At 61.7% G+C, this 57,360-nt stretch carries 50 protein-coding genes and 1 pseudogene (2 of these 51 cut by a window edge); 35 read left to right on the top strand and 16 right to left on the bottom strand.

Annotated elements, in window-relative coordinates; genetic code table 11:
* A protein-coding gene (katG, locus tag J3A65_RS15895) for a catalase/peroxidase HPI (protein ID WP_209902191.1) crosses the window boundary here: on the bottom strand, positions 1-1,915 show its 5' portion. 290 nt of this gene lie to the left of the window's left edge; only the first 1,915 of its 2,205 coding nucleotides appear in the window; it begins with the start codon at positions 1,913-1,915; its stop codon lies off the left edge, out of view.
* A 138-nt stretch (positions 1,916-2,053) separates the two neighbouring features.
* On the opposite strand from katG, the gene J3A65_RS15890 reads away from it, so the two are divergent.
* Entirely contained in the window at positions 2,054-3,046 is a 993-nt protein-coding gene (locus J3A65_RS15890) for a hydrogen peroxide-inducible genes activator (protein ID WP_209902189.1), read from the top strand.
* On the opposite strand, the gene J3A65_RS15885 is transcribed toward J3A65_RS15890, so the two are convergent.
* Positions 2,977-4,410, bottom strand: a complete 1,434-nt coding sequence (locus tag J3A65_RS15885) for a family 16 glycosylhydrolase (RefSeq protein ID WP_209902187.1) — start codon at positions 4,408-4,410, stop codon at positions 2,977-2,979. The genes J3A65_RS15890 and J3A65_RS15885 overlap by 70 nt on opposite strands.
* A 228-nt stretch (positions 4,411-4,638) precedes the next feature.
* The gene (locus tag J3A65_RS15880; protein ID WP_209902185.1) at positions 4,639-5,544 is read right to left on the bottom strand and encodes a LysR substrate-binding domain-containing protein; all 906 of its coding nucleotides are present in this window, start codon (positions 5,542-5,544) and stop codon (positions 4,639-4,641) included.
* 159 nt (positions 5,545-5,703) lie between these two features.
* Here J3A65_RS15880 and argH point away from each other — a divergent pair, with 159 nt between their 5' ends.
* From argH to speB, 6 genes are all read left to right on the top strand, one after another.
* The gene (argH, locus tag J3A65_RS15875; RefSeq protein WP_209902183.1) at positions 5,704-7,164 is read left to right on the top strand and encodes an argininosuccinate lyase; all 1,461 of its coding nucleotides are present in this window, start codon (positions 5,704-5,706) and stop codon (positions 7,162-7,164) included.
* Positions 7,161-8,033 (top strand): amino acid ABC transporter permease, encoded by an 873-nt coding sequence (locus tag J3A65_RS15870; protein WP_209902181.1) that lies wholly within the window; start codon positions 7,161-7,163, stop codon positions 8,031-8,033. The genes argH and J3A65_RS15870 overlap by 4 nt, the downstream gene beginning before the upstream one ends.
* An 8-nt stretch (positions 8,034-8,041) precedes the next feature.
* Entirely contained in the window at positions 8,042-8,812 is a 771-nt protein-coding gene (locus J3A65_RS15865) for an amino acid ABC transporter ATP-binding protein (protein WP_113166437.1), read from the top strand.
* Positions 8,813-8,862: 50 nt separating this feature from the next.
* Positions 8,863-9,696, top strand: coding sequence for an ABC transporter substrate-binding protein (locus J3A65_RS15860; protein WP_062581841.1), 834 nt, complete (start codon positions 8,863-8,865; stop codon positions 9,694-9,696).
* 145 nt (positions 9,697-9,841) lie between these two features.
* Positions 9,842-10,720, top strand: a complete 879-nt coding sequence (locus J3A65_RS15855; protein ID WP_209902179.1) for a polysaccharide deacetylase — start codon at positions 9,842-9,844, stop codon at positions 10,718-10,720.
* 21 nt (positions 10,721-10,741) lie between these two features.
* Positions 10,742-11,794 (top strand): agmatinase, encoded by a 1,053-nt coding sequence (gene speB / locus J3A65_RS15850; RefSeq protein WP_209902176.1) that lies wholly within the window; start codon positions 10,742-10,744, stop codon positions 11,792-11,794.
* A gap of 3 nt (positions 11,795-11,797) precedes the next feature.
* Here the strand turns inward: speB and tsaA are convergent, their stop codons facing one another.
* Complete coding sequence (gene tsaA, locus J3A65_RS15845) at positions 11,798-12,325, bottom strand: tRNA (N6-threonylcarbamoyladenosine(37)-N6)-methyltransferase TrmO (RefSeq protein WP_209902174.1); 528 nt, start codon at positions 12,323-12,325, stop codon at positions 11,798-11,800.
* Between the two features lie 222 nt (positions 12,326-12,547).
* Here tsaA and J3A65_RS15840 point away from each other — a divergent pair, with 222 nt between their 5' ends.
* The gene (locus tag J3A65_RS15840) at positions 12,548-13,867 is read left to right on the top strand and encodes an Nramp family divalent metal transporter (RefSeq protein WP_062581848.1); all 1,320 of its coding nucleotides are present in this window, start codon (positions 12,548-12,550) and stop codon (positions 13,865-13,867) included.
* Here J3A65_RS15840 and J3A65_RS15835 read toward each other — a convergent pair.
* A complete protein-coding gene (locus tag J3A65_RS15835; RefSeq protein WP_209902172.1) occupies positions 13,839-15,053 on the bottom strand; it encodes a LysR family transcriptional regulator in 1,215 nt (404 codons plus the stop codon). The two genes, J3A65_RS15840 and J3A65_RS15835, sit on opposite strands and share 29 nt — an antisense overlap.
* Before the next feature lie 147 nt (positions 15,054-15,200).
* On the opposite strand from J3A65_RS15835, the gene J3A65_RS15830 reads away from it, so the two are divergent.
* From J3A65_RS15830 to minE, 7 genes are all read left to right on the top strand, one after another.
* Complete coding sequence (locus tag J3A65_RS15830) at positions 15,201-16,577, top strand: amidohydrolase family protein (RefSeq protein ID WP_209902170.1); 1,377 nt, start codon at positions 15,201-15,203, stop codon at positions 16,575-16,577.
* 4 nt (positions 16,578-16,581) lie between these two features.
* On the top strand, positions 16,582-17,820 hold the full coding sequence (locus J3A65_RS15825) for a Zn-dependent hydrolase (RefSeq protein WP_209902168.1): 1,239 nt from the start codon (positions 16,582-16,584) through the stop codon (positions 17,818-17,820).
* A gap of 10 nt (positions 17,821-17,830) precedes the next feature.
* The gene (locus J3A65_RS15820; protein ID WP_209902166.1) at positions 17,831-18,919 is read left to right on the top strand and encodes a DUF917 family protein; all 1,089 of its coding nucleotides are present in this window, start codon (positions 17,831-17,833) and stop codon (positions 18,917-18,919) included.
* 326 nt (positions 18,920-19,245) lie between these two features.
* A complete protein-coding gene (locus tag J3A65_RS15815; RefSeq protein WP_209902164.1) occupies positions 19,246-20,898 on the top strand; it encodes a urocanate hydratase in 1,653 nt (550 codons plus the stop codon).
* A 91-nt stretch (positions 20,899-20,989) separates the two neighbouring features.
* The gene (minC, locus tag J3A65_RS15810) at positions 20,990-21,793 is read left to right on the top strand and encodes a septum site-determining protein MinC (RefSeq protein ID WP_209902162.1); all 804 of its coding nucleotides are present in this window, start codon (positions 20,990-20,992) and stop codon (positions 21,791-21,793) included.
* Positions 21,794-21,846: 53 nt separating this feature from the next.
* Entirely contained in the window at positions 21,847-22,662 is an 816-nt protein-coding gene (minD, locus tag J3A65_RS15805) for a septum site-determining protein MinD (protein ID WP_062461610.1), read from the top strand.
* Complete coding sequence (minE, locus tag J3A65_RS15800) at positions 22,659-22,922, top strand: cell division topological specificity factor MinE (RefSeq protein ID WP_062461607.1); 264 nt, start codon at positions 22,659-22,661, stop codon at positions 22,920-22,922. Before minD ends, minE begins: the two co-directional genes overlap by 4 nt.
* A gap of 5 nt (positions 22,923-22,927) precedes the next feature.
* On the opposite strand, the gene J3A65_RS15795 is transcribed toward minE, so the two are convergent.
* Both J3A65_RS15795 and J3A65_RS15790 read right to left on the bottom strand, forming a co-directional pair.
* Positions 22,928-23,578 carry a hypothetical protein gene (locus J3A65_RS15795; protein ID WP_209902160.1) on the bottom strand — a complete coding sequence of 217 codons (651 nt, stop codon included), beginning with the start codon at positions 23,576-23,578 and terminating at the stop codon, positions 22,928-22,930.
* A gap of 24 nt (positions 23,579-23,602) precedes the next feature.
* Positions 23,603-23,821: a hypothetical protein gene (locus tag J3A65_RS15790; protein ID WP_062461605.1), complete on the bottom strand. Its 219-nt coding sequence runs from the start codon at positions 23,819-23,821 to the stop codon at positions 23,603-23,605.
* A gap of 275 nt (positions 23,822-24,096) precedes the next feature.
* Between J3A65_RS15790 and J3A65_RS15785 the strand changes: the two genes are divergently transcribed.
* From J3A65_RS15785 to J3A65_RS15775, 3 genes are all read left to right on the top strand, one after another.
* Positions 24,097-26,142: an NAD(+) synthase gene (locus J3A65_RS15785; RefSeq protein WP_209902158.1), complete on the top strand. Its 2,046-nt coding sequence runs from the start codon at positions 24,097-24,099 to the stop codon at positions 26,140-26,142.
* A gap of 110 nt (positions 26,143-26,252) precedes the next feature.
* Positions 26,253-26,948 (top strand): superoxide dismutase, encoded by a 696-nt coding sequence (locus tag J3A65_RS15780; RefSeq protein ID WP_209902156.1) that lies wholly within the window; start codon positions 26,253-26,255, stop codon positions 26,946-26,948.
* Positions 26,949-26,989: 41 nt separating this feature from the next.
* Positions 26,990-27,145 (top strand): hypothetical protein, encoded by a 156-nt coding sequence (locus J3A65_RS15775; protein WP_092659468.1) that lies wholly within the window; start codon positions 26,990-26,992, stop codon positions 27,143-27,145.
* A 33-nt stretch (positions 27,146-27,178) separates the two neighbouring features.
* On the opposite strand, the gene J3A65_RS15770 is transcribed toward J3A65_RS15775, so the two are convergent.
* The 4 genes from J3A65_RS15770 to J3A65_RS15755 all read right to left on the bottom strand — a co-directional run bounded on the left by J3A65_RS15770 (position 27,179) and on the right by J3A65_RS15755 (position 31,762).
* Complete coding sequence (locus tag J3A65_RS15770; RefSeq protein WP_209902154.1) at positions 27,179-28,204, bottom strand: acyltransferase; 1,026 nt, start codon at positions 28,202-28,204, stop codon at positions 27,179-27,181.
* Between the two features lie 34 nt (positions 28,205-28,238).
* Positions 28,239-29,552, bottom strand: a complete 1,314-nt coding sequence (locus J3A65_RS15765) for an O-antigen ligase (RefSeq protein WP_082476449.1) — start codon at positions 29,550-29,552, stop codon at positions 28,239-28,241.
* Positions 29,553-29,562: 10 nt separating this feature from the next.
* Entirely contained in the window at positions 29,563-30,930 is a 1,368-nt protein-coding gene (locus tag J3A65_RS15760) for a polysaccharide biosynthesis/export family protein (protein WP_092659470.1), read from the bottom strand.
* Positions 30,931-31,081: 151 nt separating this feature from the next.
* Positions 31,082-31,762, bottom strand: coding sequence for a sugar transferase (locus tag J3A65_RS15755; protein ID WP_062461596.1), 681 nt, complete (start codon positions 31,760-31,762; stop codon positions 31,082-31,084).
* 742 nt (positions 31,763-32,504) lie between these two features.
* Between J3A65_RS15755 and J3A65_RS23500 the strand changes: the two genes are divergently transcribed.
* Together J3A65_RS23500 and J3A65_RS15745 are read left to right on the top strand one after the other, a co-directional pair.
* Positions 32,505-32,786 carry an exopolysaccharide production repressor protein gene (locus J3A65_RS23500; protein WP_082472025.1) on the top strand — a complete coding sequence of 94 codons (282 nt, stop codon included), beginning with the start codon at positions 32,505-32,507 and terminating at the stop codon, positions 32,784-32,786.
* A gap of 102 nt (positions 32,787-32,888) precedes the next feature.
* On the top strand, positions 32,889-33,920 hold the full coding sequence (locus J3A65_RS15745) for a glycosyltransferase family 2 protein (protein WP_209902152.1): 1,032 nt from the start codon (positions 32,889-32,891) through the stop codon (positions 33,918-33,920).
* On the opposite strand, the gene J3A65_RS15740 is transcribed toward J3A65_RS15745, so the two are convergent.
* Both J3A65_RS15740 and J3A65_RS15735 read right to left on the bottom strand, forming a co-directional pair.
* On the bottom strand, positions 33,911-34,870 hold the full coding sequence (locus tag J3A65_RS15740) for a polysaccharide pyruvyl transferase family protein (RefSeq protein WP_209902150.1): 960 nt from the start codon (positions 34,868-34,870) through the stop codon (positions 33,911-33,913). The genes J3A65_RS15745 and J3A65_RS15740 overlap by 10 nt on opposite strands.
* A 45-nt stretch (positions 34,871-34,915) precedes the next feature.
* Positions 34,916-35,899 carry a glycosyltransferase family 2 protein gene (locus J3A65_RS15735; RefSeq protein WP_209902148.1) on the bottom strand — a complete coding sequence of 328 codons (984 nt, stop codon included), beginning with the start codon at positions 35,897-35,899 and terminating at the stop codon, positions 34,916-34,918.
* 109 nt (positions 35,900-36,008) lie between these two features.
* On the opposite strand from J3A65_RS15735, the gene J3A65_RS15730 reads away from it, so the two are divergent.
* The 12 genes and pseudogenes from J3A65_RS15730 (at position 36,009) to J3A65_RS15675 (ending at position 51,602) form a co-directional block, all read left to right on the top strand.
* On the top strand, positions 36,009-37,493 hold the full coding sequence (locus tag J3A65_RS15730; protein ID WP_192085841.1) for a lipopolysaccharide biosynthesis protein: 1,485 nt from the start codon (positions 36,009-36,011) through the stop codon (positions 37,491-37,493).
* Positions 37,494-37,882: 389 nt separating this feature from the next.
* Positions 37,883-39,037 (top strand): acyltransferase, encoded by a 1,155-nt coding sequence (locus tag J3A65_RS15725; protein ID WP_245341562.1) that lies wholly within the window; start codon positions 37,883-37,885, stop codon positions 39,035-39,037.
* Positions 39,034-39,933 carry a family 16 glycosylhydrolase gene (locus J3A65_RS15720; RefSeq protein ID WP_209902146.1) on the top strand — a complete coding sequence of 300 codons (900 nt, stop codon included), beginning with the start codon at positions 39,034-39,036 and terminating at the stop codon, positions 39,931-39,933. The genes J3A65_RS15725 and J3A65_RS15720 overlap by 4 nt, the downstream gene beginning before the upstream one ends.
* Positions 39,934-39,956: 23 nt before the next feature.
* Positions 39,957-41,150, top strand: a complete 1,194-nt coding sequence (locus J3A65_RS15715) for a glycosyltransferase (RefSeq protein ID WP_209902144.1) — start codon at positions 39,957-39,959, stop codon at positions 41,148-41,150.
* Between the two features lie 13 nt (positions 41,151-41,163).
* Positions 41,164-42,183, top strand: coding sequence for a glycosyltransferase family 2 protein (locus J3A65_RS15710; RefSeq protein WP_113166847.1), 1,020 nt, complete (start codon positions 41,164-41,166; stop codon positions 42,181-42,183).
* Entirely contained in the window at positions 42,180-43,112 is a 933-nt protein-coding gene (locus tag J3A65_RS15705) for a glycosyltransferase (RefSeq protein ID WP_209902142.1), read from the top strand. The genes J3A65_RS15710 and J3A65_RS15705 overlap by 4 nt, the downstream gene beginning before the upstream one ends.
* The gene (locus tag J3A65_RS15700; RefSeq protein ID WP_209902140.1) at positions 43,109-44,071 is read left to right on the top strand and encodes a glycosyltransferase family 2 protein; all 963 of its coding nucleotides are present in this window, start codon (positions 43,109-43,111) and stop codon (positions 44,069-44,071) included. The genes J3A65_RS15705 and J3A65_RS15700 overlap by 4 nt, the downstream gene beginning before the upstream one ends.
* 47 nt (positions 44,072-44,118) lie before the next feature.
* A complete protein-coding gene (locus J3A65_RS15695; RefSeq protein WP_209902138.1) occupies positions 44,119-45,021 on the top strand; it encodes a UTP--glucose-1-phosphate uridylyltransferase in 903 nt (300 codons plus the stop codon).
* A 93-nt stretch (positions 45,022-45,114) separates the two neighbouring features.
* Positions 45,115-47,454 (top strand): Wzz/FepE/Etk N-terminal domain-containing protein, encoded by a 2,340-nt coding sequence (locus J3A65_RS15690; protein ID WP_113166844.1) that lies wholly within the window; start codon positions 45,115-45,117, stop codon positions 47,452-47,454.
* Between the two features lie 168 nt (positions 47,455-47,622).
* A complete protein-coding gene (locus J3A65_RS15685; RefSeq protein ID WP_209902136.1) occupies positions 47,623-49,425 on the top strand; it encodes an adenine deaminase C-terminal domain-containing protein in 1,803 nt (600 codons plus the stop codon).
* A 10-nt stretch (positions 49,426-49,435) separates the two neighbouring features.
* Positions 49,436-50,797: a M20/M25/M40 family metallo-hydrolase gene (locus J3A65_RS15680; RefSeq protein WP_209902133.1), complete on the top strand. Its 1,362-nt coding sequence runs from the start codon at positions 49,436-49,438 to the stop codon at positions 50,795-50,797.
* A 203-nt stretch (positions 50,798-51,000) separates the two neighbouring features.
* A pseudogene (locus tag J3A65_RS15675) lies at positions 51,001-51,602 on the top strand (DUF2026 family protein).
* A gap of 101 nt (positions 51,603-51,703) precedes the next feature.
* On the opposite strand, the gene J3A65_RS15670 reads toward J3A65_RS15675, so the two are convergent.
* The 3 genes from J3A65_RS15670 to J3A65_RS15660 all read right to left on the bottom strand — a co-directional run bounded on the left by J3A65_RS15670 (position 51,704) and on the right by J3A65_RS15660 (position 54,497).
* Positions 51,704-52,627, bottom strand: a complete 924-nt coding sequence (locus J3A65_RS15670) for a pseudouridine-5'-phosphate glycosidase (RefSeq protein ID WP_209902131.1) — start codon at positions 52,625-52,627, stop codon at positions 51,704-51,706.
* 95 nt (positions 52,628-52,722) lie between these two features.
* Entirely contained in the window at positions 52,723-53,829 is a 1,107-nt protein-coding gene (locus J3A65_RS15665; protein ID WP_209902129.1) for a carbohydrate kinase, read from the bottom strand.
* 80 nt (positions 53,830-53,909) lie between these two features.
* The gene (locus J3A65_RS15660) at positions 53,910-54,497 is read right to left on the bottom strand and encodes a TetR/AcrR family transcriptional regulator (protein ID WP_245341561.1); all 588 of its coding nucleotides are present in this window, start codon (positions 54,495-54,497) and stop codon (positions 53,910-53,912) included.
* Between the two features lie 323 nt (positions 54,498-54,820).
* On the opposite strand from J3A65_RS15660, the gene J3A65_RS15655 reads away from it, so the two are divergent.
* The 3 genes in view from J3A65_RS15655 to J3A65_RS15645 are tightly spaced (each overlapping or abutting the next) and all read left to right on the top strand, a layout consistent with a single transcriptional unit that may run on beyond the window.
* Positions 54,821-55,324, top strand: a complete 504-nt coding sequence (locus J3A65_RS15655) for a (2Fe-2S)-binding protein (RefSeq protein WP_062581902.1) — start codon at positions 54,821-54,823, stop codon at positions 55,322-55,324.
* On the top strand, positions 55,317-56,315 hold the full coding sequence (locus J3A65_RS15650; RefSeq protein WP_209902125.1) for a xanthine dehydrogenase family protein subunit M: 999 nt from the start codon (positions 55,317-55,319) through the stop codon (positions 56,313-56,315). The genes J3A65_RS15655 and J3A65_RS15650 overlap by 8 nt, the downstream gene beginning before the upstream one ends.
* A protein-coding gene (locus J3A65_RS15645; RefSeq protein WP_209902123.1) for a xanthine dehydrogenase family protein molybdopterin-binding subunit crosses the window boundary here: on the top strand, positions 56,312-57,360 show its 5' end (the start). It continues 1,243 nt past the right edge of the window; the window shows 1,049 of its 2,292 coding nt (coding positions 1-1,049); it begins with the start codon at positions 56,312-56,314; its stop codon lies off the right edge, out of view. Before J3A65_RS15650 ends, J3A65_RS15645 begins: the two co-directional genes overlap by 4 nt.

The following is a 57,360-nucleotide window of genomic DNA, read 5'->3' as shown; positions in this document are numbered from 1 at the left end:
TGAACACGCCGTGCTCAGGTGTGCCGACGTTCAGAACACGAAGGCCTCCGACCAGAACGGTCATTTCCGGTGCCGTCAGCGTCAGAAGCTGGGCACGGTCGACCAGTGCTTCTTCCGCCTGCATGAACTGCGTGCGCTTTTCGTTCACGTAGTTGCGGAAACCGTCGATGCGGGGCTCGAGTGCTGCAAACGACAGGGCGTCGGTCTGCGCCTCGGAGGCATCCATCCGGCCGGGCGAGAAGGGCACGACGACATCGTGACCAGCAGCCTTCGCCGCCTTTTCAACGCCGGCAGCGCCAGCCAGCACGATCAGGTCGGCAAGCGAGACCTTCTTTGCACCGGCATGGGCCGTGTTGAAGGCGGTCTGGATGTCTTCCAGCTGACGGAGAACCTTGGCAAGCTGTTCCGGCTGGTTGACTTCCCAGTCCTTCTGAGGGCTCAGACGGATGCGGGCACCGTTGGCACCGCCGCGCTTGTCGGAACCGCGGAAGCTGGACGCCGAGGCCCAGGCGGTAGACACCAGTTCCTGAACCGAAAGACCGGTTGCCAGAACCTTTTCCTTGAGGTTGGCGATGTCAGCATCGTCGATCAGCGGATGATCGACCGGCGGAATGACGTCCTGCCAGATCAGGTCTTCGGCTGGCACTTCCGGGCCGAGGTAGCGAACCTTCGGGCCCATGTCGCGGTGCGTCAGCTTGAACCAGGCGCGGGCAAACGCGTCGGCAAATTCAGCCGGGTTTTCGAGGAAGCGGCGCGAGATCGGCTCGTAGATCGGGTCGAAACGCAGCGCCAGGTCGGAGGTGAGCATGGTCGGGACATGCTTGCGGCCGGGGATATGCGCGTCGGGTACCGAAGCTTCGGCGTTCTTTGCCTGCCACTGATGGGCGCCGCCCGGGCTCTTCGTCAGTTCCCATTCGAAGCCGAACAGGTTTTCGAAGAAGTAGTTGCTCCACTGGGTCGGCGTCTGCGACCAGGTGACTTCGAGACCGCTGCCGATCGTGTCGGCGCCCATGCCGGTGCCGTGCTTGCTCGCCCAGCCGAGGCCCTGGGATTCCAGCTCGCCGCCTTCCGGGTCGGTTCCGACCAGCGACGGATCACCGGCGCCATGGGTCTTGCCGAACGTGTGGCCGCCGGCGACCAGCGCCACGGTTTCCTCGTCGTTCATCGCCATGCGGGCAAACGTGCTTCTGATGTCGCGGGCCGAGGCCAGCGGGTCCGGGTTGCCGTTCGGGCCTTCCGGGTTGACGTAGATGAGGCCCATCTGCACGGCGCCGAGGGGTTCGGCCAGCTCGCGCTCGCCGCTATAGCGCTCGTCGCCCAGCCAGCTACCTTCGGGACCCCAATAGAGTTCTTCCGGCTCCCAGACGTCGGCACGGCCGCCGGCGAAACCGAAGGTCTTGAAGCCCATTGATTCCAGCGCGACGTTGCCGGTCAGGATCATCAGGTCGGCCCAGGAGATCTTGTTGCCGTATTTCTGCTTGATCGGCCACAGAAGGCGGCGGGCCTTGTCGAGGTTGACGTTGTCAGGCCAGCTGTTGAGCGGTGCGAAACGCTGCTGGCCCATGCCGGCGCCGCCGCGGCCGTCGGTGATGCGATAGGTGCCGGCGCTGTGCCAAGCCATGCGGATGAACAGGCCGCCGTAATGACCGAAGTCGGCCGGCCACCAGTCCTTGCTATCGGTCATCAGCGCGTGAAGGTCCTGCTTCACGGCGTCGAGATCGAGCGTCTTGAATTCTTCGGCATAATCAAACGACTTGCCCAGTGGGTTGGCCAGTGCCGTGTGGGTATGCAAAATCTGAACGTTCAGCTGGCTTGGCCACCAGTCGCGGTTCGAGCGACCGCGGGGCGTATTGCCCTGGGGGTTCTGGCCATGTGCAACGGGACACTTGCCCGCAGTGTCAGTTTTCGTGTCCATGACATTCTCCTTAGATTGTCTGTCGTGCATTGCATGAAAAGGGGAGGATTGTGTGTCGCAACCCGGTGTCTCAAGTCCTACAGGAACATTTCGATAAATTTAAGTTGGATTTCCTGATGGTTGCGATAATTTCACCTTATGACCAATTTTACTCTCAAACAGCTCCGCTATTTCGAGGCTTTGGCGCGCGACGCGAGTTTCCGCAAGGCGGCTGAAGCCTGCGCCATCTCTCAGCCTGCGCTGTCGATGCAGATCAAGGAACTCGAGGATCAGGTCGGTCGGGCCCTGTTCGACCGGGGCACGCGCGACGTCCGGCTGACCGCGTTCGGCGAGCTTTTTGCGCTCCGGGCGCGCGACATCGTGCGGGCAGCCGACGAACTCGCGGATCTGTCGCGCGCGTCGCGGGACCGGTTTCTGTCGCGGCTTCGCATCGGCGTCATCCCGACCGTTGCACCCTATCTGCTTCCATCTGTTATCAACGAGCTCAACCGGGCATTCGACGGGATCCGGGTCGAGATCCGCGAAACGCAGACGACCAGACTGGTGCAGGAAGTGATGCAGGGCGGGCTCGATGTGGCGATCGTCGCGCTGCCCGTCTCCGAGCCTTCACTGACGGAGCTCAAACTGTTCGACGAGGAATTCGTGCTGGTGCGCAGCCGTGAGGATGGGGCGAAGCCGGTGCCGGAGCCGGATGCGCTCAAGGAAATGCGGCTTCTCCTTCTTGAGGAGGGACATTGTTTCCGCGATCAGGCGCTGTCCTTCTGCGGCATCGGGTCGAACCGCCCGCGCGAGATCCTGTCGCGGGAAATCATGGAGGGAAGCTCGCTGTCGACGCTGGTGCAGATGGTCGGTGCCGGCATCGGCGTCACGCTCATTCCGGAAATGGCGGTGCCGGTCGAGACCCGCTCCGCGCGGGTCTCCATTTCGCGGTTCGATTCACCGCCACCGGCCCGCAGCATCGGCATGATCTGGCGCAATTCGACGCCGCTTGCCAAGCAGTTGCTGCAGGTCGCAGACGTGGTGCTTGGTGCGGCCGCCATCATGCGGCAGCAGCAGACGGCCTATACGAGGCCGTCGTCCGAAGCGCTCGAGATCGACGACGTAGGCGCTGCGTCGTCGTCGATTTCGTAGGCATGGATATAGTCGATGACCATCTTGGCTCCGCCGGACAGATCGCCCGGCTTCCCGGCCGCGCCGCCGACGGCCAGATTGACCAGAAGGTACATCGGGTCATGCATGTCTGACGGTGTCTCGGCGCTGGCAATCGCCACGTCGTCGAAATACCAGACGATTTCCTCTTCGGTCCACAGCATGCCGTAGGTGTGGAAGCCTTCGGTGCTGGGAACGCTGATCGCAGACGTCTGCGTGGTCTGCTTGCCGGTCTCATTGGAATGCGCGGAAACATGAACCGTGTTCGGGTCCTGGCCGCGCATTTCCACCACGTCTATTTCCGGTGGCCACGATCCGTCTTCCGGCAGCAGCCAGAAGGCTGGCCATGTCGCCTGGTCGGTCGGCATGTCGGCGCGCATTTCGAAATAGCCGTAGGTCTGCGAGAATGTCGAATAGGTGTTCAACATTCCAGACACGTAGTCGTAGCCGTTGACCGCGTCCGAGATCGCATCCGGCGTATTCTTGGCGGTGATCGTCAGCGCGCCGTTTGAGACCGAGAACGGGCTGTAGCCGGCGGTCGGCGCATAAAGCGGGTTCACGTACCATTGGCTTTCGCCATTCGTCGGCAGGGAACTGCCCTGGTCCGGCGCCCAGTGGAAGTTTGCGTCCCACGTGCCGCTCGTGCCGTTATTCAGGGAAAGCGCGTTGAACTCGTCGCCGAATGTCTTCGTCAGGACCGAGCGGTCGAGGCTGAGCGCAAACTGGTCGGCAGACAGGTCATCGGCTGTCGTGCCCGCAAACACGAGGCTGTCGCCGTCCCCGAGGTCAAGCCGCAGATTGGCGCCTTCCTGGGTCAGGCTGTTGCCCACCTGTTCGAAGGAGGTGAAGCTGTAGCCATCGAGGCGGATCTTGTCGTCGGCACTGAAATCGGTGATCAGGTCGCTGCCATTGCCCTTGGCGACGATGAATGTGTCGGCCCCGCCGCCACCGGTCAGCACGTCGTTCCCCGCACCGCCATCGAAGGTCTGGCGCGAGGACGAGCCCGAGATGATGTTGTCGAGATCGTTGCCGAAGGCGAAGCGGTTGTCACCGGTGACGCGCAGGTTTTCGATATTGTCCGGCAGCGTGTAGCTCATCCAGGTATCGACCGTGTCGATGCCCTGGCCTGCCGCTTCAGCGGCCCGGTTGATGCTGGAATAGAGATAATAGACATCGTCGCCGGCGCCGCCGCTCATGGTCACGTTGACGGCGCTGTCGCCGTACATGGAGTCATTGGCCGCTGTGCCTGAGAGTGCGGTGCCGGCACCCGTCGCCGAAATCCAGGCTTTGGATGTGCCGCTGTAATACAAAGTTTCGCCAAGGGCGTTCAAAACGGTTTTGGTCATCAAAGTGTCTCCTGTTTGAAAAACGTTGACCTTTGGTCTTCTCCTCCGTTTCGTCAGAGCTCCCTGTTTCAGGCTACCGCGTCGATGCTGCACCGCACAGCGCGAACCGCTGGAGGGCTGAACAAGCTGTTCCCATTTCTGGACGCGACTGTTCGTGCCGTCCTTTTTTGCGACAGAAGCGTGCGGGCATGGGGCAGGTGTGCCAGATCTGGCTGTGGACAGTCGCGGTTACGGGCGATCCAGTTCAGGTCCCAGCTGCGCGGTCAGCCATGTCTTGAATGTCAGCATGGACGGGCTGGAATGGATATGGGGCGTACTGAACCAGTAGCCGAAATCGCTCCGGTAACCGAGGCCGGCCGGATTGATGAGCCTGCCGGTAGCAATCTCGTCGAGGATCAGGCCGCGCGGGATCAGGGCCATGCCCTGGCCTGCAAGTGCGGCGCGGATCACCATCGTGTAATAGCCGAAGCGGGTAATGTGGCGGACGGTGGCGCCGTCACGGTTGTGATGGGCGGCAAAATTCTGCCAGTGAAACGGCGTCTGGGGATGTTCGAGCATCACGTGTTCGGCAAGGTCGTCGATGTCACAAGGCGTTCCGGCCTTGGCGAAATAGTTCGGTGCGCTCACCAGAAGCACGTCTTGACCGAAGAGATAGGTGCTGTTGTCTCGGTGTTGTGGCGTCGCCGCAAACTCGAAAATGCCGTCCGGGACTTCAGACTGCGATGGCGAGATGAAGGTCGTGAACTGCACCTCGATGTCAGGATGCTGTTCCGCAAACAGATGAAACTTCGGCAACAGCCAGCGATCGCCGAAAATCGGCAGGACCTGCAAGCGCAGCACGCCCGGGCCGGGCTTCAGCCGTGCGACCAGCAGGGCCGCATCCTCCATGGCCTTCAGGGCCGTGCGCGCGTGGTCGATATAGATGCGGCCGGCCTCGGTTGCCACCATGCCGCGCGGCGTGCGCAGGAAGGCGGGGCTGCCGATCAATTCCTCCAGCGCCAGCAGCTGCTTGCTCACAGCACTCTGGGACAGCGCCGTCGTTTCCGCGGCAGCACTCGTCGATCCGCGTTCGGCCACCGCCAGCAGAACCTGAAGCGATGCGGTGGACGGCAGGCGCCTGCGACGTTGCTCCATCAGGGTCTCGCTGTTTTGTCGGGATGCGTTCGATCCATTATCGCCAGCGCGCCGTTTCGCGCTAGTCGTTTTTGTCATAGGGCCAAGGAAATAAGTTCGCTTGCCCATTCGTGGTGCACATGGGATCCCTGCCCATTATCTGAACAGAAGGGTTTGCTCATGTCGGCATCCGCACAGCTCTGGGGTGGACGTTTCAAGTCCGGCCCTTCCGAAGCTCTGGCCAATCTTTCACGGGCACCTGCCTCCTATTTCCGCCTCTACCGCGAAGACATCGCCGGCTCCCGGGCGCATGCGTCCGAGCTGAAGCGCGCCGGCGTGCTGGATGCGGCCGAGTTTTCGGCCATCCGTTCGGCGCTCGACACGATCGAGGCCGATGTCGCGGCAGGCCGTGAAACCCCTGTCGCCGGCGACGAGGATGTGCATACGTTTCTGGAACGGTTGCTGATGGCCCGTCTCGGCGCTCTCGGCGGCAAGCTGCGCGCCGGCCGGTCACGCAACGACCAGACCGCCAACAATACCCGTCTCTATCTCCGTCGCATGGCACGCGAGCTCTCCGCCGGCCTGATCGAGGTCGAGGACGCGATCCGCGAGCAGGCGGCACGCCATGTCGAAACCGTCATGCCCGGTTTCACCCATCTGCAGCCGGCGCAACCCGTCGTGCTCGGTCATCACCTGATGGCGCATGCCCAGTCGCTGCTGCGCGATCTGGAGCGCTTCGGCGATTTCGACCGCCGCTTCGATCGGTCGCCGCTCGGTGCGGCAGCGCTTGCCGGTTCCGGCATCGTCAACCGGCCGGATCTCTCGGCACTTGAGCTCGGGTACTCGGCAGCTGCCGAGAACTCGATCGACTCGGTCGCGTCGCGCGATATCGTCGCCGAATTCCTGTTCATCGCTTCGCTGATCGGCGTCAACCTGTCGCGTCTGGCTGAGGAAATCTGCATCTGGAGCTCCAAGCAGTTCTCCTGGGTGCGCCTGCATGACAGCTATTCCACGGGCTCGTCGATCATGCCGCAGAAGAAGAACCCCGATATCGCAGAGCTGACGCGCGGCATGTCCGGCACGCTGATCGGCAACGTCACCGGCTTTCTTGCCACGATGAAGGCGATGCCGCTCGCCTATAACCGCGATCTCGCTGAGGACAAGAAGGTCCTGTTCGAGACGATCGATACGCTGCAGCTCATCCTGCCCGCCTTTGCCGGCATGGTGGCGACACTGGAGTTCGACGTCGAGAAACTCAGAGCAGAAGCGCCGCGCGGCTTTACGCTGGCAACGGAAGTGGCCGACTGGCTGGTCGGCCAGAACGTCACCTTTGCCGAAGCCCACGAAATCACCGGCGCCGTCGTGCGCTACTGCGAAGAGCGCGGTCATGATCTTGAAGGGCTCACCGTCGAAGATCTGCCGAAGATCGATCCGCGTCTCGGCCCCGGCCTGCTCGAGGCGATCACGCTCGAACATGCGCTTGCCAGCCGCACCGGTTACGGCTGCACGGCACCCGCTGCGGTGCGCGACCAGATCGGCCGGTTCGAGGCAGCGATCGACGCCCGCCGTCAGTTCGCGCTGGAAGAGATCGGCGCAAAGACGACAGTTGCCGCAAACGCTGCGGAGGCTGGCACACGATGAGCGCACCCACGACCGTTGCTGCAGACGACAGCGCAAAATACGAGGTCGCCCATCTGAAGCTGGTGCCGAAGCGGCATATCGGCCGCAACGTGGCCGCCGGCATCGTCATCCTGCTGATGGCAGCGCTTATCCGCGCCTTCAGCGTCGGCCAGATCGAATGGTCCTATGTGCGCGACTTCCTGTTTGCGCCCGTCATCCTGCAGGGCCTCGTCAACACGCTGGTCATGACGGTTGCCGCCATGGCGATCGGCATCGTGCTCGGCGTCGTCATCGCCATCATGCGCATCTCGGGCAACCCGGTTCTGTCGTGGATCGCCATCGGCTATCTGTGGATCTTCCGCGGCGCGCCGGCACTGCTGCAGCTGATGCTGTGGTTCAATCTGGCGCTGATCTTTCCCACGCTCGGCATTCCCGGCCTGTTCGAATTCCGCACCGTCGATATCATGACGCCGTTTGTGGCGGCCATGCTCGGTCTCGGTATCCAGCAGGGTGCCTACACGTCGGAAGTGGTGCGCAGCGGTCTTCTGTCTGTCGACAGCGGCCAGTACGAAGCGGCGCGCACGATCGGCATGACGCAGATGAAGATGCTGCGCCGCATCGTTCTGCCACAGGCCATGCGCGTCATGGTGCCGCCTGTCGGCAACGAGGTGATCGGCATGGTCAAGCTCACCTCGCTTGCCAGCGTCATCCAGTTTTCCGAAATCCTACACAATGCGCAGGTCATCTACTACGCCAACACCCGCGTTCTCGAACTGCTGCTGGTGGCAAGCTTCTGGTACCTCGTCGTGGTGTCCGTTCTGTCCGTCATCCAGCAGCGCATCGAGCGCTATTACGGGCGCGGATCGAAGTCTATCAGAGCATCGATGTGAGGTTGGACATGACGAAAGATATTCTGGTCAAGGCAATCGACGTCACCAAGAGCTTCGATGCATTCAAGGCGCTCGACAAGGTGAGCCTGGAAGTCCGGCGCGGCGAAGTCGCCTGCATCGTCGGCCCCTCCGGCTCCGGCAAGAGCACGTTCCTGCGCTGCATCAACCTGCTGGAGCGGATGGACGAAGGTGCGATCTGGGTCAATGACGAGCTGATGGGCTATCGCCGCGAAGGCGACAACCTGCATGAACTGGCGGACAAGGAAATTTCCCGCCAGCGTCGCCGCATCGGCATGGTGTTCCAGCGCTTCAACCTGTTTCCGCATCAGACGGCTGTCGAAAACGTCATGGAAGGACCGGTCCAGGTTCTCGGGCAGCCGGCCGCCAAGGCGCGCGAAGATGCGCTCGCGCTTCTCGCCCGCGTCGGCCTGTCCGACAAGGCGAACCATTACCCTTCGGAACTCTCCGGCGGCCAGCAGCAGCGCGTCGCGATCGCCCGCGCCATGGGCATGCAGCCTGATCTCATCCTGTTCGACGAGCCGACATCGGCGCTCGATCCGGAGCTCGTATCGGAAGTGCTCGACGTGATGAAGGATCTGGCTGCGTCCGGCATGACCATGATCGTCGTCACCCACGAAATGGGTTTTGCACGCAACGTTGCCAACACCGTCACGTTCATGGAAGCGGGCAAGGTCGTCGAAACCGGCCCCGCTTCGGAAGTGTTGTCGGCGCCGAAAAGCGCGCGCACCGCGGAATTCATCCGGGCAGTCCATAATTGACCGCCTTCACGTTCAACCAGTCGACCAAAAACAAGAGAACAGGGGATATCATGACCAAGACATTCGCAATCGTCGCCCTCGCAGCCGTTGCTGCGGCCAGCTCGGTTTCAGCTCAGGCCCTGCCGGAGCGTATCAAGACCGCCGGCAAGATCGTCGTTGCCAACACGCCGAACTATCCGCCGATGGAATACAAGGACCCGGCCACCAACACGCTGATGGGCCTCGATATCGATCTCGGCCTGGCGCTTGCCAAGCAGCTCGGCGTGACTGTCGAATGGTCGGATATCGGCTTTGAACAGATGGTCCCTTCGGTTGCCACCGGCCGCGTCGACATCATCCATTCGGGCATGAGCGACCTGCCGAAGCGTCGCGACGCTCTCGATTTCGTCGATTACATGAAGTCCGGCGCCCAGTTCTATACGACGGCGGCCCGCAAGGACGAACTGAAGTCCGAAACCGATCTCTGCGGCAAGAATGTCGGCATGAGCCGCCGCACGTCCTTCCCGGACGAAACGGCAAAGTGGAGCGCTGCCAACTGCGAAGCCAAGGGCCTGCCGGCCGTCAAGGTCGTCGGCACTGAAGGTTCAGCCGATGCCCGCACCCAGCTGAAGCAGGGCCGCGTCGATGCCGCCGTCCAGGGTTCGGAAACCGTTCCCTACCTGATGACGCTCGAGAAGGGTGCGTATGTTTCGATCGGCGCGCCGTTCACTGCCATCTACCAGGGCATCGGTTTCTCCAAGAAGGACACCGAACTGCGTGACGCCTATATCGGCGCGATGAAGGCCCTGATGGCCAGCGGCGAATACAAGACGATCCTTGCCAAGTGGAACCTGGAATCGGCTGCCCTCGACGGCATCTACGTCAACAGCGAAGCCCAGAAGTAATCTTTCACGTGTCGCAGAACGGGTGCCTCCGGCCTGATCTCCTTCAGGCCGGACGGTCGGCGGACCAGTCCGTTTTGCATCGGAAGCCGGGCTATCTGTTCAGCGGTGGCCCGGCTTTGCATTCTTCCCGACCGGAGGTTTTATAATGCCCTTCGACCTTTCCCCCCGTCCGCTCAATCCGGCGCCTGCCACACCCGACATGGTCTGGCCGAACGGCGCGAAAAGCGCAGTCTTCATCGGCTTCGACGTGGATGCGGAAACCGCCTGGATCGGCAACAATCCTTCCAATGTCGACCGCATGGTGACGACGTCGCATGGCGGCTACGACGCGCGCGTCGGCATTTCGAAAATCGTGTCGCTGATGGATGAATTGTCGCTGCCGGCGACGTTTTTCATTCCCGGCTGGACGGCATTGGCGCATCCGGCCCAGTGCGAAGCGATCCTCAAGGCCGGCCACGAGATCGGCCATCATGGCTATCTCCACAAGCTGCCCGACCGCGACAAGCTGGACGAGGCCTTCGAGGAAATCGATCGCGGCTATGAGGCGCTGCACCAGGTGCTCGGCGTGCGGCCGATCGGCTACCGCGCGCCATCAGGTGAGAATTTCCCGGAACTGCTCGCCTATCTCTCGAAATCCGGCATGCGCTATTCGAGCTCCTTCCGCGACGATATCCTGCCTTATCGGCATGCGGATCATGGCGGCGAGCGCGGCCTCATTGAGATCCCGGTCAACTTCGCCTTCGACGACTGGAATTTCGGTATGACGAGCCGCACCAGTTCACGGCCGATCTTCGGACGCGACGCGGTGCTGCAGATGTGGATCGACGAATTCGAGGCGACCCATACCTGGGGCGGCGTCACGACGCTGGTCCTTCATCCGCAGGTTTCGGGACGGCCGATGCGCTGGCACCTGCTGCGCGATTTCCTCATCCATGTGCAAAGCAGAACCGACGTCTGGATTGCCACGGGCGCCGAGATATCGGACCATTTCGACGCGCTGGAAGCGGCCCGCGCAGAGCTTTAAGAAAGACCTGGAGAAACCGACATGACGTTCGACACAAAAAAGCTGGAAGAGCTTCGAGCAAAATACGGCGAAGGCCACGGCGGCAGCATCCATGATCCGGAATTTCGCGCGGTTGCCGACCGGATCTTTTCCGCAAGCGGCACGCGCTCAGCCCCCTATGCGGGCGTTCCGACGCTTCTCGATGCGCCGCTTGTCCACATCGATGCGGACAATCCGGATTTCGGCGATCTTCAGGTGGCGCTGATCGGCGTACCGATGGATCTCGGCGTCACCAACCGTCCGGGCTCCCGCTTCGGGCCGCGGGCGCTACGCACGATCGAGCGCGTCGGTCCCTATAACCACGTTCTGAAGACAGCGCCGACCTTCGAGGTGAAGGTGGCCGATATCGGCGACGTGCCGTTCCGCAGCCGTTACCGGCTGGAGATGAGCCATGACGATATCGAGGCGCATTTCAACAAGGTCGTCGATGCGGGCGTGATCCCCTTGTCGGTCGGCGGCGACCATTCGATCACGCATCCGATCCTCAAGGCGGTCGGCCGCGACCGGCCGGTCGGGATGATCCATATCGACGCGCATTGCGATACGGGCGGCGCCTACGATCTCACCAAGTTCCACCATGGCGGCCCGTTCCGCAACGCGGTTCTCGATGGCGTGCTTGATCCAACACGGGTCATCCAGATCGGCATTCGCGGTGCAGCCGAGTATCTCTGGGAGTTCTCCTTCGAAAGCGGCATGACCGTCATTCATGCCGAAGAGATCGGCAAAATGGGCATCGACGCCGTCATCGCCAAGGCGCGCGAGATTGTCGGTGATGGCCCGACCTATCTCTCCTTCGATATCGACAGCCTCGATCCGGCCTATGCGCCGGGCACCGGCACGCCTGAAATCGGCGGGCTGACGAGCCGCCAGGCGCTCGATATTTTGCATGGGCTGAAGGGTGTGAATTTCGTCGGCGGCGACGTCGTCGAAGTGGCGCCGCAATACGATACGACCACCAACACGGCGCATGCGGGCGCCCAGATGCTGTTCGAAATCCTCAGCCTGATCCGTTTCAGCCCTGCGCTGAAGGGCTGATCGTCACGCTTTCTGACAGTAGTGCGCCGTCGGTGCATTACTGTCAGGCTCGGCTTCGCCTGGCTGCGGCGACACGATCGGCTTGAACAGGCTCCGGTCGGGCTTGAGATCAAGAAGCGGCGTGCCATCGAGGCAATCCATGCCGCGCACCAGAAGCACATTTCCCTCGACACCTTCGAGCACCACGATCGACGTCCCGATCGGGTTCGGCCGGACCGGTGAGCGCAGCGAGAACGTGCCGTGCACCTTGCCGCTGCTCGCCGGGCTCTGCAGAACCAGATCGCGGCGCGCCTGATGCAGCCAGTAGAGGATTTCCAGCCTCTCGAATGTCTCGACGCCCTTCAGGGCCGCAACCCATGGCTCGAAGATCTCGATCCGGCAGATTGGTCCGGTATGGCTGCCCTGACGCGGCGTTTCGCTGCGTGCGGTCCAGGGGGTCGAAATGCGTCCGATGAAGATCAGCCCCGCATCGTTCGCCTCCGGCGGAGTCACCTGAACCTCGTTCTCGCGGATGCCGTTATCATTCGCCATGTCGTTCTCCGATCAACCGGTCCTGCTTCACGTTTCGCGAAGCAACCAGATCTCCCCAGCATGGCTGAAATACCGCTGTTTCGCAAAATGTGAAACTGCGCGGAACAGTTTCCCTGTTTCCGGATTTCTTATTGCGAATAATTTGCAACTACGATCTTTATGTGCGAATGAATTGCAATTGCAACAACGAGAGCACGATCGACGATGGATATCCGATCCCGAATGAATTCCAGCGGCTGGCTGAAAAGCGGCGGTGATGCCTCGCTGATGGATGTTCATCGCTCGATCCCGGTGCGCGGACAGGGATCGAAGCTCCGGCGGGCGTTCGCGTTCTTCGGTCCCGGTTATCTCGTTGCGGTCGGCTATATGGATCCGGGCAACTGGGCGACGTCGCTCGCCGGCGGTTCGCAGTTCGGTTACCTGCTTCTGTCGGTTGCGCTCCTCTCGAACATCATGGCGATCGTGCTGCAATCGCTCTGCGCCCGGCTGGCGGTCGCTTCCGGCCGCGATCTGGCACAGGCCTGTCGCGATGCCTTCCCGCGTCCCGTCGCCTACATGCTCTGGCTGTTTGCCGAAATCGCCATCATCGCCACCGATATCGCCGAGGTGATCGGCACCGCGATCGGCCTCAACCTGATCTTCGGCATTCCGCTGGAAATCGGCGTTCTCATCACCGCGCTCGACGTCTTCCTTATTCTCTACCTGCAGAAGCTTGGCTTCCGGTTCCTGGAAGCCTTTGTCATCGGCTTGCTGGGCGTCATTACCGCCTGTTTCGCCATCCAGATCGCCATGGCCGATCCGAACTGGGGCGAGGTGATCCGCGGCTTTGCGCCGACCACCGAGATCGTCACCAATCCCAACATGCTCTATCTGGCGCTCGGTATTCTCGGCGCCACCGTCATGCCGCATAACCTCTATCTGCATTCCGGCATCGTCCAGACCCGCAATTACGGAGACAGCGTCGAGGAGAAGCGGGAGGCGATCAAGTTCGCGACGATCGATAGCACCGTCGCCTTGATGTTCGCGCTTCTGATCAACGCATCGATCCTCATTCTGGCGGCCGCCGCTTTTCATGCCAACGGCCATACGGCGGTGGCGGAACTCGGCGATGCGCATAATCTTCTCTCACCTGTTCTCGGCTATGCCATCGCGCCGACACTGTTCGGTATCGCGCTCCTGTGCTGCGGCCTGAACTCGACGGTGACGGCGACGCTTGCCGGCCAGATCGTCATGGAAGGGTTCCTGCATATCCGGCTGGCAGCCTGGGTGCGCCGGCTGATCACCCGCGGCATCGCCATCATTCCGGCGGCAGCGGTCACCATCCTTTACGGCGATGGCGGCACGGCGGAGCTTCTGATCCTGACGCAGGTCGTGCTCAGCCTGCAGCTGTCCTTCGCGGTCTTCCCGCTGGTGATGTTCACGTCCGACAAGCGCAAAATGGGCGTCTTCGTCGCACCTCTCTGGCTGCGCGCCTTTGCCTGGCTGATCGCCATCGTCATCGGCGCCCTCAACATCAAGCTGCTGGTGGATTTCGTCCTGTAACCGGAAAAGTCATCGAGCCCAGAATGTGTTCGGCCGTGCGGGCAATCGTCTCGGCGGCCGCTCCCTTTTTCCACGCAAGCGACAGATGCATGTCGTAAGCGTCGGGAAGCGCGATCGCTGCCATCCTCTCGTCCGGCTGCGGAATGGCCCAGAGCGGCAGAAGCGCGATATAGCCGTGATCGCTGACGAGATTGGCGATGACGGGAATGGAATCGATCTCGACGAAGGACAGTGCCGCCCGTTCGTCCGCAGTCAGGATGTCCTCGGTCAGCGTCCCGAATTTCTGCCGCAACCCGCTTTTGAGGCTCGGCAGCGCGATCGGATGACGCAACAGCAATTGCCGCAGGTCGCCACGATGGTCAGCGATCACGTCGGCTGCTCCCACCATGGCAAGTCCGCTGCGCGAAATCACCCGGTGTTCGACGCCGGGCGGCATGTCGAGCGTGTCGACCAGCACGAGATCGTAGGTCCGGTCGGTGATACCGGACAGCAACTCCTCGGCATTGGTGCTGGAGATATAAAGCGGCCGTCGCGGCATGTGCTTCGGCCAGTCGGCGGCAAGTTTTGCAAGGATCCGGGCAATCAGGCTTTCGCGTCCAAGCGGCGTCACCGAGCCGACGCGGGTCGTCGATGCGGCACGCCGGAAACGGTCGCCGGCATGATCGGAAATCTTCAGCCAGATCGCTTCCAGTTCCTCTCCGAGAGCGATTACCCGGTGCCCGTCCGCGTTGGGAACAGCGCCGGCGGCTGCCCGGTCGAGAAGGGGAAGGCCGAGATCCCGCTCGAGGCTGCGGATCTGCCGCGTCAGTTGCGGCTGGCCGATGCCGATCTCCTGCGCCGCCCGCCTTATGCTGCCGCTGCGACCGACCACGAGGAAACGCTGCAGCGCCAGAAGCGGCACGGAAAGCCGGGCTCCGTCTTCGGGCGTGCCGCCCTTGTCGCCGAGACCCGAGAGCTCGCCGACCAGCATGGCCGCTCGCTGCAGATCGCGACCGATCCTGACGCCCTCAAGCGTTGGCTGGATGCGGTTGCCTGATGTCGTCGTCAGCGGCGTCGCAATATGAAACTGCAGCCGTGCCAGTGCCGCAGAGACGCTCGAGACCGGCCGATCCAGCACCTTCGCCGTTTCCCGGATGCCGCCCAAGGCCAGCACATGATGAGCGATCAGCAGCGAGGCAAGGTCCATGGCGGCTTCCGGGTGAGCATATAAGAGGATGACAGCAATGATATCGTGCGTTCACGATATGGGATATCCCTCTGCCAATCAAATTCTCCTAGTCTGCCCTGAAGCGGTTCCGATCGAACGCGCCTCAAGGCTCAAGGAGACAGGCCGATGTCGGATTTCGATCTTGTTCTGAAAGGCACGCTGGTCCTTGCCGACCGCATCGTTCCCGAAGGTTATGTGGCAGTCCGCGACGGTCTCATTGCGGCTGTTGGCCAGGGCCAGATGCCGTCCGCCCGCGAAAGCCACGATCTCGGCGCGTCGCTGATCCTTCCGGGTGCCGTCGATGCGCAGGTGCATTCGCTTTCACAGAAAAACCAGGAGGATTTCATCTGGTCGACCCGCTCGGCAGCTGCCGGCGGCGTCACCACCATTGTCGACATGCCCTATGACGAGGGCAATCTGGTCTGCTCAGCGGATGCGGTGCGAAGCAAGGTTGCTCATGCGGAAAGCCAAGCGCGGGTCGATTTTGCGCTCTATGGCACGGTCGATCCGCAGGAGGGCGCGGTGCGCATCCGCGAACAGGTGGATGCCGGTGTCGCGGCCTTCAAGTTCTCCACCTTCGGGACCGATCCGAAACGCTTTCCGCGCATCTTCGCGCCGCTGATGGCCAAGTGCTTTGCCGCCATCGCGCCAACCGGCCTGACGGCCGGCGTCCACAACGAGAATGACGAATATGTGCGCTGGGCGATGGCCGAGGTGAAGGCCTCCGGCATCACCGATTACCGTGCCCACGAAATGTCGCGTCCGCCGCTGACCGAGCTTCTGGCCATGGCCGAGATCTACGAGATCGGTGCCGCCACAGGCTGTCCGGTCCATGTGGTGCATTGCTCGCTTGGTCGTGGTTACGAGATCGCCGCCGGATACCGCGCGCAGGGGCATCGCGCCACGGTCGAATGCCTGATTCATTACCTGACGCTCGACCAGGAAACCGATGCGAGAAGGCTCGGCGGCAAGTCGAAATGCAATCCGCCGATCCGGCCGCGGGCGGAGGTGGAAAAGCTCTGGCGACATCTGGCGGCCGGCAATGTCACGCTTCTCTCCACCGATCACGTCAGCTGGTCGCTCGACCGCAAGACCAATCCGGACATGCTTGCCAATGCCTCCGGCCTGCCGGGTCTCGAAGCCATGGTGCCGCTGTTTATCAAGGGCGCACTCGAACGCGGTGTGTCACTCACCTGGGCCGCGAGGCTGATGGCGCTCAATCCCGCCCGGCATTTCCGCATCGATCACGTCAAGGGCGCGCTTGAAGTCGGCAAACACGCGGATATCGCGGTGCTGACGGCGGAAGAGCATGTGTTCGACGCGTCGAAGACCGGCAACAACGTTGTCGGGTGGTCGCCCTATGACGGAATGACCTTGCCCTACAAGGTGGCCGGAACCTATCTTCGCGGCGCACTCGCCTATGACGGATCGACGGTGCTGGCGCAGCCCGGCAACGGCCGGTTTGTGCGGCCCCCGGCCAACCTTTCACTTCAGGATTTTTGATCGCATGACCTCCAATCTCGCCGTCAACGCTGACCGGATCGCAGCCGATATCGAGGCGCTGGCTGATATCACCGAACCGGACAGGCCCTGGACGCGGCGGGCCTTCACGCCGATGTTTCTCAAAGGCCGCGCCTATGTCGAGAGGATCTTTCGCGAGGCCGGGCTCGAAACTGAGATCGATGCCGCCGGCAACCTGACCGGGCGCCGCAAGGGAACGGTGGAGGGCAAGGGCAAGATCATGCTCGGCTCGCATACGGATACAGTGCCGAACGGCGGCCGGTTCGATGGCATTGCCGGGGTCATCGCGGGTCTCGAAGTGGCGCGATCGCTCAAGGATGCCGGCATCGCGCTCGAACATGATCTGGAAATCGTCGATTTTCTGGCCGAGGAAGTGTCGATCTTCGGTGTGTCCTGCATCGGCAGTCGCGGCCTGACCGGCGTTCGCCCGCCGGAATGGCTGGAGCGCAGCACCGATGGTGTCACGCTGGCGGACGGCATCCGTCAAGTCGGCGGTGATCCCGACACCGTGTTCACGCGCACCGATATCAAGGCCTTTCTCGAACTGCATATCGAGCAGGGCACGGTGCTGGAGCGCGAAAACGTCGATATCGGCATCGTCGGCGCCATCACCGGCATTTCCCGTTTCGAGATCCTGGTGGAAGGCCGTGCCGATCATGCCGGCACCACCCCGATGAATGCCCGCTTTGATGCGCTGGGGGCCGCGTCTCTAGTCGTGCTCGGCATCGAGGAGATCGCCCGGGAGCTTGCGTCGGGCAAAAGCTATTTCGCCGGCACGGTCGGCGAGTTCTCGATGGAGCCGAACGCTGCAAACGTCATCCCCTCGCATGTCCGCATGCTGATTGATGCGCGTGCCGTCGATGACGCCGTGATGGATGAATTCGTCGCTTCCGTCACCGCGCTTTGCGCACAGACCGCGACTGAGCGCAGCGTGACGATCGCCGACCCGCGGCGGGTTTCATATGCGGCGCCAACGCCAATGTCTGACATGGTGACCGGTGTGCTTGCCGAAAGTGCGCAGCGGATCGGCGCGACCAGCCGGCCGATGGTGTCCGGCGCCGGTCACGATGCGGCGTTTCTCTCCAAGGTGGCGCCGGCTGCGATGATCTTTATCGCCAGCAAGGATGGCCGCAGCCACGCGGCGGAAGAATGGTCCGACAACGACGATATCGCGCTCGGCGCTGCCGTTCTCTACGAGGCGGTCTTGGCACTCGACAAACAATAGGGGCAAGGGCATGGGTCGCATACTGACGGAGAAGGATGTCGAGGCGGCGGTTCGCGGCGGCTCGGTCTATGCGGCGGGCGGCGGTGGCTGGTCGGATCACGGACGCATGCTCGGCTATGCCGCCGTCTCGGTCGGCCGGCCCGAACTCGTGACGATCGACGAGCTGTCCGACGACGACTGGGTGGCGACGGCTGCCGCGATCGGCGCACCGGCCTCGACCACCGCCTGGGAAATGCAGGGCATCGACTATGTGAAGGCGGTGCAGCTGCTGCAGGATGCGCTCGGCGAAAAGGTTGCGGCGCTGATGATCGGCCAGAACGGCAAGTCCTCGACGCTTAACGGCTGGCTACCATCGGCCATCCTCGGCACCAAGGTGCTCGATGCCGTCGGCGACGTACGCGCCCATCCGACCGGCGACATGGGCTCGATCGGCATGGCGAATTCGCCCGAACACATGATCCAGACGGCAGTCGGCGGCAACCGGGCGGAAAACCGCTATATCGAACTCGTCGTGCGCGGCGCCACCGCCAAGGTCTCGCCGATCCTGCGCACCGCCTCGGACATGTCCGGCGGCTTCATCGCCTCCTGCCGCAATCCGCTGCGCGCCTCCTATGTGCGCAAGAATGCTGCGCTCGGCGGCATCAGTCTGGCGCTGACGCTCGGCGAGGCGATCATCGAGGCCGATGCGAAGGGCGGATCTGCCATCATCGACGCGATCTTCAGGACGACCGGCGGCACGATACTGGGAGAGGCTGAAGTGACGGCCAAATCGGTGGTCTATACGAAGGAAGCCTTCGATGTCGGCACGATCACTCTTGGGTCAGGCGACGGGGCGATCACGCTGCATGTGATGAACGAGTTTATGGCGGTGGACGATGCCGGCGGCAACCGCCTCGCCACCTTTCCTGATATCATCGCAACGCTCTCTCCGCAGGGCGAACCGATGAGCGTCGGTCAGTTGCAGGTTGGCATGCCGGTGTTTCTGCTGCATGTGCCAAAGACGCTCATTCCGCTGTCATCGAGCGTCAAGGACCCGTCGGTCTACCCGATCTGCGAGACGGCGCTGGGGATCAGCATTGCGGATTATGCGCTGGGGTAGGGCGGAATAAGACCCCGCCCCAAACCCCTCCCCACAAGGGGGAGGGGCTTAACTGCCGCACCGTCACAGCCTTTTTGGGACGCGACAGTGCCACAGATCTTCTCCCCCCTTGTGGGGGAGATGGCCGGCAGGCCAGAGGGGGTGGCTGCCCTCACCCTAACCCTCTCCCCGCGAGCAGGGAGATGGGACGTGCCTCGATTGGGGCAGGGACCGTGCCGCTGGTTTTCTCCCCCTTGTGGGGGAGATGGCCGGCAGGCCAGAGGGGGGCTTTCTTGGCCCGGCACTACATTGGGTGAGGCAATCCTCACGAGACAGGAGATCACGCCATGCCAAAGCCCAATCCGCGCCATCCGAAATTCCCGATCCCCGGCGGGCCTGACCTGCGCGCCAAGGGCTGGCGGCAGGAGGCTCTGCTGCGGCTTCTGGAAAACGTGCTTTCAGTCGGCGAGGATCCGGACAATTTGATCGTCTATGCGGCGCTGGGCAAGGCGGCGCGCAACTGGGCGGCGCATGAGGCGATCGTTAGAGCACTGAAGACGATGGACGAGGATCAGACGCTGATCATCCAGTCCGGCAAGCCGGTCGGGTTGCTCAAGACCCATGACAGGGCGCCGCTCGTCATCATGGCCAATTGCAACATCGTGGGGCAGTGGGCGAAGGCCGAGTATTTCTATGAACTGCAGGAAAAGGGCCTGATCTGCTGGGGCGGGCTGACGGCCGGAGCGTGGCAGTATATCGGCAGCCAGGGCGTCATTCAGGGCACCTACGAGATCTTCATGCGGATCGCCGAGAAGCGTTTCGGCGGCTCGCTTGCCGGTCGCTTCATCCTGACGGCTGGCCTCGGCGGCATGGGTGGCGCGCAGCCGCTTGCCGGTCGCATGGCGGGCGCTGCGATCCTGGTGGTCGATATCGATCCGGAGCGGGTCGCCAAACGCCGCGAGATCGGTTTTCTCGATGAGGTCGCGCCGGATCTCGATACGGCGCTCGCGATGATCGATGCGGCGGTTGTCGAAAAACGCGCGGTCTCGATCGGTCTCGTCGGCAATGCCGCCGACATCTACCCGCAGATCGTCAAGCGCGGCATCGTGCCCGATATCGTCTCCGACCAGACTTCGGCGCATGATCTCGTCTATGGCTATGTCCCGAAGGGGATGAGCCTTGAGGAAGTCCGCCGGCTTCGCAAGGAGGGGCAGGGCCAGCTGATGGCGGCGAGCCGTGCCTCGATCGCCGATCATGTCCGCGCCATGCTGAGCCTGCAGGAAAAGGGCGCGGAAGTGTTCGACAACGGCAACCTCATCCGCACCCAGGCACGCGAAGGCGGCGTTGCCAACGCCTTCGACATTCCGATCTTTACCGAAGCCTATCTGCGGCCGCTCTTCTGCAAGGCGATCGGGCCGTTCCGCTGGATGGCGCTGTCGGGCGAGGAAAGCGATATCGCCCGCATCGACGATCTCGTGCTCGAGCTTTTCCCGGATAATTTCATCGTCACCAACTGGATCCGGCTGGCGCGCGAAAACGTGCCCTTCGAAGGCTTGCCAGCACGCATCGCCTGGCTCGGGCATGGCGAACGCACCAAGCTCGCGTTGGCCGTGAACGCGCTGGTCGCAAGCGGCGAACTTGCCGGGCCGATTGCCTTTTCGCGCGACCATCTCGATGCAGGCGCCATGGCGCATCCCAATATCATGACCGAGAACATGAAGGACGGATCGGACGCGATCGCCGACTGGCCGCTGATCAACGCGATGACGATGTGTGCGTCGATGGCCGATCTCGTCGTCATCCATTCGGGCGGTGGTGGCTATGCGGGTTACATGACATCTGCCGGTGTCACGATCATTGCCGACGGCACGGAAAAAGCCGCCGAACGGCTTGAACATTCGATCACCAACGACACCTCGCTCGGCATTATCCGCTATGCGGATGCCGGCTATGACGAGGCGATCGAGGCTGCCGAAACGGCGGGGCTGAAATTGCCCTAGAAGGGGTCTTCGTTAAAGCTTTGGAGGGGTGCGTTAACCTTTTGTTAACCACCCCGGCGCTACATCTAACGTCAACGATTTGTTTACGTAGATGACCAAAGTGCTAACAGACGCTCGCTCAATCCGTATCAAGGGCCGCTCGTTTTTGGCGGTCGTCTTGTCCCCCGATCTGCCGCTCGACAACTGGCTCGCGCGCCTTGACGATCTGGCTGCCCGCTCGGCCGGCTTCTTTCTCGACCGGCCGGTCGTGCTCGATATTTCCGAGGTTTCGATCGACAAGATCGAGCTGAAGGACCTGCTCGAACAACTGGCCGAACGCAATGTCCGGATCATGGGTATCGAAGGCGCTCGCCCGTCGATGCTTGGCCCCGGCATGCCGCCGGCGATGCGGGGCGGCAAGGCTGCATCCGATTTCGAAGTCCCGGAAAAGTCCGAGGATAAGTCGGCTCAAGAAAGCTCCGGACAAGTTGGCGCTGCTACCAAGCAAGGTGCCCAGCAGCCGGAAACGGATACCGACAGTCAGCTCCGCAACGAGCCGATCAAGGTTGCCGAAGTCCGGCCGGTCATCCAGTCGCTGGTGATCAACGAGCCGGTTCGCTCCGGTCAGTCGGTCATCTTCGCGGAAGGTGACGTGACCGTAATCGGTTCGGTTGCCTCCGGTGCCGAAGTGATCGCCGGCGGTTCGGTGCATGTCTACGGCGCAATACGCGGCCGAGTCATGGCTGGATCATTGGGGAATGCAACGGCGCGGATCTTTTGCCGCAAGCTCGAGGCCGAACTGGTCGCGATCGACGGCATCTACAAGATGGCCGAGGACATGGACGCAAGCCTTCGCGGGCAGCCGGTCCAGCTCTGGCTCGACGGCGACATCATCATGGCAGAAACGCTCAGTTAAGAAATGAAAAAAAGCAAATGATAACGGGCCGGCAGGACACAGGAGAGATTGGTATGGGGAAAGTCATAGTTGTGACTTCGGGCAAGGGAGGGGTCGGCAAGACGACCTCGACCGCGGCCCTCGGCGCGGCGCTCGCCAGCCGCGGCGAAAAGGTCGTCGTCGTCGATTTCGATGTCGGGTTGCGTAACCTCGATCTCGTCATGGGTGCCGAGCGCCGGGTCGTCTACGACCTCGTCAACGTCATCCAGGGCGATGCGAAGCTTCCGCAGGCCCTGATCCGCGACAAGCGCCTCGACAACCTGTTCCTGCTGCCCGCCTCGCAGACACGCGACAAGGATGCCCTGACATCCGAAGGCGTCGAGCGCGTGATGGCCGATCTGAAGCGCTACTTCGACTGGATCATCTGCGACAGCCCTGCCGGCATCGAGCGCGGTGCAACGCTTGCCATGCGCCATGCGGATATGGCCGTCGTGGTCACCAATCCGGAAGTCTCTTCGGTGCGCGACAGCGACCGCATCATCGGTCTTCTCGATTCCAAGACGCTCAAGGCCGAAAACGGTGAGCGGATGGAAAAGTATCTTTTGCTGACCCGCTACGACGTCAACCGTGCCGAGCGTGGCGACATGCTGAAGGTGGACGACGTTCTGGAAATCCTGTCGATCCCGCTGATCGGCATCATTCCGGAAAGCATGGATGTGCTGCGTGCCTCCAACATCGGTGCACCGGTGACGCTGGCCGACGCCAAGAGCGCTCCGGCCCAGGCTTATTTCGATGCCGCGCGGCGTCTCGCCGGCGAGGTCCTGCCAATGACCATCCCGGGCGAAAAGCGCGGTCTCTTCGGCAAGATCTTCGGAAGGAAGGCCGCATGAACATGTTCCGCCTTTTCAACAGGCCGAAATCGGCGCCCGCGGCCCGCGAGCGTCTCCAGGTACTGCTTGCTCATGAACGCATGGTTGTCGGCACCGATCTGGTCGCCGTGCTACGCGAGGAAATTCTGGCCGTCATCGCCAAGCACGTCCAGCTGGACGCCGACCGCGTAACGGTAAAGATGGATCGCGACGAACATTGCACTATCCTGGAGATCGACGTCGAGATCCCGCTCAATGCGAGCGCCCAGGCCGCAGCCTGAACGACCTAACGAGTTAGCCTCCCAAGGCTGGTTTGAAAGGCGGGTATGTCCGGCGGGACATGCCCGCCTTTTGCGTCGTCCCAGCGGACTTCCAGATGGCCGCCGAGCGCCCGGACGCCCTTGTCGATGGCTTTGAAATCCGGGTAGCGGCTCTTGTATCCGCGGGTCTGGAAATACTGGCCGGTGCCGGCCTCTTCATCCATATCGCGCATGATCCACCGGATCGCGTAGCAGCGGCTTCGCAGCTGATCGAGCGCCGGAATGCCTGTCAGCTTGTAGGGCTTCCGGCTGCGGCGAAAACCGTAATAGCGGGCCGCCGCCTGGATCCGGTCCCAGCTGACGCCCGGAAACGCGTCGCAGATCTCTTTCCGGTCTGCGTCGGGATAGAGCCTGCGCAATTTCTGCCGGGCCGACCATCCCCAGGCCTGCCGGCGTGGTGCAAGACCCAGTCTCTGGCAGCGTGTCTGTATGGCCTTTTTCGACCGGGCATGCAGAACCTGGTTTATGGCAAAGTAATCGGGATGAAAGATCCGGCAGATCAGGTCTTCCTCATCCGTCCAGAGCTTGTGTCCGCTGACGGTGAAGCCCGAACGCAGTATCTTCAGTCGTGTCCGCTCTGTGACAGCTAAGTCTTTCGCAAGCTGCGCCAGGTCCATTGCAGGGTCCTCTGACGCTGGCGGCTATGGCTTCTTGACGTTGAGCGCCCGGAACGAATTGAACGTGCCTCCCTTGTCGGTGAACAGGTCCACAAGCGGCTTCGGCAGACCGTTCAGCTCCCGCAGCTTGAGCGCGAGGAAGGCAAATTCCAGCTTGAGGCGATCGATTTCCTGCGCCCGGGCATCGAGAATGCGTGCCTCGATCTCAGCTTTCTGGCGAAGAAGATCATCCAGTACGGACATGACAACGCTCCAAAATATGACGTTTGAATTTGGCTTTCTTGAAAAATTGCATGCGGGAAAAACCGTGTGCGGTCACACGTTCGGACAAGCTGTCACGGAAATTCGATTTTGCCAATCGCCGTCGCCATTTCCAACGTCACCCGATTCTGATGTCCCTATGCTGGCGCGTGTTTACAGAGGTGCTATACAGGCCAATGATTTAGGTAGGCGTCTCGGGCAGTCGCAAATGCGAGACGTCACGATCGCAGCCAATGACCATGCCTTCGGAGTGCCAGATGAACTTCCATTCGCCCTATAGCCACGGCTTCATTCGCGGCGCCGCCTGCACGCCGGTCTGCGAACTCGGCGACCCGGATTTCAACGCGCGTGCGACGCTCGACCTCGCCCGTGAAGGTCACGCGCGCCGCGTTGCGCTGATGGTGTTTCCGGAACTTGGCATTTCCGGCTATTCGATCGACGACCTGCTCGGCCAGGACGTTCTTCTCGATGCGGTCGAAAGCGCGCTTGCAACGATCGTCGAGGAAAGCAAGGCGCTGCTTCCCGTCCTTCTTGTCGGCGCACCGCTGCGTCACGAAGGACGTCTGTTCAACTGCGCCGTCGTCATCCATGCAGGCCGCATTCTCGGTGTGGTGCCGAAGACCCATATCCCGAATTACCGCGAATTCTACGAGAAGCGCTGGTTCGCATCCGGCCGGAGCGTGCGCGACATGATGATTTCGGTTGCCGGACAATCGGTGCCCTTCGGGATCGATCTGCAGTTTGCCGCTGAAAATATCCGCGATTTCATCTTCCACGTGGAGATCTGCGAAGACGTCTGGCTGCCAGCGCCGCCGAGCGATTTCGGCGCGATGGCCGGTGCTCTGATCCTCACCAACCTGTCGGCCAGCAACATCACCGTGGGCAAGGCGGAGATGCGCAAGCTGCTTTGCGCCACCCAGTCGGCGCGCAACTTTGCGGCCTATCTCTATTCGGCCGCAGGCCCCGGCGAATCCACCACCGATCTCGCCTGGGACGGCCAGGCCTGCATCTACGAACTGGGCGATCTGTTGGGCGAGACCGAGCGGTTTCCGGCCGGCCCGCAGATGTGCGTCGCCGATATCGATGTCGAGCGGCTGCGTCTCGAGCGAATGCGCACCGGCACGTTCAACGATGCCGCAACGCTGCATCTGACGGCAGGCAAGACGTTCCGGCGCGTCCTGTTCGACTTCGAGCGGCCGCAAGAAACGCTTGATCTGGAGCGGGCCATCCAGCGCTATCCGTTCGTGCCATCAGATCCGAAGCGGCTCGACCAGGATTGCTACGAAACCTTCAACATCCAGGTCCAAGGCCTGATGAAGCGGTTGAAATCGACCGGCATCAAGCGGCTCTGCATCGGCATTTCAGGCGGCCTTGATTCGACCCATGCGCTGCTGGTCGCAGCCAAGGCCTATGATCAGCTCGGCTGGCCGCGCACCGATATCCTCGGCTTTACCATGCCGGGCTTTGCCACCGGCGACGACACGAAGTCGAATGCCTGGGCGCTGATGCGCGGCATGGGCATTACGGCCGAAGAGGTCGACATCAAGCCGCTTGCCACCCAGCTTCTGCACGATCTCAAACATCCGTTCAGCGGTGGCGAGCCGGTCTATGACGTGACGTTTGAAAATGTGCAGGCTGGCCTGCGCACCGATTTCCTGTTCCGCGCTGCCAACCAGCGCAACGCGCTTGTGCTCGGCACCGGCGACCTGTCGGAGATCGCGCTTGGCTGGTCGACCTACGGCGTCGGCGACCAGATGAGCCATTACAACGTCAACGCTTCGGTACCGAAGACGCTCATCCAGCACCTCATCCGCTGGGTCATCGAGGCCGAGAGCTTCGATGACGAAACCAATGCAACGCTGCAGCGCATCCTCAACACGCTGATCTCGCCGGAACTGGTGCCGGCGGGCGCCGATGGCGCCATGCAGAGCACGGAAGACAAGATCGGCCCCTACGATCTGCATGATTTCACGCTCTACTATCTCACCCGTTTCGGCCTGAAGCCGTCGAAGATCGCCTATATGGCGCTGCAGGCCTGGAAGGACGCCGGCGCCGGTGCCTGGCCGTCGCATTTCCCGGAGGAGAAGAAGCGGCAGTTCGATCTGCCCGTCATCAAGCGCTGGATGGAGACGTTCCTGTTCCGGTTCTTCACAATCAGCCAGTTCAAGCGCTCCGCATCGCCGAACGGGCCGAAGGTGACATCCGGCGGATCGCTGTCGCCGCGCGGCGACTGGCGGGCGCCGTCGGATGGCAACGGCCGGATCTGGATCAAAGAGCTCAAGGACAACGTGCCGGACGCATGACGTCCGTGCTCCGCAACACGCAATTGTCAGGCGGAATCGGCGAAATCGGGAAACCGATGGGCGCCTAAGGGGTTGTTCCTTCCAGAGACAACAGGGAAGGAGCTCAATTCATGGAACTCAACCGTCGAACCGTTCTCACCGCAACCGCTTTCACAGCGGCCGCTGCGGTGTTTCCAATTCCCAATATTGCACGGGCCGCCGCGCCGTTTGCACAGCCGAAGCTGCCATTCGGCGAGGGCGATCTGGCACCGGTCATTTCGGCAAAGACCGTGGGCCTGCATTACGGCAAGCACCACAAGGCCTATTTCGACAAGCTGAACACGCTGTCGACCGGCACCAAATATGCCGACATGGATCTGGAAGCAATCGTCGTGGAATCGGCGAAGTCCGATGCCGATGTGGACGCGAAGATCTTCAACAACGCCGCCCAGGCCTGGAACCACGTGTCCTACTGGGATCAGTTCGTTCCCGGTGGTCCGAACCGGCCGCAGGGCGAGGTTGCGACGACGATCAACGAGACGTTTGGCGACTATGACGGCTTCATCAAGCGCGCCGTCGATATCTCGGATACCGTGTTCGGGACCGGCTGGGTGTGGCTTACCCGTGACGATGCCGGCAAGCTGGCGCTGATCGGCTATGAAGACGGCAATAACCCGATCGCGGTCGGTCGCCCCGCCTATCTCGGCATCGATATCTGGGAACATGCCTATTACGTCGATTACGAGAACCGCAAGCCGGAGCATATCCGTGCCGTTCTCGACAAGCTCGTGAACTGGCGTGCGGTCGAGGAACGCATGGCGGCCTGAGGCTGCAATGTTCCCTTTAGTCAACAGAGAGAGGAGTGCCCATGGCCCAGGATCCATTTGAACCCGTACCCGGCCCAATCCCGCCAACACCCGCTCCGCCGGTCCCTCCGATCGGTGAGCCGGAGCCCGACAGGTTGCCGGATGAAGATCCGGTGCCGAACCCGGATGAAAACGACGATCCGCCGCAATACGCCTGAGTTAGCGGCTCACCACGAAGAAAGGACGGCCGGTCAGGGGATCGGCCGTCTCTCCGTTTGCTTCGCCGGAAAACGCCACAGGCCTGTCCGCTTTCCCCTCACCAGTGCCTGCATCGGCCGTTCCAGCGCCTCATAGGCGAGGACACCGATCAGCGTGCCGGCGACCACCGCGATCGTGGTTGCCGCGGCAGGCGGCAGGGCTGCGGAAGACAGGATCTTGACCGCAACCGACACCGCAAACGTATGCCAGATGTAGATCGAGTAGGACGCATCGCCGAGATAGGCGAGGGCAGGGATCTTCGGAACGGAGCGGCTCTTTTCAAGGCTGAGCGCGCCGGTCACCAGCATGATCGCAAGCGGTCCACAGGACCATGCATCGAATTCGAGCTTGAAAATCTGGATTGCCGCGAACCCGGCGATCGACAGGCAGATCAGCGCCAAGCCGATCGGGGCCGGAGGCACTGCGCCGCGCTGCCAGAGTTTCGCAAGCGCTGCACCTGCGACGAATTCCAGAATGACCGGGGCTGTGTAGAAGGCGAGCGACGGATTTTCGGGCGGCATGACGAGGCCGATTGCGACCAGCGTTCCGAACACCAGCGCCAGCAGCGGAAGCCGGGCCGATGGACGCGCAAACAGGGTGAGCGCAAACACGGCGTAGAAGAAGATCTCGTAGTTCAGCGTCCAGCCCTGCACGAGGACCGGCCAGAGTGCGCCGGTGCTGGGCGAGGCGACAGGCAGGAAAAGCAGCGAGCCCAGCACATGCGGCAGGCTCAGCACGAGATTCGGGAACGCACCGGCAAGGGCGCCGGCGATCATCAGAAGCGTCGCCGCCCAGTAGATCGGGACGATGCGCAGCAGCCGGTTTTTGAAGAAGTTGCCGGGACTTGCCGAGCGGGCGTCGCTGATCGCCATCATGATAAAGCCGCTGACGACGAAGAACACGTCGACACCCGCCGCACCGATGGTGAAGTGCAGGCCGCTTTTCTCGCCGGCATGAAACAGCACCACGGCCAGCGCCGCAAAGGCTCTCAGATACTGGATCGAATAGAGAGTAGGCATTGTCTTCACGTCCTTCGACGCCCGTTCGGGCGTGTCAGCCTGCCGGAATGCCCGGTTCGCCATTTTGCCCGCGCTCGGGCCCCGTGGGTGAATTCGGCATGAAACCGTATTGAGGGCGGTCCGCCTTTGCCTTGACCGGCCTCACCGCCAGCGTCAGACGACCGGCCATGAAGTAGAACAGGAAAGACCCGACCTGGTATGGGTTGAGGATGTCGATCTCCACGAAGGACCGAATCACAAGCAGGGTCGACAGGCCGACAAACAGCAGCGATTCCGGCGTGCGCGAGATGGTCAGCAGCCGTTTCAGATGGCCGGTGAGGCAGGCGATCAGGATGAAGACAAGCAGGCCCGTGCCGATGATTCCAGTCTCCACCATGCTTTCGATATAGGTGTTGTGGAAATGGAAACCGCTGCGGCCGGTGATGAAGAATTCCTGCCAGAGGCGTTCGGCCTCGGAGGCGCCTGGAACCCAATATCCCTGGTAGCCCATGCCGATGATGGGAGACTGTGCAGCGGCGGCAATGCCCTGCTGCCACAGATAGGTGCGGCCCGTCAGGGTCGAGTCCTTGCCGAACACGCCGAGGATCGCATCCATCGCGCCAAACTGCAGCGCACCGACGATGCCGGCAAGCCCGAACACGAGCGCAATCGCAAAGAAGCCGCGTCGGTGCTTCGGCGAAAAGAACATGAACCCCTGCAGGCCGATGCAGAGCGCAACGACACCGGCCGTGGTGATGACAGAGGTCGCAGACTGCGAGGCGAGCAAGCAATAGGCCGACAGAAGCGCGCCGCCGCCGGCACCGATCATCCAGATGCCGCGCATGCGAAACAGCATCACCGCCGCATAGGAGAAGATCACGCCGAGCGACGCGAAGAAACCCAGCTGGTTCTTGGAGGAAAATGCGCCGACGAAGCTGAACGTATTGTCCATCGCGTCCATCAGATAGGTGCCAAACAGGATCGAATAGACGAGCACGATCCCGGTTCCGATCAGGCCGCCGCGCAACAGCGTCTTGGTGCTGAGCATCCGCATGGCAATCAATGCGCAGACGATATGCGTCAGATACTGGATGGCCGTGCGCAGCGACACGCCAAAGGCTGGCGACCAGAAAGCGGAGATGAAGCAGAAGATGCCGAACGAGAAGATCCAGAGGAAACGGGAATAGCGGCCCAGCACCCGTCGGTAGTCGGTCACGACCGGCAGGAACCATACGCCGTAATAGGCAAGGATCGAGATCTGCCCGAACCTGCTCGAATAGGCGAAGACGAAAAAGGACAGCGCGACGGCGGCAATCCCGTAGATCTCATTCTTCTCCGGGTCGATCAGGGACGACTTGGCAATCTTCATCCGGTTACCCCTATTGCATCAGCAGTTCGGAGGTCACCTTCACCACGTCGCCCGGCATCAGACGGGCATTCTCGTCGACGGCCACTTCTTTGGGGCCGTCGCCTTCGTCGCGCACGACAGTGTATTTGATCGTCGCGGCTGTCTTGCTCGGGTCGAAGCGCAGCGCCTCGGCAGACTGTGCAACTGCCTCCGAGATCAGTTGGCGGCTGGTGGTCAGCTGCAGGCCGAGCTTTTCAAGTTCCGCTTCGGTATCCTGAAGCTCCTTTGCCCGGTCTGCTTCCCAGTCGTTGCGCAGGTTGATCTCGTCCTGGTTCGCCTGGCTGATATCCTGCTTTGCCTTCAAGGTCGACGTGTCGATGTCGAGCAGGGTCGACTGGATGCTGGCCGTGCGCTCCTCGATGGTCAGAAGGCGGCTGCTGGTTGCCAGACCCTGTTCGGTGAGCCGGGACATCTTGTCCCGGTTTTCCGACACGAGATCGAGCTGGCGCTGTTGCGTCTCTGTCTTTTGCGCGAGCGACTTCACTTCGCTTTCGAGAAGGCTGCGCAGCTCGTTGAGGGCCTGCAGCTGCAGCTCATAGCGGTCGCGGCGCGATTTCATCAGCGATGTCTCGCTGGCAATCAGCTGCGCGGCATTGGGCACGTCTTTCAGTTCCGCCGGGATTGGCAGATCGCGCGATCCGGAAACCTCGGCCACAAGCCGTGCCCGGCGGGCAATCAGGCGGCCGCGCTGGTTGTCGTAGACGGCAACGTCGCCCTGCGCGTTGATGAAATCCTTGGCGAAGCGCTGACCAGCATCTGAACGGCGCAAGCCGCCGGCAAGGCTTACCGCCTTCAGCACGGTCAGGTTCGGGGAATAGGGAAACTCTCCCGGTGTCGTGACGTCGCCTGCGAGATAGACCGGCCGGTACTGGCTGATTTCAACCGAGGCAGAGGGCAGGTTTCGAAGTGCGAACTTGTCGCGCAGCTGCTGGCCGATCAGACCGGCAACTTCGGCGGTCGTCTTTCCGGCTGCGTCGAGATCGCCGATAAACGGAAGCGACAGCGCCCCGGACGGGCCGACCGTGTATTCGCCGCCGACCACGTCCCAGTCGCGCACCGTGCCATCGGCCGGCTGCCATTCGGCCACGCGGATGCGCAGCTTGTCCATGACGCCGAGCTTATAGCCGCCGCTGGCGGGACCGCTTGCGGCAGCCGCTGCAGGGGTCTTGGGTGCCGCAGCCTTGCCAGGTGTTGCGGTTTCGGCCTCAGTGGAGGTCTGTTGTGTGGTCTTCGGGGCTTTGTCCTGCGCCAGGACTGGCGCGACTGAACTCAGCAGCAGGGCGCCGGCTGCAAAAAGGAGCGCCGGCGAACCGCTTTTCGAATGATCGTTCTTCAACATCTACGGGTCCTTCAATCGCATTCAAACGCAAATCCGTGGGAGGTCGGCTTGCGCTTGTTTCGACTGTTGAGTTCGTCTGGTGACTTGTTCTTGGTTTTTCTTGCGGCCGGTGACCGACCAGGATTTCTCAGGCTATCAAAAGAAACTCAGATCAATAGCTGCCGCGGGCAAAGCAGACCGCAGGGATGGTCTTTGCAATGATGGCGATGTCGCGAACCAGCGACCAGTTCTGGACGTATTGCGTGTCGAAAGCGATGCGGGTCTCGTATGACACATCGTTGCGACCGCTGATCTGCCACAGGCCTGTGAGGCCAGGACGGGTGCGAAGGTAGTAGACGGCAAAGGCGTCATAGACTTTCAGTTCCTCGTCCACGACCGGACGCGGTCCCACCACGCTCATTTCGCCACGCACGATGTTGAGCAACTGCGGCAGCTCGTCGAGAGAGAGCTTGCGCAGGACTTTGCCAACCGAAGTCACGCGTGGGTCGTCTTTCAGCTTGCGCGTCAGACGCCATTCTTCCGCGGCATGCGGATTGTCACGCAGATAGTTGCGCAGCAATTCGTCGCCGTCGGTCGCCATGGTCCGGAACTTGAGGCATTTGAAAATGCGTCCGTTATGGCCAATGCGGCTATGGCCATAAAAGGCCGGGCCCTTGTCGGTGAGTTTCACCAGGGCCATGATCATCAGAAATAGCGGGCTGAACAGGATCAGCGCGCAGGCAGCTGCGGTCATATCGAAGCTGCGTTTAGCGAGGCCACCGATCGGGAGGGTACCGAAGGCCTGGTCGGAGTCTACAAACGGCGAACTAGCCGAACGTGTCGCTGACTTCATAGAGGGTAACTCCATTTAGGTTTTGCGATAGTCGGTGATGCCTTTCGGCGGGTCTTTTCGTCGACAATTTGATAATAAGTCTGTGTTCGGAATTTGATGCCAGCCAATTTTTTCCGGGAGCGCTGTCCCGATGCGGGTCGACGCGCGCCGAAATCCGATCATCACTCCGATTTTTTTACAATCGATTGAATAGCCACCCCGGGTCTACTGTTCTTTTCTGGCAACTATACCCGGAGTTAGAATAATACCCGTGCCATTAACGTATTGGGGGGCTTCTGCGCAGGGCCAGTCCAGAGCTAAACCTGTGATTGCTTCTTTGAACAGGGGCGGGAAGTAGCTTGCGTATAAGACCAAAGGCCTACGCATTTCGCACCGCAATACAATGATGCAGCGCAATATGGCTTCGTCGAGTCTCGTCACCTTTGTAACAAAAGTTGAACGCCGGTGACCCCGACTCTGCGACATCCAGCAGCGGAATGTTCCAGACGGCGAGCTTCACGTCCAAATTGTGGCGGAAATGCGATTGGGGGCTGTGGTACCAAGGTAAGAAACCATTCACGCTAATCGCAAGGAACTGCCATGGCGGGGCAGGGAACCGGCAAACCTTACGAAAGTTTCATTAATACTCGGCATAGCAGATGCTGTATTGCTTGCATCCGACTACTGCCGGTCCTATCGTGACGGTGCAGGGAGGAGCCTGCGTCTAGAAGCCAAGAACTATAAGCTGCTCGGGAGGGCGATCATGTATGCGCCGCGCGTATTTATAAGTATCCTTTGCGTCCTGGTCGTTTTCGCGCTCGCGTCCTTTTTCATCAGCGGGTCCGTCTACACAGCATTTATACACACGCTCCTCTGCGCGGTTATTATCCAGGTGGGTTATTTCGTTGGCATCGTTTACCTCGTTCACCGCGAGAAGCTCGCGGGCAGCAGGGGTCGGACAGATACCGCCGTCGCTGCGCGCTCGAGAGAGGTGTCCAACCTTCCGTCCGACGTGACGTCACACCTGCCTGCCCGGGATATCTAGCCGGCGCTCTCAGTCCCATTTCGGTTTTTGTTGCAGTGCTTCCATATGGAGGCCATCTTCCTGCGTTCAGGTCCTCGCACGACGAACGATGGAGACAGTCTCATGGAGAGCGCAACGGCCCACCCCGATGTTCAGACGATTTGCGTCGTCATCGCAGCCAAGAACGCAGCAGACACGATCGCCACTGCCGTCCGGTCCGCCTTGCAGGAAGCGCTTGTCAGCGAAGTCGTCGTGGTCGACGACGGCTCGAGCGACGACACGGCCGGCGCTGCCCGCAGTGTGGATGATGGCAGCGGGCGGCTGCAGATCATCTCGCTGGAGAAGAACCAGGGCCCGTCTGCTGCGAGAAACCGGGCGATCGCCGCTTCCAGTGCGCCGCTGATCGCCATTCTCGATGCGGACGATTTCTTCTTTCCCGGACGGTTCGAGCCAATGCTGGCGCTCGGCGACTGGGACATGCTGGCCGACAACATCGCCTTCATCTCCGATCCTGCCGCCGCAGTGCCGCCCCAAAAGTTCGAATCGAGGGCGCGGACGATCTCGCTCATCGAATTCGTCGAGGGCAATATTTCCGAGCGCGGAAAGCCGCGCGGCGAGACAGGGTTTCTGAAGCCGATTATTCGTCGCTCGTTCCTCGATGCCCATCGTCTTCGGTACGACGAGGGCCTGAGGCTTGGCGAGGATTACGATCTCTATCTGCGGGCTCTGGCCAAGGGTGCGCGCTACAAGGTGATCGAGCATTGCGGCTACGGCGCCGTCGTCAGGGCCGATTCGCTCAGCAGCCGCCACCGCACCCATGATCTGAAAACGCTATACGAAGCGGACGAGGCGATCCTGTCGGATCCGCTTCTGCCGACGCAGGCAAGGGCGGTAATTACCCGTCACCGCGACCACATCCGGGAACGCTACGAGCATCGCGCCTTCCTTGATACCAAGTCTAATTCGGGGATTGTCGCAGCCGCTAGCTACATGTTCGGCCGGCCGCAGTTCCTGCCCTATGTCGCGCAGGCGATCCTGCTGGACAAGATGGAGGCAAGACGTGGCGGACCGGTTCCGGTCGCCACGCCGCATGCTATGCGCTATCTGCTTGCCGGGGTTCCGGCCGCAGCGGACCCTGCCGCCGTTCAGAAGTAGTCGCGGCGGATCTCGTCCAGAACAGCGCGAAAACGCTGCTTCTTGTCTTGGAGCATCCCATCCGGGCTGAGCTGTGGCTCGGTCCGGCTGGCCTGCCAGAGCGCCAGGATCGACGGTGCCGCAAGGACCTGCTTCGCCATGCCGCGAAGGCCTGACTGAGCAGGAGCTGTCGGCGCAGACGTCCGCGTCATCACCGACGCATCCGCGCTTGCGGGTTCGTGATGGGCCGGCTGCTGGCCGCCGCCGCCGTCGAAGCTCATTCCCCAGAACTTGGTTTTCTTGGCCACTGCCTCGGCGCGCGTCGAAACCGGCACGAAGTGCGGATTGTAGGTCGCACCGACGGACTGTGCCCAGTCGTTCCACTTGAAATTGTTGATGGATCTGGATGTGCTCACCGCAATCCACGGCACCCGGAACGCATCGGCCAGGATCGCGCCGTGCATGGATTCGGCAACAATCATCTCGGACTGGGCAATCGCCCGGATGACCGATTTCGCCTCGCCGCGCGGGTCGAGCCAGGTCAGTCCGGCGGGCTCGCAGACCGATTGCCACATGCCGAATTCCGCCGATTCCCAATGGGGAACGAAGGTCTTCTTGTGGATCTTCGGCAGGTTCTGGAATTCCGGCATATCGGGGATGAGGGCCGCGGGGTCAGTGATCCCTCTGTCGAGGGGAAGACCGAGCTTCGCCGCCGTCAATGGTCCGCGCACGCAGCGCACGTCCCATTCGGGATCATTGATATCGGGTGCCTCGCCATAGCCATAGCCGCTGCCGATCACCAGTTTCTTCTGCCCGGGCGGAAGCAGGACGGGGTTGAGAACGGTACCGACGCCGACCAGCATCGTATCGGCGTGGACGTCGCGAAAGCCCGGAAGAAGATAATCCCAGAGCCACAGATTGAGGTCGTCGCCGAAATTGCCGTGGTGGGATGCCCAGTAATAAGGTTGCATGCAAGCCTCCTGATGGGAGTGAAGTCTTTGTAAAGAATGCGAAGTTTACGTCGCCGAGCGCTCGCGCGCACCCATGCCGAGTTTCCCTGCGCCCAGTTCGAAGGCCGCGCGGATGAGTGCCGGATCGCGCATCACCCACTTGGCCAGCAGGCCGAATTCCGGGCTCTGGCGCCGCTTCATCCGCCCGGCCTGGCTCCACAATGCCTGCCGTCTTGCGGTGTTCTTATACCCTGCAATCGACGCGACGTCGCCCGGCCTGTTGCTGAAACGCTGTTCCAGCGTATCGAGCGCCACCCAGGTGTTGAACTGCTGGCGCAGAAATTCCGGTGACTGGTTGTCGATCGAGTGGAAAATGTTGATACCCATGCCGCGCGCAGCGCCCGGCTCGTCGCACAGGATCGTCCGTTTCGATTTCAGGATGCAGTCGCAGAAGAACAGCACGTCTTCGGCAGCCAGTCTCAATTCAGGGTCGAAGCGGACAGCCTCGAAGACCGGGCGGGACATCACCATGCAGGTGAGATGCAGGAAACTCCAGTTGCGCAGCATGACGCTTGCCAGGTCCTGAAGCTCGATGATGAGCGGCTTTTCCGATAGGCGCGTGCCGCCTTCGGTCTTCTCCAGCTGCGCCATGCCGAAGTGGTAATAGAACTCTTCGCTCGCCTGCATCGAGGCCCAGTAGCACTCGGCGCCGAAGCGGCTCATGCTCTCGAATGCGTTGGTGAGATGACCCGGAAGCCACACGTCGTCGCTGTCGAGAAGCGCCACAAAACGCGTTTCGGCGGGCACCGCGTCCAGCCCGGTATTGCGCGCCGCCCCCGGCCCGCCATTCTTTTGTTCGATGATTCGGATGCGCTCGAGCCAGGTCGGATCGGCGTCCCGAAGTTCGATTTTTGCGTTATGGGGTGACTCGTCGTCCACGACGATGATATCAAAATCCACGAAGCTCTGGCTGAAAACAGATTGCAGGGCCCGGGTAAGGATACCCGGTTCCCGTTGATAAAATGGAATAATTACGGTGAATGTCGCCATGTTTCTGCCCCTGCTTTTTTCAAGAATTGCAAACCGCTAGCCGCCTCGACGGCTTGGATTGCGGCTTCACGCTGGCTCTCAATCAGTATCCAACAATAGGAATTCGAAGATGGCCCCAACCCAAGGCGTGAAGACGATCACGACAAATGTCGGTTGGAGTGTGCTGTCAAAGACCGCCACATTCGGGCTGAAATTTGTCACTGTACCGATATTGGCAAGACTGTTGACCCCGGAAGATTTCGGAACGGTGGCTGTCGCACTCACCGTCGTACAGTTTTTGGCGATGATCGGTGGTGCCGGTTTGACGTCGGCACTGATCGTCGATCGGGACAGTGGCATGGATACGGTGCACACCGTTTTCTGGGCCAATCTCGCGATGTCTTTGATCATGTCGGTGATCCTTTTCCTCGGTGCAAACGGCATCGGCAGCTGGATGGGTGCGGCCCAGAGCGCCGATCTCCTGCGTATCATGGCCTTTCTCATTCCGCTGCAGCTGACGGCCGATGTCGCCTATTCGCTGCTCGCCCGCGAGATGAATTTCAGCAAGGACGCGATCCTCAGCACGGTGTCGGAAACCACGGCGGCGCTGGTCGCCTTGGCGCTTGCCTTCATGGGGTTCGGCATCTGGGCGCTGGTCGTGCAGCTGTTTTCCTCGGCGGTGATCCGGCTTGTCGGCCTCTACTCGATCACGCGCTATGTGCCGCGTTTCGTCATCAAGCCGGATCGGATGGGGCCGCTGGTGCGCTATTCTTCGGGGCTGATGGGGTCGGAGATCGCCAATTTCGTGACTTTCCAGGCGCCGATGGTGGTGATCGCGCGGATGTTGACGCTTGCCGATGCGGGCGCCTATTCGGCCGCCAACCGGTTTGCCAGCATTCCGAACCAGGTCGTGCTGTCGGCGGTAATGGGCGTGCTGTTCCCCGCCTTCAGCCTGATGGGCGACGACCGCAAGCGCCGCACCGACGCCCTGATGCTGTCCACTCAGGTAATGACGGTGGTGCTGGCGCCGGCCATGTTCGGGCTGTGGGCGGTGGCGGAACCGGCGATGCTGGTGCTGTTCGGGCCGCAATGGGCCTATGCCTGGCCGGTGCTTGGCCTGCTCGCGCTGTCGAAGGCGATCGTGACGCCCTGCAGCACGTTCATACCCTATCTCAAGGGCACCGGCCAAAGCCGGGTGCTGTTCTGGTCGGCGGTGCTGCGGGCCGTTGCAACGACACTCGCCATCATCCTCGGTGCCACCTATGGCAACCTTGTCGATGCAATGGTGGCGCTCTGCGTCGTCAACGCCATCACGCTGGTCGGTTATTCCTGGGCCGTGTTCCGGGTCGACGGCATTCCGTTCTTTTGGGGTCTGATGACCAGCAGCCGGTCGATGCTCACCTCGCTCGTCATGGGCGTCGGGGTCCGGTTGACCCTTTCCACCTTCGAAGCACAGCTCACCAGTCCCTATCTCCAGCTCCTCGTTGGCGCTGTCGTGGGCGGCGTGCTCTACGGCGCCATGTTCCTCGTGACGGAAAGGGCGCTCGTCAAAAAAATAATCGGCATGGTCAAGCGGCGTCGTGGTGGGTCGGTTGCGGACGCACCTCCTGCATAACGAAGGATGCCCTTGCCTCATCGTTGAGACGCATTTTCGCCTTAATCGCGCCGCAATCGGGCGAGGATGCGAACCGATTTGATTGAGTGTCGTCTGAGGTCGAAGTTATTTTCACGACGAATTGATTTTTTTCTCTGTTGTGCAGTGCAGCATAAGAAATCAGTGATCCCCCCGGAATCCATAGCGTTTCAGCACTCGCGAAAGTAGAACTCGCGAATGGAACGGGTAAGGGGATGCCGCTGCGGGCCGGGCGGATCCCGGCTTTTCGCTGCGCCGCCACATTTTGTGCCAAACTGCACCTGATCCTTGGCACTCGAAAATGCGGGCTCAAAGTCTGCTCTGATTGAAACGGTGGTGACGGGAGGCGCCGCCCAAAAAGGGTAGTTCGTTTGACTGTTGATCAAACCATTTCCTCCCGTATCAGTTTGATGCGCATCCTTCTGATCTCGGGCATCGTGTTCGTCCACGTCCCGTTCGATCCGCAGACCAGCCCGTTCCTCGGCCAGAACGGTTTCTTCGATTGGCTCCGCGTGTTTTTTGGCGACAGCCTGTTTCGTATCGGCGTGCCGTGCCTCAGCGCGATTTCCGGCTATCTGCTGTTTCGCCGTGGCTGGGATGCTTTCGACTACGGCAAGGTGATGCAATCCAAGGCGCGGACCGTGCTTGTGCCGTTCCTGTTGTGGAACCTCGGCCTGTTCGCCGTCGTCCTTCTGGTGCAGCGCGCCGGCATGGGCATCGGGTATTTCCCGGACCTGTGGAATGCATCCTCCCGTGAACTGGCGAACTATGCGTTTGCGAGCGAGAATTTTCCCGTCGACATCCCGCTCTATTTCCTGCGTGACCTTGTCGTCTGCATCGCCCTGTCGCCAATCCTTGCCTTCTTCGTGCGCAAGGCTGCGGTGCCGACGCTGGTCATCCTGTTCGTGGTGGCGATCCTGCCGGATCTCACGCTCTTCATCGTTTTGAAGAAGTCGATCCTGTTCTCCTTTACCTTCGGCATCTTCCTCGCGTTGAACCGGATCGATCTCTCGGCGCTCGACCGTTTCGCCGTTCCCGGAACGGCGCTGGTTGTAGCCGCCGCCGTCCTGTTGTCGATCGCGCTTTATCAGACGGGACCGGACTATTCCTGGTCGCTTGAGCTTCTGCGCAACGCGCTGTCGATTATCGGTGCCGGTGGATTCTGGCTGATGTCGGCACTTGCTATCCGCTCGACGCTCGGCAAACGGCTGGCCGCCACCGGCAGCCTCAGCTTCTGGATCTTCTGCGCCCATTACCCGCTGCTCGTGGTGATGTGGATGGTCTGGAACCGCATTGCGGGCGATCAGCTTTACCCGCTGTTCTATGTCGGCGCGATTTCCTCGGCCCTCGTGATCCTAGTGATTTCGAATGCGCTGGTGTCGCGTCTTATGCCCGGCCTCTACCAGACGCTGACCGGCAGTCGCGGCCGCAAGGCTAAGCTCGCGCAGACCGAAAACTCCAATTCGTCCGTGCATTCCGCGCATGGTCGCGAGCCCGCCCTGACCCAAAGAAGAGGTGAAACATGACGGCACCAGCCAGACAGATTCGACCCGCTTTCCGGGCCGCTGCAACGGCATTTGCCACGTTGGCAGTGCTCGCCAGCGCTCCAGCTTATGCCCAGGCGCCGCCAGCCCCCGAAGCTCCGGCGACCCAAGCGCAGGATCCGGCCGCAAAGCACCGTGCTGATACCAAACCCCATCCGGGTGGCAAGCCGCAGCCGGATGCCAAGGGCACGTCTTTCGTCGAGAATTTCGATCGGCTCGACCGGTCGTTCTGGTTCGTATCGAACGGCTGGAACAACGGCGCCCATCAGAACTGCACCTGGTCACAGCGCCAGGTCACGACGGATGGCGGCAATCTGAAGCTCACCTTCGAGGAGCGCCAGAACAAGGACCGGAAGAACGTCTGCGGCGAGGTTCAGACCCGCGCGCGGTTCGGTTACGGTACCTATGAGGCGCGCTACAAGTCGGCGACCGGTCCTGGCCTCAACTCAGCCTTCTTCACCTATATCGGCCCGACCGACAAAAAGCCCTGGGACGAGATCGACTTCGAGGTGCTCGGCAAGAACGTCGATCAGGTTCAGCTCAACCAGTACATCAATGGCAAGGGCAAGAACGAGAAGATCGTTCCTGTCGCCGGTGGCGCGGACAAGGGCTTCAACGACTACGCCTTTATCTGGGAGCCGGAGCGGTTGCGCTACTTCCTCAACGGCAAGCTTGTGCAGGAAGTCACCGACCCGTCGAAGATCCCGCAGAACGCCCAGAAGATCTTTCTGAGCCTGTGGGGCAGCGATACGCTGAAATCCTGGATGGGCCCGTTCGCCTATTCCGGCCCCACCACGATGGAAATCGACCGCATCGCCTATACGGCGCTCGGCGAAGACTGTGCTTTCCTGCAATCCGTGCTTTGCACGCTCGACTGATCTTCGACACGGAGTTGAACGACTTGACACTGCAGGTTCTCTATCTGGCCCATGATCTTGCCGACCCGGCCATTCGCCGGCGGGTGCTGACGTTGAAAACCGGCGGCGCCAGCGTCACGGTCGCAGGCTTCAGGCGCGCGGGAAACCTGCTGGGTCAGGAGGAAGGCGTGCGCTCCATCGATCTCGGTTCAACGCAGGACGGACAGTTCAGCCAGCGCATCAAGGCCGTGATTGCTGCCCGGATGCAGTTGCAAAAGAGGCTTGTCGGCGTTCCGATGCCGGATGTGATCATCGCCCGCAATCTGGAAATGCTGGTTCTCGCCGAGGGGGCCGCGTCGCTGTTCGGCGGCGACGTTCCTGTCGTCTACGAATGTCTCGATATCCACCGCCTGCTGCTTGACGAGGGTGTGAAGGGGCGGGTGCTGCGTGCCGTGCAGCGGCATTTCGCAAAGTCGGCCCGGCTGCTGATCACCAGCTCGCCGGCCTTTGTCGAAAACTTCTTCAAGCCGAAATCCGGGCTCGATCTTCCGGTCCTTCTGCTCGAGAACAAGGTTCTGCAGCTGGGCGAAGCGTCCGTCGCAAAGCCGCAACCGCGTCTGCCCAAGCAGGGTGAGCCCTGGAAGATCGGCTGGTTCGGTGCGATCCGCTGCCGCAAGTCGCTCGATATCCTGACGGCCTTCGCCGAAAAGATGAACGGCGGGGTCGAGGTCATCATCCGCGGACGGCCGGCCTATAGCGAGTTTGCCGATTTCGATGCGCAGGTGAAGAACGCGCCGTTCCTGCGTTTCGAAGGTCCCTACCGCAATCCGGAGGATCTGGCTTCGATCTACAATGAGGTGCAGTTCACTTGGGCAATTGATTTCTTCGAGGAAGGGCTGAACTCCGAGTGGCTTTTGCCGAACCGCCTCTATGAAGGCGGGCTGCATGGCGCGGTTCCGATCGCGCTGGCGCGCACCGAGACCGGCCGCTTTGTGGCTAAGCGCGATATCGGCATCCTTCTCGACAACGCGACGCCTTCGGATCTGGAAATCCTGTTCTCGGGCATGACCGACGCACTCTACCTCGATCGGTTTACCCGGCTTGCGGCCGTCGATCGCAGCCAGTGGGTTACTGATGCTAACGATTGCCGCGCCCTGGTCGACAGGCTTGCGGGCCTCAATCGCAATATTTCGCTGGCCGTACCGTCGGTACCGGCCATTTCAACCGTGCAGTCGTGAGGTGAGATAGGTCATGCGTGTGCCTTCGAATGCCGATGTTTCCACTGGCGACCTGTCCTTGATCCGGACACTGATCGTCGTCCCGTGCCTGGATGAGGCAAAGACCATCGAGCCGCTTTTGCGCAAGCTCGACCAGCAGCGTAGCTCGGCCAGCGACATGATCGTCGTTGCCGATGGCGGCAGCAAGGATGGCACGCAGGAGATCGTCCTTCGCGTCGCTCAGGAACTGCCGAACGTGGCGCTGATGCACAATGCCAAGCGCATCCAGAGTGCGGCGATCAATCTCGCGGTCCAGCGCTTCGGCGCGGAGTTCGAATATCTGATCCGCATCGACGCGCATGGCGATTATCCCGACGATTATTGCCGGACGCTTCTGCAGGAAGCGGTGTCGCTTGAGGCGGATTCCATCGTGGTCGGCATGGAAACGGTTGGCTTTGGCCTGTTCCAGCGGGCAACGGCTGCGGCGCAAAACTCCAAGCTCGGCAATGGCGGCTCCAAGCACCGGGCCGGCGGCGGCGGCGAGTGGGTCGATCACGGCCACCACGCCCTGATGCGCATCTTCGCGTTTCAGGCTGTCGGCGGCTACGACGAGAGCTTCAGCCATAACGAGGATGCGGAACTGGATTTCCGCCTTCGCCAATCCGGCTTTCGCATCTGGATGACCGGCAAGACTTACATGACCTATTATCCGCGCTCCACCGCCTCGGCGCTGTTCCGGCAGTATCTCGGCTATGGCCGGGGCCGGGCAAAGAACCTTCTGAAGCATCGGTCGATCCCCAAGATCCGCCAGGCCATTCCGCTGGCGGTCGCACCGGTCGTGATCGGCGCCGTGCTTGCCGTCCTCTACTGGTGGGCGGCAATTCCGCTGGTTGTCTGGGCGGTCGCCTGCCTCGGCTACGGCGTCTGGATGGCTGTTGGCCAAAATAACCCGCTCGGTCCGCTTGCTGCGGTGTCGGCGATGATCATGCATTTTGCCTGGTCTGCAGGCTTCTGGCTGGAACTGATCGGCATCAAATCGAGGAGGCGTGCATGATCGTGGCTGGCAGCGGCAAGCTCCGCATCGATATCGGCATCTGCACCTATCGGCGCCCGGAACTGGAGGTCACGTTGCGGTCGCTGTTCGCGCTCGACGTGCCTGAACACACGCAGGTCCGGCTGATCGTCGCCGACAATGACGCGGAGCCGAGTGCGCAAGCCTTGGTGGAGCGGCTGAAAGCCGTCTCACCCTTCGAGATCCAGTATGTTCACTGCCCGAAATCGAACATCTCGATTGCGCGCAATGCCTGCCTTGCTGCCTGCCAGGCCGATTATCTGGCCTTTATCGACGACGACGAGACAGCCGGTCCTGGCTGGCTTGCAGCGCTTGTCGACCGCGCCGAGGCGACGTCGGCCGATGCTGTCCTCGGACCCGTGCGCGCCATCTATCCGGATGATGTTCCGGCCTGGATGCGCAGCGGTGATTTCCACTCGACCAATCCCGTCTGGGTCGATGGCCGTATCGTCACCGGCTATACCTGCAACGTTCTGCTCGACATGCGCTCGCCGAAGCTCGCGGCCCGCAAGTTCGCGCTGTCGCTTGGCCAGAGCGGTGGCGAAGATACGCATTATTTCACCCAGCTGACCGATGCCGGCGGACAAATCGAGTTTGCCCGCGAGGCCATGCTGGAGGAGCCGGTGCCGCACAAGCGCGCCAGCTTCTCCTGGCTTGCCAAGCGCCGCTTCCGCTCCGGCCAGACCCATGGCCGCATCGTTGCGGCAAAGAGTGCGGGTCTGTCGCGGATCAAGAAGGCCGCAATCGCTGCGATGAAATTCGCCTATTGCGCCGTGGTGACGGTCGGAGCGGTTGCCGTTCCCGTCACCCGCACACGCTATGCCCTGCGCGCAGCACTTCACGCCGGTTCGGTCATGGGGACGCTCGGCATGCGCGAGATCCGCCAGTACGGCATGGTGGAGGCCACATGACTTCCGTTGTCACCGCACCCGAAGTCAGCTTCGTCATCGCCGCCTACAATGCTGAGGAGACGCTGGAAAGCGCGATCGATAGCGCGCTCTCCCAGGTCGACGTGTCCCTGGAAGTAATCGTCGTCGACGACTGCTCCAGCGACGGCACGCGCGAGCTTGCGCTTCGCTACCGGGATCGCGACGATCGCGTCAAGCTCATCGTCCAGCCCGCCAATGGCGGACCGGCGGCCGCACGCAATGCCGGTTTCGACGCCGCAACTGGCCGCTGGATCGCCGTGCTCGATGCCGACGACACCATCCATCCGCAGCGCCTGAAGCGGATGATCGCACGCGCCGAGGCGATGGATGCACGGATCGTGGTCGACAATATCGACGTCGTCCCGCTCGAGGGCGGTCAGCCCACGGCGATGTTTTCGCGCGCCGATCTCGAGACGCGCAAGGTGCTGGATCTCGCCGATTTCATCCAGTCCAACATCATCTTCGGCAGCACTTTCAATTTCGGCTATATGAAGCCGATCTTCCGCCGCGATTTCCTCAACGAGCACGGTCTGCGGTTTGACGAAAACCTGCGGATCGGCGAGGATTACATCCTACTTGCCTCTGCGATCGCGAGCGGCGGCATCTGCGCCATCGAGCCCGAGGCCGGTTACGTCTACCATCTGCGCCACGGTTCGATCTCGCGGGTGCTCAAACCCGAACATCTCACAGCGATGCTTGCCGGCGACGAGAAGTTCCTTAAGCGCTTCTCTCTCGAGCCGCGGGCAATGACCGCCCAGCGCCGCCGCACGCAGAGCATTCGCGAAGCGGCCTCCTTCCTCACACTCGTCGACGAGATCAAGAAACGATCATTCGGCGGGATTCTGAAAACGGCAATCGACAACCCGCGGGCGCTCAAGCACCTGCGCATGCCGATTGCCGTCCGTATGCGCCGGTTCGCAAGAGCTGCCGGCGTTTCTTGACAATCCGATCGACGGGGCGGGGGCGTCCCGGAAAGGACAACGACACTATGGAAATGAGACCTGTTCGCAAGGCGGTCATTCCGGTTGCAGGCAATGGAACACGGTTCCTGCCGGCTACCAAGGCGATGCCAAAGGAAATGCTGACGATCGTCGACAGGCCCGTCGTGCAATATGCGGTGGATGAGGCCATGCAGGCCGGTATCGAGCACATCATCTTCGTGACCAGCCGTAACAAGACTGCGATCGAAGACTATTTCGACAGCAATCCCGAACTGATCGCCAGCCTCACCCGCGCCGGCAAGACGGTTCAGGTGACGCAGCTCGAAAAGATGCTGCCGCTCGCCGGCACCGTCAGCTACACCCGCCAGCAGGTTCCGCTCGGTCTCGGCCACGCCGTCTGGTGCGCCCGCGAACTGGTGGGCAACGAGCCCTTCGCGCTGCTTCTGCCAGATATGGTGTCCTATGGCGCCCGCGGCTGCATGGCAGGCCTCGTTGATCTCTACGAGGAAGTCGGCGGCAACGTCTTTGGCGTCGAGCAGTGCGCGCCCGAGGAGACGTCGAGCTACGGCGTCGTCGCGATCGGCGAAAGCAAGCAGCACGGCTTCGAAGTGACCGGCATGGTCGAAAAGCCGGCACCTGCCGATGCACCGTCGAACTATTACCTTAATGGTCGCTATATCCTGCAGCCGCAGATCTTCGAACTGCTGGAAAGCCAGGAACGCGGAGCCGGCAACGAGATCCAGCTGACCGACAGCATGCAGAAACTGCTGCAGAAGCAGCCGTTCCACGCACAGCCCTATACTGGACGGACCTTCGACTGCGGTTCCAAGCGCGGTTTCATCGAAGCCAATGTGGCCTTCGCGATGTTGCGGAGCGATATGGGCGAGGAGATCTATCGCTCCGTCAAGGAGCTTCTCGCCAACCACGAAACGAAGGTCAAGGCGGCTTAAGGGCCGCTCCAGCCTAGCAGTCAGACCAAAGCCCGAGGAACGGCAGCCCATTTCTGCCGTTCCTCTCGACAATTCCGGAAAGCGGACAAAGCCATGGACCAGGTTAATTATAGGCCGATGAACATCTTCCCGAACGAGCAAAAAGAAACTGACACGTTCATCGACCTCGACAAGCTGTGGTCGGCAGCCATGCGTCGGCTTGGCGTGATCATCATCTGCGTGGTCGCCATGGTCGCGCTTGCGGCAGCCTATCTGTTTACCGCGCAGCCGAAATACACGGCCGCGACGCAGATTTTGGTGGACGACAACCTGTCCCGCTATGCGGAAGAGGAAACCGAAGGCCAGACCGCGCAGCAGATCGACAACCGCATGTCCAGTTCGGTCGAGATCCTGAAATCCAAGGCGCTGGCGCTCAGCGTCGTCGACAAGGGCAAGTTTGCGGAAAACGATCTGATCGTCGATCCGCCCAAATCGCCGGTCGATCTTGCCAAGGACATGGTGAAAAGCGTTGTCTCGCTGGTGTCATCAGGCGGCCCGTTGCCGAGCGAAGACCAGGTGCGCGCCGGGCGCCGTGAAAAGGCTGCCGCCATCCTTCAGCAGTCGATCACCGTCGAGCGCGTCGGACGCAGCTCGGTCATCTCGCTCTCCGTCCGCTCGCCAGACCCGGTTCTTTCCGCCCAGCTTGCCAAGACCTATGCCAGTTCCTTCCTCACGGAAGAGCTTAACGCCAATTTCGACGCGACCGAGCGCGCTTCCGTATGGCTCCAGGAGCGTTTGAACGACCTCAATATCCGGGCACAGCAGGCATCGCTGACGGTCGAGCAGTATAAGCGCGACAACGGCCTCGTATCGCCACGCGGCGAGCTGATGTCCGCCCAGCAGCTGTCTGATCTCAATACCCAGCTGATCTCGGCGCAGGCCGAAGTAGCCAGCGCCCAGGCCCGCTACAACCAGTACAAGGTGATCATCGACAAGGGCTCGGAAGCAGCCGTCGAAAACGCCGTCGTTGCCAACCGCGATACCGACAACACGGTGCTGCAGAACCTTCGCCAGCGCTACACGACGGTCAACGATCGTGAAAAGGGCGTGGTCGAGCAGTTCGGCGCCGATCACCCGCAGGCAGTAGCGCTCCGCTCTGAAAAGCAGGACCTGGCGCAACAGATCCTGCGCGAGTTGCAGCAGCTGACCGGTTCGTTCCGCAACGAGCTGGATGTCGCAAGCTCGCGCGAGCAGTCGTTGCGCGCCAGCATCGAAAGCGTCGCCGGCCGCAACCAGGATGCCAATGTCTCCATGGTGCAGTTGCAGGAGCTGCAGCAGCGTGCCGATGCGCTGAAGACGCTCTACCAGTCCTATCTGCAGCGGTTCGAACAGGCGTCGCAGCTGCAGTCGCTGCCGATCGCCAAGGCCCGCGTCATCTCGGAAGCCGGCGTGCCGATCTCGCCGTCCAGCCCGCGCAAGACGCTCACCATGGCTCTGTCCGTCGTGCTTGGACTGCTGCTCGGCGGCGCACTTGCAGCGCTTCTGGAATTTCGCGAGCGCTTCTTCCGCACCGGCGCCGACGTGCAGGACAAGCTCGGTGTCCGCTTTCTCGGTTACCTCCCGAAGATCGGCAGCGCCCAGACCGACGACAACGGCTCCGACAAGCCGGCCGATGCGATCGACGGCCAGATCCTGCCGGAGGGTGATCCGATCGCGCTTCGCCGCAAGATGCGTGTCGCCGTCGAAGCACCGCGCTCGCAGTTTGCCGAAACGCTGCGCAATGCCAAGCTTGCCGCCGATATCGTGCTGCAGGGTCGCAAATGCTCTGTCATCGGCGTCGTCTCCTGCCTTCCCGGCGAAGGCAAGTCGATGGTTGCGGCAAACCTTGCCGGCCTGATCTCGTCCAACGGCGTTCGCACGCTGGTCATCGATGGCGATCTGCGCAATCCGGGTCTTTCCAAGATGCTGGCGAGCGAACCGGATGTCGGCCTGATCGACGTCGTGCTGCAGAAGGTTCCGTGGACGGCTGCCGCCCGCGTCGACCGCCGCTCGCGCCTGACGATCCTGCCGATGACCACCCGCAGCCGCCAGCTTGCCCATACATCGGAGCTTCTCGCCTCGACCGGCATGAGCCAGTTCCTCGAAAGCATCAAGGACACGTTTGACGTCATCATCGTCGACCTGGCACCGCTGATCCCTGTTATCGATGCGAAGGCCTTCGAGCCCTATGTCGACGGCTTCATCTTCGTCACCGAATGGGGTGTCACGCCGGTCAAGGCCGTGCAGAGCGTGCTTCAGTCGGAACCGCAGATTGCCGCAAAGACGATCGGCGTCATTCTCAACAAGACCGAGATGGGCGAGCTGCGCAAATATGCCGATCCGGGCGCGCCAGAGCGCCTGCATTCAAGCTATTCATCCTATTACAAGGATGCCATTCCCGGCGTGCCGCGCTAAGTTGCGGCACGTTCCGAAAGACTGATCGAAGGCCGCCGCTCCCTGAGGAACCGGCGGCCTTTCACGTTTCAGTGGTTGCCGTGTGCCTTTAGCGCCAATGCGTGCTTCCGTGCGGGAACAAAATTCCCTACCATGTCCCCAGTCCGATGATCCGCGAGGCCGAATTTCATGAGCACTCTCAACCGTTTCTCCGTTCACCCGCTGGCATCCATGACGCGATTGCTCGCCGACGTCGCGTCGGCACGGCGCGAGCCTGATCTGGTCATCCGGGATGCACGGATGCTGTCGACCTATTCGGAGCGCATCCTGCCCGGGCGGGAAATCTGGCTCTCCGGCGGCCGTATCGCCGCGGTAAAGCCCACCGGTTCCTACAAGGGAACATCGGCCAAGATTTACGACGCAAAGGGCGGCATTCTCGCGCCTGGCCTCGTCGATCCGCATATCCATATCGAATCCTCGATGGTGACGGCCTGCGCCTATGCGGAGGCTGCCCTTCTCAATGGCACCACCACGATCTTCTGCGACAGCCACGAGATCGGCAATGTCATGGATGTCGCCGGTGTCGAGGCGATGCTGGAAGACGCGCGCATGGCGCCGCTGTCGATCTTCCTGACGGTGCCGAGCACCGTTCCCGCCACCTCGCCGGAACTGGAAACCGCCGGTGGCGACCTGACGCCGGACAAGATCGCGGCGCTGTTCGACAAATGGCCGGAAGCGGTGGCGCTCGGCGAAAAGATGGATTTCGTGCCCGTCGCGATGGGCGACGAACGCAGCCATGCGATCCTCGCTGCTGCTCTCTCGCGCGGCCGGCCCGTGTCTGGCCATGTCTATGGCCGTGAATTCGTCGCGGCCTATGCCGCCTCCGGCGTGACCGACACCCATGAGGCGATCGACCGCGATATTGCCGACGATCTGCTGGAGGCCGGCGTTTGGCTGTTCCTGCGCGGCGGCCCGCCCACCACGCCCTGGCATTCGCTGCCGCAGGCGATCAAGACCATCACCGAGCTTGGCGCCTCGCACAAGCGCGTCGCCGTCTGCACCGACGACCGCGACGCCGAGGATCTGCTCGCATTCGGCATGGACTGGGTGACCCGCGAGGCGGTCAAATACGGCATGACGCCGGAACAGGCCTGGGCGATGGGCTCGCTGCATGGCGCCACCCGCTTCGGCATGGAAAACGAGATCGGCGGTCTTGGCGGCGGACGGCGTGCCGATCTGGTGCTCCTCTCCGATAACCTGGAGCCGATCAGCACCTGGTATGGCGGCGAACTGGTCGTGGACCAGAAGAAGATCACGCCTGTTCTGAATGAGGCATTGTCCAAACCCTATCGCTATCCGGAAGCCGCCTATCATACGGTCAAGCTGCCGAAGAACCTCAAGCTGACGCCTGAACTGCCGACCGAGACCGTCATTGCGCACACGATCAAGACGGAGCTGCCCGGCATCACGCTCGGCCATGTCACCGTCACGCTGGAGCCGGCCAACGACTGGCAGACCCAGTTCGATCGCCACGGCCTTTGCTTCGTCACGGTCGTGGAACGTCACGGCAAGTCGCCGGGCAATGTCGCTCACGGTCTGCTCAACGGCTTCGGCCTGAAGAAGGGCGCCGTCGCCTCGTCGGTCGGGCATGACAGCCACAATATCATTGTCGCCGGCACCAATGAACGCGACATGCAGGTGGCGCTCGATGCCATCGAAGCGGTCCAGGGCGGCGTCTGCGTGGTGATGGATGGCAAGGTGACCGCCATGGTGCCGCTGCCGATCGCCGGGCTTTTGTCCGACAAGCGCGTCCACGAGGTCGCCGACGAGGTGAAGGCGTTGAAGCTCGAATGGGAAAAGGCCGAATGCACGATCGCCTATATGGGCTTCAACCTCATTCCGCTGTCGGTCATTCCGGATATCCGCATTACCGACAAAGGCCTCGTGCTGGTGCCGGAAATGCAGATCCAGACCCTGTTCGAACCGGCATGAGAGCTTGAGCATGACATCTGAAAACACCGATCTTGCCCGCGTTCTTGCCCATATCGATGCCAACAGCGACAGTTTTGTCGAACGGGTGATGGACTATGTGAAGCACAAGTCGATCAGCGCCTCCAACGAGGGGATCACGGAAGCTGCCGATATCCTCGTCGGCATCCTCGACGGTCTCGGCATGCAGGCCCAGGCGATCACCACCCGCAACCACCCGATGGTGATCGGCCGGATGGAGAACCAGCCCGGCAAGCCGACCGTGCTGCTCTACGGCCATTACGACGTGCAGCCGCCCGAGCCGCTGGACCTCTGGAAAAGCCCGCCCTTCGAGCCCGAGATCCGCGACGGCCGCATCTACGCGCGCGGCATTGGCGACAACAAGGGCCAGCATTTCGCCCAGTTGCTGGCGATTGAATCCTATCTCAAGGTGGTTGGCGAACTGCCCTGCAATGTGATCTTCCTGCTCGAAGGCGAGGAGGAGATCGGCAGTCCCCATATGGCGCAATTCGTCGCCGAACATGCCGACAAGCTCAATGCCGATCTCATCGTGACCTCGGATGGCTCGCTGCATGACAGCGGCCGCCCGGTCGTCACGTTTGGCGTGCGCGGCGTCGCCTCGTTCGAGCTGCGCGCAAAGACCGCCAACCGCGATGCCCATTCCGGCAATTTCGGCGGCGTCATGCCGAATGCGATCTGGAAGCTCGTGCATCTTCTCGCCACGATGAAGAACGATCGCGGCGAGATCACCATAGATGGTATCTACGATCCCGTCGTGCCGCCGACCGATCTCGAACTGCAGGCGATGGCAGCGCTGCCGCTCGATGTAGACAAGATCAAGGCCGAACTCGGAATGACCGCGATCGACGAGCCGCTGGATCGTCCCTATTACGAGCGGCTGATGTTCCAGCCGACGCTCACCATCAACGGTCTGCATGGCGGCTATGGCGGGCCGGGGCAAAAGACGGTTCTTCCAAGCGAAGCCTATGCCAAATGCGATATCCGCCTCGTCGAGAGCCTGACACCGGACTATGTGTTCGAAAAGGTCCGGGCGCATGTGGAAAGATACGCGCCCGATGTGGAGTTCGTGCCGCAAAACTCGATGCTGCCGTCGAAGACCCCGATGGACAGCCCGTTCGCATCCGTGATCCGCGAGGCGATCGTCGCTGCCCGCGGCGTCGAGCCACTTCTCTACCCAAGCCTCGGCGGCAGCCTCCCGGACTACGTCTTCACCAAAATCCTCGGCAAGCCTGCTTTCGTCGTGCCCTATGCCAATGCCGACCAGGCCAACCACGCCCCGAACGAAAACCTCAAGCTCGACCTCTTCCACGCCGGCATCCGCACCGGTGCTGCGCTGCTGGCGAAGCTGGGGTGAGATGAAGGGGTGAATGGTAGGGCAGGGATGGTGGAGTGGGGCGCCGAGGCGCTATAATTTACCATAATAAGGGTCAATCAGAAAATTGACCCTAATCCGGTTCAAAGCTCAGGCTGTCCGGCCCCACTGCAACGCTGCAGTTTACATTGCCGCGCTGGCCGCCTAGGCAGGGTGCCACATCAGGAACGGGTAGGTTACGGGTCATGTTGATCAAGCAGAGCGACTATCACCGCATTTATCGGGTCATCAACAGCCTGCTCGTAAACGAGAACGCCAACACCGCCGTTGCCGGGATGTATTTCAGCACGTTCGGGGCGTTCATCCTGCGCCAGCATTATGGTGTGACTGCCACGCCGAAAAGCGGGCTGGCCGCCTACAATCTCGGCGGCACCCGCATCCTCTTCGCAGACCAGCGCGAAGACGGGTATGTCACGGGTGCTGGCGAGAATTTTCATTGCTGGGTGGAGGCCGACGGCTGGGCGATCGATTTCATGGCGCCGGCGTTTTCGCAGAGCGCGTCCGAGCTTCGGGTGCCCTCTAAGATGTTCCAGAGGCCTCTTTCGGCCATGGCTTCAGCATCAACGATCTCGAGCAATCCGGCGATTTCTTCTATCAGTCGGAGCCGCAAGCAAGCGCAAGGCGCTTCGCGGATTGGCACAAGCACGCGATGATCGGTGATCTCGCCTCGGTTGCCGCAAACTGGTTCCGGAAGTCGCCTAAGCAGATGCCGAAGTCACTGTCCATCGCGAGCGAGCCGGGAAAGAGCGTACCGTTGCTGGGGAATGCGCTTTCGGGCGCCTGGTGATGGCGGAGGCTTGCGGGCCGGGACAGGTTCGCCGATAGCGGCCAGCTCCGCTACGGGGGCGTTAGAGGGCGGGATGCTGTCGCACCCCGCCGCACGTGATGTCAGCCCTTCTTCAGCGCCGCATAGGCCACGGCCATCTTGGCGGCGAGGCGGGCGTTGTTTCGGACCAGCTCGATATTGGCTTTCAGGCTTTCGCCCTTCGACAGCTCGTTGATGCGGGCGAGCAGGAACGGGGTCAGTTCCTTGCGGCCGATGCCGCGCTCATCTGCTTCGCGCACCGCATCGGCAATCGTGCCGTCGATGAAGTCAGGGGTCAGGGCGGCTTCTTCCGGGATCGGGTTGGCGATCAGGAGGCCAGTGCCGGTGCCGAGCTGGTGGTGGAAATGCATGGCGCTTGCAATCTCTTCTGCCGTATCCAGCCGGTGATCGGCCTTGTAGCCGCTCTGGCGGGTGAAGAAGGCCGGGAAGTCCTCGGTGCCGTAGGCAATGACCGGCACGCGCTGGGTTTCCAGATATTCGAGCGTCTTTGCGATATCGAGGATCGATTTCACGCCGGCGCAGACGACGGCTGTCCTGGTGCGGCCAAGCTCGGTCAGGTCGGCTGAGATGTCAAATGTCTGTTCAGCACCGCGATGCACGCCGCCGACGCCGCCGGTTGCGAAGATCTCGATGCCGGCGAGGTCTGCCAGAAGCATCGTTGCGGACACTGTCGTACCCGCTGTCTGGCCGCGCACCATGGCAACGGCGAGATCGCGGCCGGAGGCCTTTACCACGCCCTTGGCCTGAGCCAGATTTTCCAGCTCGTCCCGTTCCAGACCGACGCGGAGTTCACCGTCGATGACGGCGATGGTGGCAGGCACGGCACCGTTTTCACGCACGACTGCCTCGACTGACAGCGCCGTTTCCAGATTGGCCGGGTAGGGCATGCCATGGGTGATGATGGTCGATTCGAGCGCCACGATGGCGCCGCCCTTCGCGAGAGCGTCTGCAACTTCCTGGCTGAGTTTCGGCTTCAGCAAAGACATGGGATTTCCTTTCTGGAAGCAGTTCCGGCAAAGCCATGCAGCGGTTTTGCGTCTGGACCTGCGTTGGGATTAAACACTGGAAGCACTCGCGTGCTTCAGGACAAACGATGCATATGGGCCTGCAAAAAGGCCTCGGAGAGTTCGGGGTGGACGCTTGCAGCGCTTTCGGTGGTGAGCGTCGCAACCAGCGCGCCGATGCGGGCAGCGGTGTGGATGTCGTCGCCGGCGATCACCCGGTGCAGGGTTCCGGCAATCATCGCGTCACCGGCGCCTGTCATGTCGATCGCCTTGGCTTCGACTGCTTCGAAACTGGCTGATGCGTCGATGCCGGCAACGGCAATGCCGGCTGCCCCCATCGTCACCACCGCCTCGCGGGCGCCGGCTGCCTGCAGGCCACGTGCTGCCTTCAGCGCGTCGTCGATCGTCTCGCGGGCCGAGAGGCCGAGAATGGCGTTCGCCTCGTCGATATTCATGAACAAGAGGTCGATACCGGAAAGGTCCTTCGGCAGGCGCATGGCCTTGACGGTGGAGACCGCATCGATCGCCAGCCGGAAGCGTGCGTCGCGCCTGCGCGTGATCAGCGCTGCCAGCGTCTCGGCGGGCGGGTTACAGTCGGAGAACACGAAGCTTGCCGACGCCAGATGCGGCCAGACGCGGTCGAGATGTTCGGGTCGCAGCAGATCGAATATGCCCATGTCAGCGATACCGAGCGAAAGATCGCCGCGCGGATCGAGGATGGCCGCATATTCGGCGGTCGGTCGCTCGGTGCTGATGATCATCTGGCTGACGTCGATGCCGCGCTCGCGCATATAGGTCATCAGCGTGCGGCCGCCCTCGTCGTCGCCGACGATCGAGATGAAACCGGTTTGCGTGCCGAGACGGGCGAGGTTTTCGGCGACATTGCGGGCGACGCCACCCATCGAGCGGGTGCTGTCGACCGGGTTCGACGTACCCGGCACGATCTCCTGCTTCGCGTGATATTTCCGGTCGAGAACGGCACCGCCGAGACAGATCGCGCGTGACGGCTGCGGCATCACATAGCCGCGGCCGAGGACATGCCCCTTCTGCATCAGCTGCACGATATGCGCTGCCACCGTGGAGCGGGCGAGCCCCAGCATCTCGGCAATCTCCTGCTGTCCGGCAAAGGGATTGTCCCTGATAATGCCGAGAACGGCGGCTTCCTGGCTGGTCAGATCGTCCATCGTGGCTTCCCGTGAAGGATCACGGTGTATAAACAACTGTTCCTCTCGTCAACAGTTGTTTTAGATCGCGCTTCACGCCGTCAGCTTCGAACCCGCAGGCCGTCCATCAAAAGCATGATCAGGCGATTGCCGCTGGCGCGCCATTCGGGGGAGTCGGGAATGGAATAGATGCTCGACATGGCGTGCATCAGATCCGCCTGGCCGATATCGCTGCGGATGAGATTTGCCTCGCGGCCGTTTACGAGAAGCCGGTCGAGCGCCTGCCGTATCGTCCCGAACCCCTCCGCAAACAGTGTCGTGTTGGAGCTGGCGATGATTTTCAGGCTGTTGGCCATGCCGCGCTTGGTCGCCATATAGCCGACGAAGCGCAGCATCCAGAGCTCCAGTGCCTTGTCGGCCGGATGGTTGGCGGCAAGTTCGTCCGCCGCTGCCGCTAGAGCCGTCAGTTCGCGGCGATAGACGAGTTCCACCAGATGTTCGCGGGTCGGGAAATGCCGATACAGCGTGCCGATGCCGACGCCGGCCTGGCGGGCAATCTCTTCCAGCGAGGTCTCGACGCCCTTTTCCGCAAATGCCTGCGCTGCCACCTCGACCAGCTTGTCGCGGTTGCGGCGAGCGTCCGCGCGAAGTTTCGGAGCCGGGGTCTGTGCATTTTTCGGCGTGGCCAAAGCCCGAAATCCTGTTCCAGTGGTTAGGCTCTCTGACGTCGTAATTCTGGTTCGGGGCATCCTGACATGGATGTTTTCGAAATCCAGCCTTGACTGATCTCAGCGAGCGGCTAGTTTAAACGGAGTTGCCTCCGTTTGAGGCGGCGCATATGTCTTTTCAGATCAGAAGGCGGCCGGATGTCATGTCGAAAGATGTCGCTCCGCCTTATCGACCGCGATCGGCGGCGCGCGTTTAGACGATATCAGGGACCCATGCCCTCGCCAGACGGCCGGTCCAGCCTAATTCTTTGAAATTCTCTTCGTGAAGATTGCAGGAGCCTGTCATGACACGAACCATTCACCTCAACCTCGATATCAACGGCAAGGGTTACGACCTCGATGTCGAGCCGCGCGTGACGCTGCTCGATGCGCTGCGCGACCATCTTGTTCTCACCGGCACCAAAAAGGGTTGCGACCAGGGCCAGTGCGGCGCCTGCACCTGCCATGTGGATGGCCGACGGGTGTTATCCTGTCTCACCCTGGCGGCCCAGGTCGAAGGCCGCCAGGTAGAAACGATCGAAGGACTGTCCGCTGCCGACGGAACCCTGCATGCGGTTCAGGCTGCATTCCTGGAGCAGGACGCTTTTCAGTGCGGCTATTGCACGCCGGGCCAGATCATGTCGGCAGTCGCCTGCATCCGTGAGGGCCATGCGGGATCGGATGCGGAAATCCGCGAATATATGTCCGGCAATCTCTGTCGCTGCGGCGCCTATAACAGCATCGTCGCTGCGGTGCGCCAGGCGGCGCAGGCCGTCGTTCCTGCAACGAAGGAGATGGCCGATGCGTGATTTTTCCTATCTTCGTGCAGCCACCCTCGATGAAGCCCGCCAGGCGGTGCTGCAGGCAGGGGCTTCCATTCTGGCCGGCGGCACGACCCTGATCGATCTTGCCAAATGCGGCGTCGCCGAACCGGAAACGGTCGTCGATATCTCCCATCTCAAAGGTCTCTCCGGCATCGAGGTCACACCCCAGTCCGTCACCATCGGCGCGCTTTCGCGCATGTCGGATGTGGCCGATCATTCCGGCATCCAGGCGGAAATGCCGGCTGTCTCGGAATCGCTCCTGCTGGCGGCGTCGGCGCAGCTGCGCAACATGGCGACGATCGGCGGTAACGTGATGCAGCGCACGCGCTGTCCGTATTTCCGCGATCCCGGCACGTTTCCGGCCTGCAACAAGCGCAATCCCGGCTCCGGCTGTTCGGCACTTGGCGGCATCACCCGCAACCATGCGGTTCTCGGCACCAGCGAGCACTGTATCGCCTCCAATCCGGGCGATCTGGCTGTGGCGCTGGTCGCATTCGATGCGGTCGTCGATCTAGGGTCCCGCACGGTTCCGTTTGATGAGTTCTTCCTCCTGCCCGGCGATACCCCGGACAGGGAAACAGTGCTTCAGCCCGGCGAGATGATCGTCGGCCTGTCGATCCCGAAAAGCGCTGCCGCGAAAAACTCCACCTATCTGAAGGTCCGCGATCGCCAGTCCTACGAGTTTGCAGCCGCAAGCGCGGCCGTCGGTCTGGAACTGGAAGACGATGGTCGCACGGTGAAGGATATCCGCGTTGGGCTCGGCGGCGTTGCCACCAAGCCATGGCGGGCGCGCGCCGTCGAACAGGCGCTGATCGGCAAAGTGCTCGACGATGCCACCATCAAGACGGCAAGCCTGCTTGCCATGGAGGGCGCCGTTGCCCAGGGCGACAATCAATACAAGATCGATCTTGTGCCGCGGGTCGTTGCCCGGGCGATCGAGACGGTCTCGACGGACAAATCTGGAGGTCTCGCATGACTATTATGCCCCCCCGCAAACACGGCGATGCCTCAGACGGCATGGTCGGCGGACGTCTGACCCGGTTCGAAGGCAGCCTCAAGCTCACAGGTGCTGCCACCTATGCGCTGGAATACCCGATCGACAACCTTGCCCACGCGGCCCTCGTGCAGAGCACGATCGCTGCGGGCCGCGTCGTCAGCGTCGATGCGACCAGAGCGCTCGCCTCGCCCGGCGTCCTGATGGTGCTGACACCGGAAGACGATCTCGGACTGCGCGTGTCCGCCGACTGGCAGGGCAACCGGCCGGAAGACAAGCCCTATCATCCGCTGCCGCGCGAGGTGCAGTTCAACGGCCAGTCGATTGCAGCCGTGATTGCCGAAAGCCGCGAACAGGCGACAGAAGCCGCAAAGCTTGTTGTCGTCACTTATGAAGAAACGTCGCCGGTCATGAGCATCGACGATCCGGCGGCTGGCGAAGGCAAGCTGATGGACAATCTCACCATCGGCTGGGGAGATGCAGAGGCCGCCCTTGCGGCATCGCCGGTCCGGATCGAAAGCGAATACAGCACGCCGCGCGAATACCACTGCGCCATGGAGCCGCACGGGCTGACGGCCAAGTGGGACGGCGACGAGCTGACGATCTGGGAGCCCAGCCAGTGGTCGCATGGCATGGCCCGCATGTATGCCGAATGGTTCGCCATGGACTATGAAAAGGTGCGGATCATCTCGCCCTATATCGGCGGCGGTTTCGGCTCCAAGGGCCAGCCGCTCGCTTATGGCGCGGTGGCGGTTGCGGCGGCGAGAAAGCTTGGCCGACCGGTCCAGCTTGCCGTCACACGGCCGCAGAACTTCACCAGCTATGGCGGTCGTGCGGCAACCCGCCAGACGATTGCGCTCGGCGCCTCCGAAGACGGCGTGCTGCAGGCGATCGTCCATAGCGGCAGGACAGAGACATCAGTCTATATGGATTACCCGGAACAGACGGGGGCAGCGACCCCCATCCTCTACAAGGTGGAAAACTTCTCCTCCCAGTCGCGCGTCGTGCCGGTCAATACCGTTACTCC

The organism is Rhizobium sp. PvP014 (assembly GCF_017876855.1).
In the GTDB taxonomy this organism is placed as follows: Bacteria; Pseudomonadota; Alphaproteobacteria; order Rhizobiales; family Rhizobiaceae; genus Neorhizobium; species Neorhizobium soli.
This window is presented reverse-complemented; position numbering and strand designations above follow the sequence as displayed.

Excerpts from the sequence above, each read along its gene's own strand:
- J3A65_RS23500 (WP_082472025.1), top strand. The coding sequence starts at position 32,505 with ATGTATGCGCCGCGCGTATTTATAAGTATCCTTTGCGTCCTGGTCGTT.
- J3A65_RS15780 (WP_209902156.1), top strand. The coding sequence starts at position 26,253 with ATGGAACTCAACCGTCGAACCGTTCTCACCGCAACCGCTTTCACAGCG.
- minD (WP_062461610.1), top strand. The coding sequence starts at position 21,847 with ATGGGGAAAGTCATAGTTGTGACTTCGGGCAAGGGAGGGGTCGGCAAG.
- J3A65_RS15870 (WP_209902181.1), top strand. The coding sequence starts at position 7,161 with ATGAGCGCACCCACGACCGTTGCTGCAGACGACAGCGCAAAATACGAG.
- J3A65_RS15880 (WP_209902185.1), bottom strand. The coding sequence starts at position 5,544 with ATGGAGCAACGTCGCAGGCGCCTGCCGTCCACCGCATCGCTTCAGGTT.
- J3A65_RS15705 (WP_209902142.1), top strand. The coding sequence starts at position 42,180 with ATGATCGTGGCTGGCAGCGGCAAGCTCCGCATCGATATCGGCATCTGC.
- J3A65_RS15730 (WP_192085841.1), top strand. The coding sequence starts at position 36,009 with ATGGCCCCAACCCAAGGCGTGAAGACGATCACGACAAATGTCGGTTGG.
- J3A65_RS15680 (WP_209902133.1), top strand. The coding sequence starts at position 49,436 with ATGACATCTGAAAACACCGATCTTGCCCGCGTTCTTGCCCATATCGAT.
- J3A65_RS15855 (WP_209902179.1), top strand. The coding sequence starts at position 9,842 with ATGCCCTTCGACCTTTCCCCCCGTCCGCTCAATCCGGCGCCTGCCACA.
- J3A65_RS15820 (WP_209902166.1), top strand. The coding sequence starts at position 17,831 with ATGGGTCGCATACTGACGGAGAAGGATGTCGAGGCGGCGGTTCGCGGC.
- J3A65_RS15840 (WP_062581848.1), top strand. The coding sequence starts at position 12,548 with ATGAATTCCAGCGGCTGGCTGAAAAGCGGCGGTGATGCCTCGCTGATG.
- J3A65_RS15765 (WP_082476449.1), bottom strand. The coding sequence starts at position 29,552 with ATGAAGATTGCCAAGTCGTCCCTGATCGACCCGGAGAAGAATGAGATC.
- minE (WP_062461607.1), top strand. The coding sequence starts at position 22,659 with ATGAACATGTTCCGCCTTTTCAACAGGCCGAAATCGGCGCCCGCGGCC.
- J3A65_RS15775 (WP_092659468.1), top strand. The coding sequence starts at position 26,990 with ATGGCCCAGGATCCATTTGAACCCGTACCCGGCCCAATCCCGCCAACA.
- J3A65_RS15860 (WP_062581841.1), top strand. The coding sequence starts at position 8,863 with ATGACCAAGACATTCGCAATCGTCGCCCTCGCAGCCGTTGCTGCGGCC.
- J3A65_RS15700 (WP_209902140.1), top strand. The coding sequence starts at position 43,109 with ATGACTTCCGTTGTCACCGCACCCGAAGTCAGCTTCGTCATCGCCGCC.
- J3A65_RS15720 (WP_209902146.1), top strand. The coding sequence starts at position 39,034 with ATGACGGCACCAGCCAGACAGATTCGACCCGCTTTCCGGGCCGCTGCA.
- J3A65_RS15815 (WP_209902164.1), top strand. The coding sequence starts at position 19,246 with ATGCCAAAGCCCAATCCGCGCCATCCGAAATTCCCGATCCCCGGCGGG.
- J3A65_RS15885 (WP_209902187.1), bottom strand. The coding sequence starts at position 4,410 with ATGACCAAAACCGTTTTGAACGCCCTTGGCGAAACTTTGTATTACAGC.
- J3A65_RS15790 (WP_062461605.1), bottom strand. The coding sequence starts at position 23,821 with ATGTCCGTACTGGATGATCTTCTTCGCCAGAAAGCTGAGATCGAGGCA.
- J3A65_RS15735 (WP_209902148.1), bottom strand. The coding sequence starts at position 35,899 with ATGGCGACATTCACCGTAATTATTCCATTTTATCAACGGGAACCGGGT.
- speB (WP_209902176.1), top strand. The coding sequence starts at position 10,742 with ATGACGTTCGACACAAAAAAGCTGGAAGAGCTTCGAGCAAAATACGGC.
- J3A65_RS15755 (WP_062461596.1), bottom strand. The coding sequence starts at position 31,762 with ATGAAGTCAGCGACACGTTCGGCTAGTTCGCCGTTTGTAGACTCCGAC.
- J3A65_RS15740 (WP_209902150.1), bottom strand. The coding sequence starts at position 34,870 with ATGCAACCTTATTACTGGGCATCCCACCACGGCAATTTCGGCGACGAC.
- J3A65_RS15760 (WP_092659470.1), bottom strand. The coding sequence starts at position 30,930 with ATGTTGAAGAACGATCATTCGAAAAGCGGTTCGCCGGCGCTCCTTTTT.
- argH (WP_209902183.1), top strand. The coding sequence starts at position 5,704 with ATGTCGGCATCCGCACAGCTCTGGGGTGGACGTTTCAAGTCCGGCCCT.
- J3A65_RS15865 (WP_113166437.1), top strand. The coding sequence starts at position 8,042 with ATGACGAAAGATATTCTGGTCAAGGCAATCGACGTCACCAAGAGCTTC.
- J3A65_RS15655 (WP_062581902.1), top strand. The coding sequence starts at position 54,821 with ATGACACGAACCATTCACCTCAACCTCGATATCAACGGCAAGGGTTAC.
- J3A65_RS15665 (WP_209902129.1), bottom strand. The coding sequence starts at position 53,829 with ATGGACGATCTGACCAGCCAGGAAGCCGCCGTTCTCGGCATTATCAGG.
- J3A65_RS15785 (WP_209902158.1), top strand. The coding sequence starts at position 24,097 with ATGAACTTCCATTCGCCCTATAGCCACGGCTTCATTCGCGGCGCCGCC.
- J3A65_RS15690 (WP_113166844.1), top strand. The coding sequence starts at position 45,115 with ATGGACCAGGTTAATTATAGGCCGATGAACATCTTCCCGAACGAGCAA.
- J3A65_RS15710 (WP_113166847.1), top strand. The coding sequence starts at position 41,164 with ATGCGTGTGCCTTCGAATGCCGATGTTTCCACTGGCGACCTGTCCTTG.
- minC (WP_209902162.1), top strand. The coding sequence starts at position 20,990 with ATGACCAAAGTGCTAACAGACGCTCGCTCAATCCGTATCAAGGGCCGC.
- J3A65_RS15795 (WP_209902160.1), bottom strand. The coding sequence starts at position 23,578 with ATGGACCTGGCGCAGCTTGCGAAAGACTTAGCTGTCACAGAGCGGACA.
- J3A65_RS15745 (WP_209902152.1), top strand. The coding sequence starts at position 32,889 with ATGGAGAGCGCAACGGCCCACCCCGATGTTCAGACGATTTGCGTCGTC.
- J3A65_RS15825 (WP_209902168.1), top strand. The coding sequence starts at position 16,582 with ATGACCTCCAATCTCGCCGTCAACGCTGACCGGATCGCAGCCGATATC.
- J3A65_RS15830 (WP_209902170.1), top strand. The coding sequence starts at position 15,201 with ATGTCGGATTTCGATCTTGTTCTGAAAGGCACGCTGGTCCTTGCCGAC.
- J3A65_RS15685 (WP_209902136.1), top strand. The coding sequence starts at position 47,623 with ATGAGCACTCTCAACCGTTTCTCCGTTCACCCGCTGGCATCCATGACG.
- J3A65_RS15695 (WP_209902138.1), top strand. The coding sequence starts at position 44,119 with ATGGAAATGAGACCTGTTCGCAAGGCGGTCATTCCGGTTGCAGGCAAT.
- J3A65_RS15835 (WP_209902172.1), bottom strand. The coding sequence starts at position 15,053 with ATGGACCTTGCCTCGCTGCTGATCGCTCATCATGTGCTGGCCTTGGGC.
- tsaA (WP_209902174.1), bottom strand. The coding sequence starts at position 12,325 with ATGGCGAATGATAACGGCATCCGCGAGAACGAGGTTCAGGTGACTCCG.
- J3A65_RS15650 (WP_209902125.1), top strand. The coding sequence starts at position 55,317 with ATGCGTGATTTTTCCTATCTTCGTGCAGCCACCCTCGATGAAGCCCGC.
- J3A65_RS15770 (WP_209902154.1), bottom strand. The coding sequence starts at position 28,204 with ATGCCTACTCTCTATTCGATCCAGTATCTGAGAGCCTTTGCGGCGCTG.
- J3A65_RS15670 (WP_209902131.1), bottom strand. The coding sequence starts at position 52,627 with ATGTCTTTGCTGAAGCCGAAACTCAGCCAGGAAGTTGCAGACGCTCTC.
- J3A65_RS15890 (WP_209902189.1), top strand. The coding sequence starts at position 2,054 with ATGACCAATTTTACTCTCAAACAGCTCCGCTATTTCGAGGCTTTGGCG.